Annotated in this window: 60 protein-coding genes; 34 read left to right on the forward strand and 26 right to left on the reverse strand. The window is 63.8% G+C overall.

What is annotated here, in order from left to right:
• Window positions 1-143 precede the first annotated feature (143 nt).
• Both CK215_RS07855 and CK215_RS07860 read right to left on the reverse strand, forming a co-directional pair.
• Window positions 144-785, reverse strand: coding sequence for an MBL fold metallo-hydrolase (locus CK215_RS07855; RefSeq protein WP_095830624.1), 642 nt, complete (start codon window positions 783-785; stop codon window positions 144-146).
• Window positions 786-1128: 343 nt separating this feature from the next.
• Window positions 1129-2022: a branched-chain amino acid aminotransferase gene (locus tag CK215_RS07860; RefSeq protein WP_095830625.1), complete on the reverse strand. Its 894-nt coding sequence runs from the start codon at window positions 2020-2022 to the stop codon at window positions 1129-1131.
• A gap of 262 nt (window positions 2023-2284) precedes the next feature.
• On the opposite strand from CK215_RS07860, the gene CK215_RS07865 reads away from it, so the two are divergent.
• From CK215_RS07865 to CK215_RS07880, 5 genes are read left to right on the forward strand one after another with little or no spacing between them, the layout of a single operon-like run.
• Window positions 2285-2818: a MarR family transcriptional regulator gene (locus CK215_RS07865; RefSeq protein WP_095830841.1), complete on the forward strand. Its 534-nt coding sequence runs from the start codon at window positions 2285-2287 to the stop codon at window positions 2816-2818.
• Window positions 2805-3524: a response regulator transcription factor gene (locus CK215_RS07870; protein WP_059188911.1), complete on the forward strand. Its 720-nt coding sequence runs from the start codon at window positions 2805-2807 to the stop codon at window positions 3522-3524. The genes CK215_RS07865 and CK215_RS07870 overlap by 14 nt, the downstream gene beginning before the upstream one ends.
• A gap of 51 nt (window positions 3525-3575) precedes the next feature.
• Complete coding sequence (locus tag CK215_RS07875) at window positions 3576-4991, forward strand: ATP-binding protein (protein ID WP_095830626.1); 1416 nt, start codon at window positions 3576-3578, stop codon at window positions 4989-4991.
• 54 nt (window positions 4992-5045) lie between these two features.
• Entirely contained in the window at window positions 5046-5207 is a 162-nt protein-coding gene (locus CK215_RS31260; RefSeq protein ID WP_164746746.1) for a hypothetical protein, read from the forward strand.
• Window positions 5195-6259 (forward strand): glycosyltransferase family 1 protein, encoded by a 1065-nt coding sequence (locus tag CK215_RS07880; RefSeq protein ID WP_095830627.1) that lies wholly within the window; start codon window positions 5195-5197, stop codon window positions 6257-6259. Before CK215_RS31260 ends, CK215_RS07880 begins: the two co-directional genes overlap by 13 nt.
• On the opposite strand, the gene CK215_RS07885 is transcribed toward CK215_RS07880, so the two are convergent.
• The 3 genes from CK215_RS07885 to CK215_RS07895 all read right to left on the reverse strand — a co-directional run bounded on the left by CK215_RS07885 (window position 6251) and on the right by CK215_RS07895 (window position 7753).
• A complete protein-coding gene (locus CK215_RS07885; RefSeq protein ID WP_066994400.1) occupies window positions 6251-6610 on the reverse strand; it encodes a tRNA-binding protein in 360 nt (119 codons plus the stop codon). The two genes, CK215_RS07880 and CK215_RS07885, sit on opposite strands and share 9 nt — an antisense overlap.
• Window positions 6611-6628: 18 nt before the next feature.
• A complete protein-coding gene (locus CK215_RS07890; RefSeq protein ID WP_066994911.1) occupies window positions 6629-7129 on the reverse strand; it encodes a YbjN domain-containing protein in 501 nt (166 codons plus the stop codon).
• 321 nt (window positions 7130-7450) lie between these two features.
• Complete coding sequence (locus CK215_RS07895) at window positions 7451-7753, reverse strand: accessory factor UbiK family protein (RefSeq protein WP_066994397.1); 303 nt, start codon at window positions 7751-7753, stop codon at window positions 7451-7453.
• A 132-nt stretch (window positions 7754-7885) separates the two neighbouring features.
• Between CK215_RS07895 and lgt the strand changes: the two genes are divergently transcribed.
• The 6 genes from lgt to CK215_RS07925 all read left to right on the forward strand — a co-directional run bounded on the left by lgt (window position 7886) and on the right by CK215_RS07925 (window position 13618).
• Window positions 7886-8740, forward strand: a complete 855-nt coding sequence (gene lgt / locus CK215_RS07900) for a prolipoprotein diacylglyceryl transferase (RefSeq protein WP_095830628.1) — start codon at window positions 7886-7888, stop codon at window positions 8738-8740.
• Window positions 8737-9804 (forward strand): class I SAM-dependent methyltransferase, encoded by a 1068-nt coding sequence (locus CK215_RS07905; RefSeq protein WP_095830629.1) that lies wholly within the window; start codon window positions 8737-8739, stop codon window positions 9802-9804. The genes lgt and CK215_RS07905 overlap by 4 nt, the downstream gene beginning before the upstream one ends.
• A 105-nt stretch (window positions 9805-9909) precedes the next feature.
• Window positions 9910-10698 (forward strand): peptidoglycan editing factor PgeF, encoded by a 789-nt coding sequence (gene pgeF / locus CK215_RS07910; RefSeq protein ID WP_095830630.1) that lies wholly within the window; start codon window positions 9910-9912, stop codon window positions 10696-10698.
• A complete protein-coding gene (locus CK215_RS07915; protein WP_067326575.1) occupies window positions 10698-11849 on the forward strand; it encodes a Xaa-Pro peptidase family protein in 1152 nt (383 codons plus the stop codon). Before pgeF ends, CK215_RS07915 begins: the two co-directional genes overlap by 1 nt.
• 55 nt (window positions 11850-11904) lie before the next feature.
• The gene (locus CK215_RS07920) at window positions 11905-12519 is read left to right on the forward strand and encodes a hypothetical protein (RefSeq protein WP_095830631.1); all 615 of its coding nucleotides are present in this window, start codon (window positions 11905-11907) and stop codon (window positions 12517-12519) included.
• A gap of 163 nt (window positions 12520-12682) precedes the next feature.
• Complete coding sequence (locus CK215_RS07925; protein ID WP_066994382.1) at window positions 12683-13618, forward strand: ribose-phosphate pyrophosphokinase; 936 nt, start codon at window positions 12683-12685, stop codon at window positions 13616-13618.
• Here the strand turns inward: CK215_RS07925 and CK215_RS07930 are convergent.
• Window positions 13615-14499, reverse strand: coding sequence for a helix-turn-helix transcriptional regulator (locus CK215_RS07930; protein WP_095830632.1), 885 nt, complete (start codon window positions 14497-14499; stop codon window positions 13615-13617). The genes CK215_RS07925 and CK215_RS07930 overlap by 4 nt on opposite strands.
• Window positions 14500-14631: 132 nt before the next feature.
• Between CK215_RS07930 and CK215_RS07935 the strand changes: the two genes are divergently transcribed.
• Complete coding sequence (locus tag CK215_RS07935; protein ID WP_170950259.1) at window positions 14632-15861, forward strand: MFS transporter; 1230 nt, start codon at window positions 14632-14634, stop codon at window positions 15859-15861.
• 72 nt (window positions 15862-15933) lie between these two features.
• Here the strand turns inward: CK215_RS07935 and CK215_RS07940 are convergent, their stop codons facing one another.
• Window positions 15934-16797: an alpha/beta hydrolase gene (locus CK215_RS07940; RefSeq protein ID WP_095830634.1), complete on the reverse strand. Its 864-nt coding sequence runs from the start codon at window positions 16795-16797 to the stop codon at window positions 15934-15936.
• A 150-nt stretch (window positions 16798-16947) separates the two neighbouring features.
• On the opposite strand from CK215_RS07940, the gene CK215_RS07945 reads away from it, so the two are divergent.
• A complete protein-coding gene (locus CK215_RS07945; protein ID WP_066994371.1) occupies window positions 16948-17391 on the forward strand; it encodes a MarR family transcriptional regulator in 444 nt (147 codons plus the stop codon).
• A 141-nt stretch (window positions 17392-17532) separates the two neighbouring features.
• On the opposite strand, the gene CK215_RS07950 is transcribed toward CK215_RS07945, so the two are convergent.
• Entirely contained in the window at window positions 17533-18186 is a 654-nt protein-coding gene (locus CK215_RS07950; protein ID WP_095830635.1) for a glutathione S-transferase family protein, read from the reverse strand.
• A 388-nt stretch (window positions 18187-18574) separates the two neighbouring features.
• Between CK215_RS07950 and CK215_RS07955 the strand changes: the two genes are divergently transcribed.
• From CK215_RS07955 to CK215_RS07975, 5 genes are all read left to right on the forward strand, one after another.
• A complete protein-coding gene (locus CK215_RS07955; protein WP_095781284.1) occupies window positions 18575-19219 on the forward strand; it encodes a 50S ribosomal protein L25/general stress protein Ctc in 645 nt (214 codons plus the stop codon).
• 25 nt (window positions 19220-19244) lie between these two features.
• Window positions 19245-19967, forward strand: coding sequence for an aminoacyl-tRNA hydrolase (pth, locus tag CK215_RS07960; RefSeq protein ID WP_095830636.1), 723 nt, complete (start codon window positions 19245-19247; stop codon window positions 19965-19967).
• Window positions 19968-20061: 94 nt separating this feature from the next.
• Complete coding sequence (gene ychF, locus CK215_RS07965; RefSeq protein WP_095830637.1) at window positions 20062-21165, forward strand: redox-regulated ATPase YchF; 1104 nt, start codon at window positions 20062-20064, stop codon at window positions 21163-21165.
• Window positions 21166-21268: 103 nt separating this feature from the next.
• Window positions 21269-21730: a MaoC family dehydratase gene (locus CK215_RS07970; RefSeq protein WP_095830842.1), complete on the forward strand. Its 462-nt coding sequence runs from the start codon at window positions 21269-21271 to the stop codon at window positions 21728-21730.
• A complete protein-coding gene (locus CK215_RS07975) occupies window positions 21727-22197 on the forward strand; it encodes a MaoC family dehydratase (RefSeq protein ID WP_095830638.1) in 471 nt (156 codons plus the stop codon). The genes CK215_RS07970 and CK215_RS07975 overlap by 4 nt, the downstream gene beginning before the upstream one ends.
• A gap of 74 nt (window positions 22198-22271) precedes the next feature.
• Here the strand turns inward: CK215_RS07975 and CK215_RS07980 are convergent, their stop codons facing one another.
• From CK215_RS07980 to petA, 5 genes are all read right to left on the reverse strand, one after another.
• Window positions 22272-22817 carry an adenine phosphoribosyltransferase gene (locus tag CK215_RS07980; protein ID WP_066994354.1) on the reverse strand — a complete coding sequence of 182 codons (546 nt, stop codon included), beginning with the start codon at window positions 22815-22817 and terminating at the stop codon, window positions 22272-22274.
• A 205-nt stretch (window positions 22818-23022) separates the two neighbouring features.
• A complete protein-coding gene (locus tag CK215_RS07985; RefSeq protein ID WP_095777299.1) occupies window positions 23023-23718 on the reverse strand; it encodes a phosphatase PAP2 family protein in 696 nt (231 codons plus the stop codon).
• A gap of 140 nt (window positions 23719-23858) precedes the next feature.
• Complete coding sequence (locus tag CK215_RS07990) at window positions 23859-24716, reverse strand: cytochrome c1 (RefSeq protein ID WP_066994348.1); 858 nt, start codon at window positions 24714-24716, stop codon at window positions 23859-23861.
• A gap of 19 nt (window positions 24717-24735) precedes the next feature.
• Window positions 24736-26040, reverse strand: a complete 1305-nt coding sequence (locus CK215_RS07995) for a cytochrome b N-terminal domain-containing protein (protein WP_066994345.1) — start codon at window positions 26038-26040, stop codon at window positions 24736-24738.
• 17 nt (window positions 26041-26057) lie between these two features.
• Window positions 26058-26618: a ubiquinol-cytochrome c reductase iron-sulfur subunit gene (gene petA / locus CK215_RS08000; RefSeq protein WP_066994342.1), complete on the reverse strand. Its 561-nt coding sequence runs from the start codon at window positions 26616-26618 to the stop codon at window positions 26058-26060.
• A gap of 313 nt (window positions 26619-26931) precedes the next feature.
• Here petA and CK215_RS08005 point away from each other — a divergent pair, with 313 nt between their 5' ends.
• Both CK215_RS08005 and CK215_RS08010 read left to right on the forward strand, forming a co-directional pair.
• Window positions 26932-27276, forward strand: a complete 345-nt coding sequence (locus CK215_RS08005; protein ID WP_066994340.1) for a cupin domain-containing protein — start codon at window positions 26932-26934, stop codon at window positions 27274-27276.
• A 91-nt stretch (window positions 27277-27367) separates the two neighbouring features.
• The gene (locus CK215_RS08010) at window positions 27368-28222 is read left to right on the forward strand and encodes an alpha/beta hydrolase (protein WP_095826575.1); all 855 of its coding nucleotides are present in this window, start codon (window positions 27368-27370) and stop codon (window positions 28220-28222) included.
• Here the strand turns inward: CK215_RS08010 and CK215_RS08015 are convergent.
• The 5 genes from CK215_RS08015 to CK215_RS08035 all read right to left on the reverse strand — a co-directional run bounded on the left by CK215_RS08015 (window position 28219) and on the right by CK215_RS08035 (window position 34744).
• A complete protein-coding gene (locus tag CK215_RS08015; RefSeq protein ID WP_095830639.1) occupies window positions 28219-28530 on the reverse strand; it encodes a DUF6665 family protein in 312 nt (103 codons plus the stop codon). The genes CK215_RS08010 and CK215_RS08015 overlap by 4 nt on opposite strands.
• A gap of 10 nt (window positions 28531-28540) precedes the next feature.
• Window positions 28541-30424, reverse strand: a complete 1884-nt coding sequence (locus tag CK215_RS08020; RefSeq protein ID WP_066994331.1) for an ABC transporter ATP-binding protein — start codon at window positions 30422-30424, stop codon at window positions 28541-28543.
• Entirely contained in the window at window positions 30421-32313 is a 1893-nt protein-coding gene (locus CK215_RS08025) for an ABC transporter ATP-binding protein (protein WP_095830640.1), read from the reverse strand. The genes CK215_RS08020 and CK215_RS08025 overlap by 4 nt, the downstream gene beginning before the upstream one ends.
• A 129-nt stretch (window positions 32314-32442) precedes the next feature.
• Entirely contained in the window at window positions 32443-34323 is a 1881-nt protein-coding gene (locus CK215_RS08030) for an ABC transporter ATP-binding protein (RefSeq protein ID WP_066994328.1), read from the reverse strand.
• Between the two features lie 25 nt (window positions 34324-34348).
• Complete coding sequence (locus CK215_RS08035; protein ID WP_082980461.1) at window positions 34349-34744, reverse strand: hypothetical protein; 396 nt, start codon at window positions 34742-34744, stop codon at window positions 34349-34351.
• A 506-nt stretch (window positions 34745-35250) separates the two neighbouring features.
• Here CK215_RS08035 and CK215_RS08040 point away from each other — a divergent pair.
• Entirely contained in the window at window positions 35251-35709 is a 459-nt protein-coding gene (locus tag CK215_RS08040; protein WP_066994322.1) for a tRNA (cytidine(34)-2'-O)-methyltransferase, read from the forward strand.
• 148 nt (window positions 35710-35857) lie between these two features.
• Window positions 35858-36301, forward strand: coding sequence for a redox-sensitive transcriptional activator SoxR (gene soxR / locus CK215_RS08045; RefSeq protein ID WP_095777293.1), 444 nt, complete (start codon window positions 35858-35860; stop codon window positions 36299-36301).
• 7 nt (window positions 36302-36308) lie between these two features.
• On the opposite strand, the gene CK215_RS08050 is transcribed toward soxR, so the two are convergent.
• The gene (locus CK215_RS08050) at window positions 36309-36566 is read right to left on the reverse strand and encodes a hypothetical protein (RefSeq protein ID WP_066994316.1); all 258 of its coding nucleotides are present in this window, start codon (window positions 36564-36566) and stop codon (window positions 36309-36311) included.
• A gap of 118 nt (window positions 36567-36684) precedes the next feature.
• Between CK215_RS08050 and hemF the strand changes: the two genes are divergently transcribed.
• From hemF to CK215_RS31745, 5 genes are all read left to right on the forward strand, one after another.
• On the forward strand, window positions 36685-37599 hold the full coding sequence (gene hemF / locus CK215_RS08055; protein WP_095830843.1) for an oxygen-dependent coproporphyrinogen oxidase: 915 nt from the start codon (window positions 36685-36687) through the stop codon (window positions 37597-37599).
• 242 nt (window positions 37600-37841) lie between these two features.
• Window positions 37842-38102 carry a DUF1344 domain-containing protein gene (locus CK215_RS08060; RefSeq protein ID WP_066994313.1) on the forward strand — a complete coding sequence of 87 codons (261 nt, stop codon included), beginning with the start codon at window positions 37842-37844 and terminating at the stop codon, window positions 38100-38102.
• Between the two features lie 306 nt (window positions 38103-38408).
• Window positions 38409-38594, forward strand: coding sequence for a DUF1059 domain-containing protein (locus tag CK215_RS08065; RefSeq protein WP_066994310.1), 186 nt, complete (start codon window positions 38409-38411; stop codon window positions 38592-38594).
• Window positions 38595-38861: 267 nt separating this feature from the next.
• Window positions 38862-39440, forward strand: a complete 579-nt coding sequence (locus CK215_RS08070) for a hypothetical protein (protein WP_066994307.1) — start codon at window positions 38862-38864, stop codon at window positions 39438-39440.
• A gap of 88 nt (window positions 39441-39528) precedes the next feature.
• Complete coding sequence (locus tag CK215_RS31745; RefSeq protein ID WP_082980442.1) at window positions 39529-40509, forward strand: S8/S53 family peptidase; 981 nt, start codon at window positions 39529-39531, stop codon at window positions 40507-40509.
• Between the two features lie 24 nt (window positions 40510-40533).
• Here CK215_RS31745 and CK215_RS08080 read toward each other — a convergent pair whose 3' ends face one another.
• The 3 genes from CK215_RS08080 to CK215_RS08090 are packed head-to-tail and all read right to left on the reverse strand — an operon-like array spanning window position 40534 to window position 43060.
• Entirely contained in the window at window positions 40534-41802 is a 1269-nt protein-coding gene (locus CK215_RS08080; protein WP_066994305.1) for a CCA tRNA nucleotidyltransferase, read from the reverse strand.
• On the reverse strand, window positions 41799-42431 hold the full coding sequence (locus CK215_RS08085; protein ID WP_066994302.1) for a CoA pyrophosphatase: 633 nt from the start codon (window positions 42429-42431) through the stop codon (window positions 41799-41801). The genes CK215_RS08080 and CK215_RS08085 overlap by 4 nt, the downstream gene beginning before the upstream one ends.
• Window positions 42431-43060, reverse strand: coding sequence for a DUF1285 domain-containing protein (locus CK215_RS08090; RefSeq protein ID WP_066994892.1), 630 nt, complete (start codon window positions 43058-43060; stop codon window positions 42431-42433). The genes CK215_RS08085 and CK215_RS08090 overlap by 1 nt, the downstream gene beginning before the upstream one ends.
• Window positions 43061-43213: 153 nt before the next feature.
• On the opposite strand from CK215_RS08090, the gene CK215_RS08095 reads away from it, so the two are divergent.
• Genes CK215_RS08095 through CK215_RS08110 form a run of 4 tightly spaced genes read left to right on the forward strand, consistent with a single transcriptional unit; the run spans window position 43214 to window position 50108 of the window.
• Window positions 43214-44218, forward strand: a complete 1005-nt coding sequence (locus tag CK215_RS08095) for a MoxR family ATPase (protein ID WP_066994299.1) — start codon at window positions 43214-43216, stop codon at window positions 44216-44218.
• Complete coding sequence (locus tag CK215_RS08100; protein ID WP_067326514.1) at window positions 44218-45204, forward strand: DUF58 domain-containing protein; 987 nt, start codon at window positions 44218-44220, stop codon at window positions 45202-45204. The genes CK215_RS08095 and CK215_RS08100 overlap by 1 nt, the downstream gene beginning before the upstream one ends.
• Entirely contained in the window at window positions 45201-48017 is a 2817-nt protein-coding gene (locus tag CK215_RS08105; protein WP_095830641.1) for a DUF4159 domain-containing protein, read from the forward strand. Before CK215_RS08100 ends, CK215_RS08105 begins: the two co-directional genes overlap by 4 nt.
• A 3-nt stretch (window positions 48018-48020) precedes the next feature.
• On the forward strand, window positions 48021-50108 hold the full coding sequence (locus CK215_RS08110; protein ID WP_095801685.1) for a hypothetical protein: 2088 nt from the start codon (window positions 48021-48023) through the stop codon (window positions 50106-50108).
• A gap of 142 nt (window positions 50109-50250) precedes the next feature.
• Here the strand turns inward: CK215_RS08110 and clpS are convergent, their stop codons facing one another.
• Together clpS and CK215_RS08120 are read right to left on the reverse strand one after the other, a co-directional pair.
• The gene (gene clpS, locus CK215_RS08115) at window positions 50251-50556 is read right to left on the reverse strand and encodes an ATP-dependent Clp protease adapter ClpS (RefSeq protein ID WP_040989718.1); all 306 of its coding nucleotides are present in this window, start codon (window positions 50554-50556) and stop codon (window positions 50251-50253) included.
• A 97-nt stretch (window positions 50557-50653) separates the two neighbouring features.
• A complete protein-coding gene (locus tag CK215_RS08120; protein WP_245418642.1) occupies window positions 50654-50974 on the reverse strand; it encodes a hypothetical protein in 321 nt (106 codons plus the stop codon).
• Between CK215_RS08120 and CK215_RS31270 the strand changes: the two genes are divergently transcribed.
• Window positions 50973-51143: a hypothetical protein gene (locus CK215_RS31270; RefSeq protein ID WP_170950257.1), complete on the forward strand. Its 171-nt coding sequence runs from the start codon at window positions 50973-50975 to the stop codon at window positions 51141-51143. The two genes, CK215_RS08120 and CK215_RS31270, sit on opposite strands and share 2 nt — an antisense overlap.
• Here the strand turns inward: CK215_RS31270 and CK215_RS08125 are convergent.
• Window positions 51140-51388, reverse strand: coding sequence for a hypothetical protein (locus tag CK215_RS08125; protein WP_066994288.1), 249 nt, complete (start codon window positions 51386-51388; stop codon window positions 51140-51142). The genes CK215_RS31270 and CK215_RS08125 overlap by 4 nt on opposite strands.
• A 40-nt stretch (window positions 51389-51428) precedes the next feature.
• Window positions 51429-51731: a hypothetical protein gene (locus CK215_RS08130; protein ID WP_066994286.1), complete on the reverse strand. Its 303-nt coding sequence runs from the start codon at window positions 51729-51731 to the stop codon at window positions 51429-51431.
• A 237-nt stretch (window positions 51732-51968) separates the two neighbouring features.
• Here CK215_RS08130 and CK215_RS08135 point away from each other — a divergent pair, with 237 nt between their 5' ends.
• Both CK215_RS08135 and CK215_RS08140 read left to right on the forward strand, forming a co-directional pair.
• Complete coding sequence (locus CK215_RS08135; RefSeq protein ID WP_066994281.1) at window positions 51969-52685, forward strand: response regulator transcription factor; 717 nt, start codon at window positions 51969-51971, stop codon at window positions 52683-52685.
• Complete coding sequence (locus CK215_RS08140; RefSeq protein WP_095830642.1) at window positions 52682-54091, forward strand: ATP-binding protein; 1410 nt, start codon at window positions 52682-52684, stop codon at window positions 54089-54091. Before CK215_RS08135 ends, CK215_RS08140 begins: the two co-directional genes overlap by 4 nt.
• Window positions 54092-54102: the final 11 nt, after the last annotated feature.

Genomic DNA, 54102 nt, shown 5'->3' on the forward strand with positions numbered 1-54102 from the left:
GTTCTCCCTTCCACCGCAATGAATCATCAAACCGTAACTCTGGGAATCCCGAATCCTTTAAAGGGCGACGTGCTTTAAGACTTGCGGTTTCCAGTCCAGGCAAAAGCGCCGCCCTCCAGCGGCGCTTTTTTTTGCGCAGCGGATCAGGCCAGGAAGGGATTCGTCCGGCGCTCCTCGCCGAAGCGGCCGCCCAGACCGTGACCGCAGATGAAGCCGATATCGTCTCCGAGCGGCAGCAGCTTGTCTTTGATCGAGGCGATCAGCGCGGCGTGATCGCCGCCTGGCAGATCGGTGCGGCCGATAGAGCCGCGAAACAGCACGTCGCCGACATGGGCGAATTTGGCCGCGCGGTTGTAGTAGACGACATGGCCCGGCGCGTGCCCCGGACAATGCAGCACCTCGAACGAATGCTCCCCGAACGAGACCGTGTCGCCTTCGCTGACGAAACGGTCTGGAATGCAATTGCGCACCGGATCGGTAAGGCCGAAGCGCTTGGCCTGGGTCTCGAGATTGGCAAGCAGCGGCCGATCGGCCTCGTGCGGGCCGATGATGTCGATGCCGAGTGCATCCTTCAGATCCATCGCGCCGCCGGCATGATCGATATGGCCGTGAGTGATCCAGATCGCCTTCGCCCTGATCGAGTTGTCCTTGAGTACCGCCAGTATCTTGTCGACGTCGCCGCCGGGATCGACGACGACACCCTGTTTGTCGTCCATGTCGAAGAGAATGGTGCAATTCTGCTGGAAGGGCGTGACCGGCACGATGCCGGCATTGAGCTGACCCATGGCTTTCCTTTCGAGGCGTTGCCCTGATGTAGAGAGCACAGCCGACTGCGTCCACCGGTGATCCCTCCAAAAGAAATGGGCGGCCATAGCCGTCCATGGGAACCCTGAAATTCTGCCAAGCCTATTCTTCATCACGGTCATGACCGCGCGCATGATGTCGGTGAGGATGGCGCCGGCGCCGACGATGATGCTTTGTATTGTCCATCGCCCTGCCAGTCCCACTGGCTGCTCCGCTGCCGTCGCCGGATCGCCCGCACCCATGAGACGCCGAATTGCTGCGCAGGCGCCTAATAAAAGGGGCGGCCCGAAACCGCCCCGTTGCACAAAAAGGCTGTGACTATCGCTATTCTGCGGCGATGGCGTGCTTTGGCTGCACCGCGGCAGAATAGTCGTTCATCAACGTCTTAGCGATCTCGCCAACCTCGAATCGGTACGGGCCGATTTCCGAGACCGGCGTGACTTCAGCAGCCGTGCCGGTAAGGAAGCACTGCTCAAAGCCATCGAGCTCTTCCGGCATGATGGCGCGCTCGATCACCTCGAAGCCGCGGTCCTTGGCCAGGCCGATAACGGTGCGGCGGGTGATGCCGTCGAGGAAGCAGTCGGGCGTCGGCGTGTGGATCTTGCCGTCCTTGACGAAGAAGATGTTGGCGCCGGTGGCTTCCGCCACCTGGCCGCGCCAGTCGAGCATCATGGCGTCGGCGTAGCCCTTGGCCTCGGCGGCGTGCTTGGAAAGCGTGCAGATCATGTAGAGGCCGGCGGCCTTGGACTTGGACGGCGCCGTGCGCGGGTCGGGCCGGCGCCATTCGGCGACGTCGAGACGGATGCCCTTCAGCTTCTGCGCCGGGTCGAAATAGCTCGGCCACTGCCAGATGGCGATGGCGCAGTTGATGCGGTTGTTCTGCGCCGAAACACCCATCTGCTCGCTGCCGCGCCAGGCGATCGGACGCACATAGGCGTCCTTGAAACCCTGCTTCTTCAGAAGCGTGCGGCAAGCCTCGTCGACCTCGCCGACCGAGTAGGGAATCTTGAAGCCGAGCAGGCGCGCCGATTCATGCAGGCGCTCATTGTGCTCGGTGAGCTTGAATATCTGGCCGCCATAGGCGCGCTCGCCCTCGAAGACCGCGCTGGCATAGTGCAGGCCATGGGTCAGCACGTGGATCTTGGCCTCGCCCCATTTGACGAACTCCCCGTTCATCCAGATGAAGCCGTCCAGTTGATCGAAGGGAACGGATGCCATGGAAACCTCCCGCGGGCGGGTGCCCGCCAATCGTTGTGTCATATGGCCTTTCGTATCGGCCCCGCCACTGGGTCCGAAACCGCCGGCCTGTGTCTGGAAGCGTAGGCGGATATTCAATCCCTGGCAAACTTAGGAAGTTCCGGAAAAACGGCTTCCGCTTGCCTTTTCGTTCGCAATCCGCCGAAAAGCTTGTCAAAAATTATCATTTGCGGGAAATTACGTCAACAGTACTGACGTAATTCCCGCTTGGCATGGAGAAATGATGACGGAACGAAGCCCCGCAGCCGGAAAACCGATCAGGACGGCGATCACCGACGAGGACGGCATCGACTTTGCCATCATCGAGCTGTTTTTCTTCGCCTATCGCGACTTCACCTCCGATCCCGACCAGATCCTTGCCGATTACGGCTTCGGCCGTGCCCATCACCGCGTCCTGCATTTCGTCAACCGCAGGCCCGGACTGACGATAGCCGAGCTGCTCGACGTGCTGAAGATCACCAAGCAGAGCCTGGCGCGGGTGTTGAAGCAGCTGATCGACACGGACCATATTGTCCAGGTGCAAGGGTTGCGCGACCGCCGGCAGCGCGAGCTCTATCCGACTGCCAAGGGCCGCGCGCTGGCACTGGCGCTGGCACGGCCACAGTCGCGCCGCATCCGTGCTGCATTGGAGGATTCCGGGACCGCCGAGCGCGCCTCGATCGAGAGATTCCTCGAGGCGATGGTCAATCCGGAACTTAGAGCGCAGATCGACATTGTGCCTGCGCAAACATCGGGGAAGAAAAATGGAGACCACTGAGAAGGTTGATCATCCGGCAGCGCCCGGCGATGATGCGCCGCATCTGCTGGTGGTCGACGACGACACCCGCATTCGCAATCTGCTCAAGCAATATTTGTCCGAGAACGGTTTTCGGGTCACTGTCGCCGGCAACTCCGGCGAGGCCCGGCGCAAGCTCGCGGGGCTGGACTTCGACCTGCTCGTGCTTGACGTCATGATGCCCGGCGAAACCGGCGTCGACCTCACCAAGGCGCTGCGGGCCGAGAAGAACGTGCCGATCCTGATGCTTACGGCGCTGTCGGAAACCGACAGCCGTATCACCGGGCTCGAGGCCGGCGCCGACGACTATCTGCCGAAGCCCTTCGATCCGCGCGAGCTCATCCTGCGCATCAACAACATCCTGCGCCGCGGCGGCCCGGCGGCGACGCCGAAAGTCGAGCAGCTCGTATTCGGCCCCTACACGTTCCAGATCGCCAAGCGCGAACTGAAGCGTGGCGGCGAGGCGCTGAAGCTGACCGACCGCGAGCAGGAAATCCTGGCGATCTTCGCCGCCCGGGCGGGCGAAACCATACCGCGGCACGAGCTCGTCGGCGACGAATCGGATGTCGGCGAACGGACCATCGATGTCCAGATCAACCGGCTGCGCCGCAAGATCGAGCGCGATCCGTCAAATCCGGTGTGGCTGCAGACCGTGCGCGGTATTGGGTATCGGCTCAGCGTGGAATAACATGCTCGCAGACGGCCTTGGCTGAATGGCCGTCTACGAGCGGAAGGGCCAATGGCGACCACGCAACTGGAAAAGCCCAAGACCGGGAGCCTCGGCGATCTCGCTTTGCGGACGCTGAGGGCGATGCCGCGCGCCTGGAACCGGTTCTGGCGCCTGGTCGCGCTCTACATGCCGAAGCGGCTTTATGCCCGCTCCCTGATCATCGTCATCGCGCCGATGATCCTTTTGCAGTCGGTCGTTGCCTTCGTCTTCATGGAGCGCCACTGGCAGACGGTTACCCAACGCCTGTCGCAGGCGACGATCGCAGACATCGCCGCCATCATCGACATGATGGAGACCTATCCCCACGACGCCGATTACGCCAACATCATCCGCATCGCCCAAGACCGCATGCAGCTGAAGGTGGATCTGCTGCCGCCCGATCCGCTGCCGGCCCCCGGGCCGAAGCCGTTCTTCTCAATCCTCGACACGGCCCTGTCGTCGGAGATTACCCGGCAGATCAACCGTCCCTTCTGGATCGACACGGTCGGCAACTCCAATGTCGTCGAGGTCCGCGTCCAGCTCGAAGGCAAGGTCCTGCGCGTCTTCGTGCGTCGCAGCCAGGCTTATGCCTCAAACACCCATATCTTCCTGATCTGGATGGTCGGCACCTCGCTCGTGCTCTTGATGATCGCCATCCCCTTCCTGCGCAATCAAATACGGCCGATCCTGACCTTGGCCGAAGCCGCCGAGAGCTTCGGCAAGGGCCGGCCAATGCCGCGCGATTTCCGTCCGCGCGGCGCGGAGGAAGTGCGCCGCGCCGGCTTCGCCTTCATCCAGATGCGCGAGCGCATCGAGCGCCAGATCGAGCAGCGTACCGCCATGCTGACCGGCGTCAGCCATGATCTCAGGACCATTCTGACCCGCTTCAAGTTGCAGCTGGCCCTGGCCGGCGGCAAGGCCGAGACCAAGGCCGCGCTGAACCAGGATATCGACGACATGCAGTCGATGCTGGAGGGCTATCTCTCCTTTGCCCGCGGCGAGGCGGCAGAAGACACCGGCCGCTTCGATCTCGATGCCTATTTCCAGAAGCTTGGCGAGGAAGCGCAACTGCGCAAATGCAAGCTGTCGACGACACTGACCGGCGATCCGACCGTGCATGTGCGGCCGAACGCCTTTGCCAGGCTGATGTCCAACGTCATCGGCAATGCCTTCCGATATGCCAAGACGGTCGAGGTCCATGCCAATCATGGCCGCGGCTCGCTGACCGTCACCATCGACGATGACGGTCCCGGCATCGTGCCGGACAAGCGCGAGGAAGTGTTCAAGCCATTCCTGCGGCTCGACGAAGCGCGCAATCTTGATGCCAGCGGCACCGGCCTTGGTCTGTCGATCGCCCGCGACATCGCCCGAACTCATGGCGGCGACATCATGCTGGAAGACAGCCCGCTTGGCGGTTTGCGAGCCGTGATCAAGGTGCCGGCTTAGTCGGACAAAGACGGCCTTCATCCCTCCGTCATGAAATCATGGTCAAGAGCGCGCATGAAGCGCGCGACCTTTATCGATTCGGCCATGCCGCCCCGCTTCGATCCCGCACCCGCCCGGGTGCGCTGGAGCGAAGCGCGAGCTGCAGCCTGGCTGCCGTTCCGCCATCGTGCCGGCGCGCCCAAGAATCTGTGCGAAGGGTCGCCATGCGAATCCTGATGGTCACCGATGCATGGCGACCGCAGGTCAACGGCGTGGTTCACACGCTGGAGCGGCTTACCGAAACGCTGAAATCCTTCGAAGTCCAGGTCGATTTTCTGACGCCGAACATCTTCCGCACCCTGCCGCTGCCGACCTACCCGGACATTCGGCTCGCCTTGACAACCCCCAGTCATGTCGCGCGGCTGATCGAAGCGGGAAAGGCCGACCACATCCACATTGTCACCGAAGGGCCGCTCGGCATCATGGCGCGCCGCTACTGCCGCAAGGCCGGCCGTCCCTTTACCACCAGCTACCACACGCGTTTTCCCGAATATCTCAGCGCCCGCCTGCCGGTGCCGGAGAGGTGGGCCTATAACTGGCTGCGCGACTTCCACAATTCCGGACAGGGCACGCTGGTCGCCACGCAATCGTTGGCGGACGACCTTGCCTCGCGCGGCTTCGATAAGCTGAGGCCCTGGACTCGCGGCGTCGACACCGATCATTTCCGGCCGGACAAACGCAAGGACACCAGCTTTCCCCGCCCCATCTTCCTCTGCGTCGGCCGTGTCGCGATCGAAAAGAACCTGACCGCCTTCCTCGATCTCGATCTCCCCGGCAGCAAGGTGGTGGTCGGCGAAGGGCCGGAACTGGCAAAGCTCAGCGCCCGCTATCCGAACGCGCATTTCCTCGGCCATCGCCCGAACGACGAACTGGCGGAAATCTACGCTTCGGCTGACGTCTTCGTCTTTCCGAGCCGCACCGACACCTTCGGCAACGTCATCATCGAGGCTCTGGCCAGCGGCACGCCGGTGGCCGCCTATCCGGTGACCGGACCGATCGACATCGTCGGCGACGGCGTCGGTGGGGCCGTATCCGAGGATTTGCGCGAGGCGGCGCTCAAGGCGCTTCACATTGACCGCGCGGAGGCGCGCCAGCGCGCACTGCGCTACAGCTGGAAGTCATGCGCCGAGATGTTCCTCGACGTTGTCGAAGAAGCGCTGGGAATGCCGCGCACCCGCGCCGATCAGAACGCGGTGACGTCAGGCCGGCCCAGGCTTGTTCTAGAATAGACGCCCGCCGTCCGGCACTTTGCGCTCGATGGCGCCGAGCACGACGGCGCCCTCCTCGTCCGGAAAGCCAAGCGTCAGCACTTCCGACATGAACGGGCCGATCTGACGCGGCGGGAAATTGACCACAGCGAAGACCTGTCGGCCGATCAGCGTCTCCGGCGCATAATATTTGGTGATCTGCGCCGACGACTTCTTCACCCCGATCGCCGGGCCGAAATCGATCTTCAGCTTGAATGCCGGCTTGCGCGCCTCCGGAAAGGGCTCAGCCTCGACGATCGTGCCGGCACGGATGTCGACACGATCGAAATCGGCAAAGCTGATCTCGGGCTTGCGCTCGCTGCTGGAACTCATCGGCGGTATTGGCTTCGCTCAGGCGCTTCCATGGGTTTCAAAGAGCACGCTGGACAGCGCGTCCTTGGCCGACGTACCCGACCAGACGACGAATTGGAAGGCCTGGAAATAGCATTCGCAGGCCTCTAACGCCGATGACAGAAGCACCTCGACCTGCTGGCTCGACGGCTCGACCCCGCCGGCGAGCAGCAGCGATTGCCGGAACATGATCGCGCCCTCCTGCTCCCACAGGTCGAAATGGCCAAACAGCATCTGTTCGTTGATTAGCGAAAGGAGTCGCATCACCTCCAGCGCGCGCGTTTCCGGCACCTTGATGTCGAACGCGCAGGCCAGATGCAGCGCTTCGAAATCTTCCATCCAGGAAAAGGAGACATGATAGTCGGTCCAACTGCCTGTTACCGAAATCGAAATCTCGTCGTCGCCGGCGCGTTCGAAGGACCAGTCATTGTTGTGGGCCACCTGCTCGATGACGTCCACCGGGTGGATTTCGCGGGAGAATTCGAGTTCGAGGAGTTCCATGAATGCTTCCTGTCGTTCTGAGAGCGCCGCCACACGCTCCGCGAGAGAGGGCACGCACAACGAACAATCTTGTCTAGAACTCGGACGGCCAGGACTTTCCAAACGCAAAGACCCCAACCGGACCCCACCGCCCGGCGCATGACCCTGCTTCGAATCATGCAACAAATTCAGTCTATTGATCGGGAGTCGCGTGAACAGCCCAATTTTTCGCACTGCGTCATTCGCATGTGGAAAGGCGCTGTCAAAAAGATTCATGCAATGCCGGTAAGCGATTCACGGCAAAGCGATTTTTCGGATCGTGCTTTGTGGAAAAGTTTACGATTATTTTTTTGATCTGGGCTTCGCCGCAGCCGCAGGTGCGGCCTGCCCGGTCAATTCGGCGAGCTTGGCCTCGAGCGCTTCGACGCGCACCGCAAGCTGGATGTTGTCTTCTCTTGCCTTGACGGCCATCTCGCGCGCAGCCTCGAACTCCTCGCGTTTCACCACATCCATGGAGTTGAGCAGGCGCTCGGCCTGGCTGCGGAAAGCCGTCTCCATCTCGCGCCTGACGCCTTGGGCTGCCCCCGCGGCATCGGTCATCAGCTTGGCGAATTCATCGAGAATGCGGTTCGTTCCGGTCGACATGGCAAATCCTCGCTTGATTATTTTGACGTAGTGGCGCGCGGCACGGATTGCAAGCGCAGCGTGCCTTGACCCCGCCAAAACCCTGCCGCATGGTCCGCGCCCGATAGACGACCGCAACCGGAGCGACCCAGTTTGAGCGAATATTTCCTGCTGCCGCTGGCCTCCCTGCCCTTCCCCAATATCGACCCGGTCATCGTCCATATCGGGCCGCTGGCGGTGCATTGGTATGGCGTCGGCTACATCATCGGCATTCTGTTCGCCTGGTGGTACGCCAAGCGCCTGGTCAGCAATGCCAGCCTTTGGCCGGACGGCAAGCTGCCGATGAAGCCCGAGGATCTTGACGATTTCATCGTCTGGGCGGCGATCGGCGTGGTGCTCGGCGGGCGCACCGGCTATGTCCTCTTCTACGACCTTCCACGCTATATCGCGCATCCGCTCGACACCTTGGCGGTCTGGCAGGGCGGCATGTCGTTCCATGGCGGACTGCTCGGCGTGATCCTCGCCATGACCCTCTTTTCGCTCAAGCGCGGCATTCATACCTGGACGCTGTTTGACGTCGTCTCGGCCGGCGTGCCGGTCGGCCTTGGGCTGGTGCGTGTGGCCAATTTCATCAATTCGGAGCTCTGGGGCCGTCCGTCGGACGTGCCCTGGGCGATCGAATTCCCCAATGGCGGCCCGTTCACCCGGCATCCCAGCCAGCTCTACGAGGCGCTGCTGGAAGGTCTTGTGCTCTTCCTGGTGCTGCGCTTTCTCACCCACTCGCGGCTGAAGCTGAAGACACCGCGCTTCGTCGGCGGCGCCTTCATCTGCGGCTACGGCCTGTCTCGCATCTTCGTCGAGTTCTTCCGCGAGCCTGACCAGCAGCTCGGTTATCTGCTCGGCACCAACTGGCTGACCATGGGCATGGTCCTGTCCTCGCCGATGGTGCTCGCCGGCATCTGGGCCATGGCCACCGCAAAGCCGACGACGCAGACGCAGCCGGCATGACCAGGCTGAAGGAGCGCATCATCGGCCTGATCGGCGCGGTGGGGCCGATCCCGGTCAGCGAATACATGGCGCTCTGCCTGTTCGACCCTGAGGACGGCTATTACACGACGCGCGAGCCCTTCGGCGCCGCCGGCGACTTCGTCACCGCGCCGGAGATCAGCCAGATGTTCGGCGAGCTTGTCGCCGTCTGGCTCTACCAGGCCTGGCAAGGCGGCGGGCGTCCGCTGCCAGCCACCTTCGCCGAAATCGGCCCCGGTCGCGGCACGCTGATGAAGGACATGCTGCGCACCTGGTCCCGCCTCGATCCGGCGCTTGCCGCCGAGGCTTCCTTCGCTATGATCGAGACCAGTCCGCGCTTGGCCGAAATCCAGAAAGAGACGCTTGCCGGCCAGAACTCGGCCCTGAGCTGGCACCAAACCATCGACACGCTGCCGCAGCAGCCGCTCTTCATCGTCGGCAACGAACTGTTCGACGCGGTGCCGATCCGCCAGTTCGTCTATGTTGGCGCCGGCTGGCGCGAGCGCGTGGTCGGGCTCGACGAGAAAGACAATCTTCATTTCTTCGCCGGCGCGGGTTCCGTCGACCCGACGCTGCTGCCGGCCGGCGCGGCCGATGCTCTGCAAGGCGCGATCGTCGAGGTGGCGCCGGCCCGCGCCGCGCTGATGGCAGCGATTGCCGAGCGTATCGCCGGCCATGGCGGCGCCGGGCTGTTCATCGACTACGGCCATCTTGAGCCGGGCTTCGGCGACACATTGCAGGCTGTGCGCAGGCACGATCACGAAGACGTGCTGGCCAATCCCGGCGGGGCCGATCTTACCGCTCATGTCGATTTCGCCGCGTTGGCCGCAGCCGTCCGGGAGCACAGCCTCCAGGCGGAACTGACCACGCAGAGCGAATTCCTGCTCGGCATGGGCTTGCTCGAGCGCGCCGGCGCGCTGGGCGCCCGGGCCGATGATGTCGCGCGTCAGGCGATTTCCGAGGCGGTCAAGCGCCTTGCCGGCCCCGATGCGATGGGCGAGCTGTTCAAGGTGATGAAGATCCTGCCGGCCGCGAAAACTGGCTGACATCGGCGGGCAACCCGTGCAAGCTGGCCCTGCCACTTGCCCGAACCACATACCCGCCCGAACTTCACCTTGACGAAATCGCCCACGCGGACAACAAACCCTTCCATGCTGAATCAGACCAGACCCGATCCAGTACGCTCGCCGCTGCTTGCGAAGGCGCCAGGCATACGCCACGGCTATTTCACCCGCATCGGCGGCGTCTCCGGCGGCATCTATCAAGGCCTCAACATCGGCACGGGCTCCGGCGATGATCAGACGCTGGTTGCCGAGAACCGTCGCCGCGTTGCCTACTGGATGGGCGTGCCGGCGGATCATCTCCTCACCGCGCACCAGGTCCATTCTCCCGATGTCGTCATTGCCAGGGAGCCTTTTGCCGGCCCTCGCCCCCAGGCCGACGCCATCGTCACCGACCGGCCGGGCATCGCTGTCGGCGCCTCGACGGCCGATTGCGGTCCGGTGCTGTTCGCCGACGCGGAGGCGCGCGTCATCGGCGCGGCCCATGCCGGCTGGAAAGGCGCCCTCACCGGCGTGCTCGAAAACACCATAGCCGCGATGGAAGGGCTCGGCGCCCGCCGCGATCGCATCGTCGCCGTGCTCGGCCCTTCCATCGGACCCGACAATTACGAGGTGGGAGCGGAATTCGTCGCTCGCTTCATCGAGGCCGACGCCGGCAATCAACGCTACTTCAAGTCGTCGCAGAACCCTGGCCACTCGATGTTCGACCTCAACCAATATTCGGTCGACCGGTTGCGCAAGGCCGGCGTGACCGCCGACGGGCTCGGCCGCTGCACTTACGCGGAAGAACACCTTTTCTATTCCTACCGCCGCACCACCCACCGCAAGGAAGCGGATTACGGGCGGCAGGTCTCGGCAATCGTTCTGGAGAAAGAGTAATGGCGCTGCATTTCGAACGTTCGGAATTCGACGCGCGGCGCGACCGGCTGCTGATCGAGATGGCCGAGAAGAAGCTCGACGCCGTGCTTTTGTTCGCGCAGGAGAGCATGTACTGGCTGACCGGCTACGACACTTTCGGCTTCTGCTTCTTCCAGTGCCTGGTGGTGAAGGGCGACGGCTCGATGGTGCTGCTCACCCGCTCGGCCGATTTGAGGCAGGCGCGAAACACCTCGACCATCGAGAATATCGTATTGTGGACCGATCGTGATGGCGCCAATCCCGCGATCGACCTGCGCAACCTGCTCAACGATCTCGATCTGCTTGGCGCCCGCATCGGCGTGGAATACGACACGCACGGCCTCACGGCCTACAATGGCCGTCGCGTGGACGAGCAGTTGCAGACCTTCGGCCAGATCGCCGATGCTTCCGGAATCGTCGGCCGGCTGCGTCTCTTCAAGAGTCCGGCCGAGATCGCCAAGGCCGAAAAAGCCGCAAGCCTCGCCGACGATGCGCTCGATGCCGCGCTGCCGCTGATCAAGCAGGGCGGCGACGAGGCGCTGATCCTGGCCGCCATGCAAGGAGCAGTTTTTGCCGGCGGCGGCGACTATCCCGCCAACGAATTCATCATCGGCTCCGGCGCCGATGCCCTGCTCTGCCGCTACAAGGCCGGCCGCCGCAAGCTCACCAAGAACGACCAGCTGACGCTCGAATGGGCGGGCGTCTTCCATCACTATCACGCGGCGATGATGCGCACCGTTTTGACCGGGAAGATCTCGAAGCGCCACCAGGAACTGTTCGATGCCGCCCGCGCGGCTCTGCTTGCCGTCGAGAAGGCGATGACGCCGGGCAATTCCTTCGGCGACGTCTTCGACGCGCATGCCCGCACGCTCGAGGCGCATAATCTGACCAAGCACCGGCTGAACGCCTGCGGCTATTCGCTCGGCGCCCGCTTCACGCCGTCCTGGATGGACATGCCGATGTTCTACCAGGGCAATCCGGAGCCGATCGCGCCCAGCATGACGCTGTTCGCGCATATGATCATCATGGATTCGGAAACCGATACGGCGATGACGCTCGGCCGCACCTATCTTACCACGGAATCGGCGCCGAAGCCGCTCTCGCGCCATGATCTCGACTTGATCGTGCAGTGAATCCATAATGGTTGGTTCACGCGGGGGCGTTCGCCACCAGGGAGTTGTCGGGCAAATGAGACGATCGCAGGTGACGACCGTGTCATTGCTTGCGGCGCTGGCGCTGGCCGCCTGCACCAACGCCAAGGACGTCCTCGATCCTTCTGCCGTCAAGCCGCCGGCGGGTTCGGCCCAGGCTTTGCCGGCCACCCAGGGCACGTCGGCCACCGCATCGCCAACAACGACCACCGCGCCCGCGCCCACAGCGACCGCGGCGGCTTCAACGCCTGCCACGCCGGCTCAGGCCGCCGCCATCGCCAAGACCCGGCTGCAGGTAGCGCCGATCGTCGGCGCCTCGGTGGAGGCCGCAGCACCCTTGACGGCGGAATTGCAGACGCGCGCCAGGCAGCGCGGCGTGACCCTTGTCGGCAGCACCGACCAGACGGCGACGCATGTGCTGAAGGGTTATTTCTCGACCATGTCCGAAGGCAAGGACACCACAGTCATCTATGTCTGGGATATCTACGATCCGTCGGGCAACCGCCTGCATCGCATCAATGGCCAGCAGAAAGCGGTTTCCGTCGGCAGCGGCGAAGGCTGGCCGGCGGTAGCGCCGGCCACCATGCAGGCCATCGCCGACCAGACGATCGACCAGTTCACCGCGTGGCTCGGCAGCGACGGCGCCGGTTGATCGACCAACCTGTTGCCGGCTTGCGATCCAGCCGGCCTTTGTTGCGCCTTGTCGAACGATTCCCGATCACGAGGCTTGCAATACCGGCGCGGGCCGCTAAAAGCCCGGCATAAAGGCTCATGAGAGTCTGTCCGGTCTCTCCATCCTTCACCAGGAACGGTGCATGAAGCTTTTTGCGGGCAATTCCAACAGGGTGCTGGCCGAAGCGGTCGCTCGCTATCTCAACATCCCGCTGGGCAAGGCCAGCGTCAGGCGCTTCGCCGATCAGGAGATCTTCGTCGAGATCCAGGAGAACGTGCGCGGCGAGGATGTCTTCATCCTGCAGTCGACCTCCTATCCGACCAACGACCATCTGATGGAGCTGCTCATCATGATGGACGCCTTCATGCGCTCCTCGGCAAGGCGCATCACGGCGGTCATTCCCTATTTCGGCTACGCCAGGCAGGACCGCCGCGCCTCAGGCCGCACGCCGATTTCGGCCAAGCTCGTCGCCAACATGATCACCCGCGCCGGCGCCGATCGCGTGCTGACGCTCGACCTGCACGCCGGCCAGATCCAGGGCTTCTTCGACATCCCGACCGACAATCTGTTCTCGGTGCCGGTGATGGCCCGGGATGTGAAGGCGAAATACAAGCAGCTCGGCAATGTCGTCGTCGTATCGCCCGACATCGGCGGCGTGGTGCGGGCGCGCGCGCTTGCAAAACGCTTCGATGCGCAGCTCGCCATCGTCGACAAGCGCCGCGAGCGGCCCGGCGAATCCGAGGTGATGAATATCATCGGCGCCGTCGCCGGCAAGGATTGCCTCTTGATCGACGACATCGTCGATTCCGGCGGCACGCTCTGCAACGCGGCCGATGCCTTGCTCGCCAACGGCGCGACCAGCGTCACTGCCTACATCACCCATGGCGTGCTCTCGGGCGGCGCCGTTGCCCGCATCAGTGGCTCGAAACTGCAAGAACTGGTGATCACCGATTCCATCCAGCCCAGCCAGGCCGTGCTCGACGCGCCCAACATCCGCGTCATCTCGATCGCCGACCTGATGGGCGAGGCGATCTCGCGCACGGCGACCGAAGAATCGGTTTCAAGCCTGTTCGACTAGACCGCGGCGCTGCTGGCCTGAACCGGGCCGCTTGATCGCTTTGCCCCCTCGCCTGACTCGCGCGCGCCGCGCATATAGCCGCGAGGCGAGCTGCCGAGCATGCGCTTGAACATGGTGATGAACGCCGGCACGCTATCATAGCCAAGATCGAACGCCACGCTGGTGATGGGTTCGCCGTCGGCGAGCCTCGGCAGCGCCGCGAACAGGCAGGCCTGCTGGCGCCAAGTGGAGAGCGACAGCCCGGTCTGTCGGTGGAAGGCGCGTGTGAAGGAGCGCCGGCTCATGCCAGCGGCATCCGCCCATTCGTCGATCGTCGCATGTGGCGAAGGCGCCGCGACAAAGCGCCGGCAGAGCGCCGCAAGCTTCGGATCCGACGGAAAAGGCAGGCCGAGCGGCCGCTCCGGCAGGTTCGGGATCTCATGCAGCAGGAGCCCCATGATCAGCCCGGCGCGTCCTTCGAGCTCGCCGCCCTGCGGCAGCTTCTCCGATTCCACGATCAGGCTGTGCATCAGCTCGGTGATGCCGACGACGCGCAAGCCCTCCGGCAGGCCGGGAATTGCATCCGGCACCACATAGACCGAGCGCATCGAGACATCGCCCAGCATCTCGACCGAATGCTCGATGCCGGCCGGTATCCACATTGCATGGTCGGGCGGCACCATCCAGCGGCCGTGCTTGGTCGTCACCAGCACGACGCCGACAAGCGCATGCAGCAACTGGCTGCGGCTGTGGCGGTGCCGCGGCACGTGGTAGCCGTCGGGATATTCGGTCGGCAACGCGACCGCCGGCCCGACCGCCTGCTCCAGCCACTGCCAGCGGCTTTCATGCAGCCGGCCGAGCTCGGCGGCATCGCCCCTGAAGATTTCCCGGCCATGCGGCATTCGATGTGGCCCACTTGCGAAACTATTGGACCAAACCACGAAAGAAGTCGCCATTCAAGCCGATTATAAGACAAGCGGGCCAATAAAGCTGGCTGGCTGCGGTTCGCCGCCAAAAAGACCCGGAGCATTGCCTTGACCGATACGACCGCCACCGCCGTCGCCACCCCAGCGCCGGCAAGCCACACCTCGGCGCAAGCGACGGCCTTCACCGTCATTCTTGCGGTGAGCTTCTGCCACTGCGTCAACGACATCATGCAGTCGCTGCTTTCGGCGATCTATCCGCTGCTCAAAGAGAATTACGGTCTCGATTTCTGGCAGATCGGCCTTCTTACGTTCACTTTCCAGGTAACGGCCTCGCTGCTGCAGCCTGTGATCGGCATGATCACCGACAAGCGGCCGATGCCCTATTCCTTGCCTTGGGGCATGGCCTCGTCACTGGTCGGGCTGGTGGTGCTCGCGCATGCCGGCCATTACTGGCTGCTCCTGATCGGCGCCTCGCTGATCGGTATCGGCTCGGCGATCTTCCATCCGGAATCCTCGCGCATTGCCCGCTTCGCCTCGGGCGGCCGCTTCGGTCTCGCGCAATCGCTGTTCCAGGTCGGCGGAAATTTCGGCCAGGCGATGGGCCCGCTGCTCGCCGCCTTCATCGTCGTGCCTTTCGGCCAGACCAGCATTTCCTGGTTCGCCGTCGGCTCGCTGATCGGCATCGTCGTGCTGTGGCAGGTTGGCGGCTGGTACAGCCGGCTGCGCGCCTCGATGGCCAACCGCAAGCCGGCGGCTCACGTCTCGCCCTTCCCACGCAAAAAGGTCATGGGGGCATTGGCGGTGCTGACGCTGCTGGTGTTGAGCAAGAACGCCTATATCGCCTCGCTGTCCAGCTACTACACCTTCTACGCCATCCATAAGTTCGGCGTTTCGGTGCAGATGTCGCAGGTCATGCTCTTCCTGTTCCTCGGCGCCTCGGCGCTTGGCATCCTGCTCGGCGGCCCGTTCGGCGACCGCTATGGACAGAAGGCGATGATCTGGTTCTCCATCGTCGGCGTTCTGCCCTTCACGCTGGCGCTGCCTTACGCCAATTTGGAATGGACGATGGTGCTTACCGTTGTGATCGGCCTGATTCTGTCGTCGGCCTTCTCCAACATCGTCGTCTTCGCGCAGGAACTGGTTCCCGGCCGCGTCGGCATGATCGCCGGCATCTTCTTCGGCTTCGCCTTCGGCATGGGCGGCATCGCTGCGGCCGTGCTCGGCGTCATCGCCGACATGAAAGGCATCGACTTCGTCTACCACGTCTGCTCGTACCTGCCCTTCCTCGGCCTGCTGACCGTGTTCCTGCCGAACATGAAGGAGGCCAGGAAAGCCTGAGCCGGCCACTCCGAACGAGTTCCAGAGAGCAAAGCACCCGCGCGATGGCGGGTGCTTTTCTGGCGCTGGGACTCAGGCCTGGAAGAAAGCCAGGAGGTCGGCATTGATGACGTCCGCATGAGTCGTCGCCATCCCATGCGGAAGGCCCTTGCAGACTTTGAGCTCGCCCTTCTTGAGCAGCTTGATTGCGAGCAGCGCCGAATCCGCGATCGGTACGATCTGGTCGTCGTCGCCATGCATGACCAGCACCGGTACGTCGATCTTCTTCAGGTCCTCGGTGAAGTCGGTTTCCGAGAACGCCTTGATGCAATCGTAATGCGCCTTGGCGCCGCCCATCATGCCCTGGCGCCACCAATTGTCGACCACACCCTCCGACACCGTCGCGCCCGGACGGTTGAAGCCGTAGAAAGGGCCGGCCGGAACGTCGCGGAAGAACTGGGCGCGGTTCGTCGTCAGCGCCGAGCGAAAGCCGTCGAACACTTCGATCGGGAGGCCGCCGGGATTGGCAGCGGTCTTGAGCATGATCGGCGGCACCGCGCCGATCAGCACAGCCTTGGCGACGCGGCCTCCGGAACCGTACCGCGCGACATAGCGCGCCACTTCGCCACCGCCGGTCGAATGCCCGACATGGATGGCGTTCCTGAGGTCGAGATGCGCAACCAGCGCCGCCACATCGGCGGCGTAGGTGTCCATCTCATTGCCGATGTCAGTCTGGCTGGAGCGGCCGTGCCCGCGGCGGTCATGGGCGATGACCCGATAGCCCTTGGAGAGGAAGAACAGCATCTGGGCATCCCAGTCGTCGCTGCTCAGCGGCCAGCCATGGTGGAAGACGACCGGCTGACCGGTGCCCCAATCCTTGTAGTAGATCTGCGTGCCGTCCTTGGTGGTGATCGTTCCGCTGCCCGAGCCGGCTTTTGCATGTGAAGCTTCAGTCATCTCAATCTCCTTTGTCGTTATCGCGAAAAATGATATCGCGATAACGAAACGCCTAGCGCAGTGACCACTTCTTGTCCACAATAATATGTATCGCGATATGATTTTTTGTGCTAAAGCGCCTCGCGACGTCGACAAAAGGAACATGGCGCGATGCCGCTGCCCCTGGACAATCAGCTCTGTTTCGCACTCTACGCCACGAGCATGGCGATCAACCGCACCTACAAGCCCATGCTCGACGAGATGGGGATCACGTATCCCCAGTATCTCGTGCTCAATGCGCTTGGAGAGGCCGATGGCATGTCGGTCGGCACCATAGCGCGCCGGCTGGCGCTGGAATCGAGCACCGTCACGCCGCTGGTCAAGCGCATGGAGCAGGCGGGTCTGGTGACCCGCCAGCGCAGCCATGACGATGAGCGGCAGGTGCAGGTCGATCTCACCGCGGCAGGCCGGGCGCTGCTCACGCAATGCAGCTGTCTGGGCGAAACGCTGGTCGAGCGTTCAGGCATGACCTCGGCCGAGATCGATGCTCTCACGCGAAAAGTCCGGGCGTTGCGCGATGCGTTGAGCGGCGACCAATCGGCTGATGCTGCCTGACCTCCAGACGGGGTAGATGAACTAAGGTCTGCTTAGTGCAGCAGCGGCCCGCGTCCCCATCGCTGGGGCGGGCCATTTTCGGCGCGGGTTGGCAGGCATCCTCGACGACGGTATTTGAAGAAAGACGTTCAAAATCCTGGCTTAGCCCGGCGCCGCCTCGCTGCTGACCGGCGGCAGTTGCGGCGCATCCAGCCCCTGGAACGGGTCGCGCCAGGCATCGATATGCTCGATCCGCCGATACCAGCGGCTGAGCGACGGATAGTCATCGAGCGGCAACCGGGCGGCATCATTGAACGCGAGAAAGGTCGCCATACGAAAGTCGGCATAGCAAACCGAATTGCCGACCAGCCATTGGCGCCCGCAAAGCTCGGCTTCAAGGATGGCGGCCGTCATGTGGAACTGCCTCAGCCCCTCCTCGACCAATGCCTTGTCGATCGGCCCCAGTCCCCAGCGCTGTTTCGTGCCGCGCTCGAAATGCACCATGTCGCAGGCCCTGACGAAATTCTCCTTGCCCCAGCTCAGCCAGCGGATCATCTGCGGCTCGTCGTCGCCGGTGCGCCAGAAATCCGAATGCATGTCGCGCGAGAGCCGGCATGCGATCGCATCGGCTTCCCACAGGCTCCATCCCGGGCCGACCAGGATAGGCAAGGTCAAATTGGGGTTCAGCGCGCGGTAGCGCTCGGCCTGCCCTGGTGCCATGGGCGAGGCGAATTCGAAGGCGACATCGGCCTTCAGATAGCGCGCCGCCGCGACCGCGAGGCGAGGATTGGGATTGCGGCTGAACAGTAGTTTCATGTCGATCTCCGGTCCTTCGATTGCCTGCCAAGGACGTTTGAAACCGGCCCGATGCTACATGACGCATGCGGGCGGGACCCGGCGCAACTCGCCAGATCCGACGGAGCAACGCGTCGGCTATGCCTCCCCGACCGGATATCATCGCGCAGCGTGGCCGAGCCTTCCCGTTCAACGGCTTGCGCCCCTGCCCGCCTTCCGCTATAGAGCCGCCACCCGCGTAGACACCCTTGGAGGCAACGCGGAGGAAGGCCGGCCAGGCCTGCATGATCCCCGAAGCGTTTGGACAGCCAAAAGCGTTGGATCGACCATGCAAGGCCGCGACGGCTTTCGACGTTTACGGATGGGCTTGCCCGCCGCGAACGCTCCATAACACGCGAAAGGAAATGCCATGAGCCACGAGGCTTACGAGCTCAAGGCCGAAGCGCGCGAACAGGTCGGTAAGGGGTCCGCCCGTGCAGTTCGCCGCAACGGCAAAGTGCCTGCAGTTATTTACGGCGACAAGCAGCCCCCCCTGGCGATCGCCCTCAACTACAAGGACATCTTCTACAAGATCCACGGCGGCGGGTTTCTGACCACGATCGCTACGATCGATGTCGACGGCAAGAAGATCCAGGTCCTGCCGAAGGATTTTCAGCTCGACCCTGTCAAGGACTTCCCGGTCCATGTCGACTTCCTGCGCATCGGCAAGGACACCGAGGTCAATGTCGACGTGCCCGTCCACTTCATCAATGAGGACAAGTCGCCCGGCATCAAGCGCGGCGGCGTGCTCAACATCGTTCGTCACGAAGTCGAGTTCCACTGCCCTGCCAACGCGATCCCGGAATTCATCACCGTCGATCTCGCCGGCACCGAAATCGGCGACTCGATCCACATTTCGGCGGTTGTCCTGCCGGCCGGCGTCAAGCCGGTGATCTCCGATCGCGACTTCACCATCGCGACCATCGCCGGCTCCGCGGCAATGAAGCCGGAGACGGAGGAGACTGCCGAAGCGGCGGCGCCGGAAGCTGAGGCCGCTGAGGCCGAAGAGAAGTAATCTCTCTCAGCGCCAGGAGACAACGATGCTTGTCTTTGCAGGCCTCGGCAATCCGGGCGCGAAATATCAGAACAACCGACACAATGTCGGCTTCATGGCGGCGGACGCGATAGCCCGCCGCCATTCCTTTTCGCCCTGGTCGAAGAAGTTCCAGGGCCTGATCGCCGAGGGCGCGCTGGGCGGCGAAAAGATCCTTTTGATCAAGCCGCAGACCTTCATGAATTTATCCGGCCAGTCGGTCGGCGAGGCGTTGCGCTTCTACAAACTCGATGCCGCCGCCCTCACCGTCTTCTACGACGAGATCGATCTTGCCGCCGGCAAGCTCAGGGTCAAGGTCGGCGGCGGTTCCGGCGGCCACAACGGCATCCGATCGCTCGACCAGCATGTCGGCAATGCCTATCGCCGGGTGCGCATCGGCGTCGGCCATCCTGGCGTCAAAGAGATGGTGCACGGCCATGTGCTCGGCGATTTCGCCAAGGCCGACCGTGAATGGCTCGACGTGTTGCTCGACGCGATCGCCGACGACGCCGCACTGCTGGCCAAGGGCGATGACAACTCCTTCATGAACCGCATCACCCTGGCGCTGCGCGAAAAGCTCGTGCCGACCGGCGATGACGATCGGCCTCCGCCCAAGGCGCCAAAACAGCAGAGCCATATCCGCCAGGCCCGCCCGCAGCAGCCGCCGGCGAAGGTTCCCGAGAGCGGGCCGATGGCCGCGATGCTGAAGAAGCTGTTCGGAAAAGACTGAGCGTCGAAACGATCATGCCAAGGGCTTGACGATCGTCCGCGCTTTCGCCCATAGCCCTCACCAAATCTCGAATTCCCGATAGGACCGGACGAACATGGGTTTCAAATGTGGCATCGTTGGCTTGCCCAACGTCGGCAAGTCGACGCTGTTCAACGCGTTGACCAGGACGGCTGCCGCGCAGGCCGCCAACTATCCTTTCTGCACCATCGAGCCGAACACCGGCGAGGTGGCGGTTCCGGACCCGCGGCTGCAGAAGATCGCCGCGATCGGCAAGTCGAAGGAGATCATCCCGACCCGCATCTCCTTCGTCGACATTGCCGGACTGGTGCGCGGCGCCTCCAAGGGCGAAGGTCTGGGCAATCAGTTCCTCGCCAACATCCGCGAGGTCGACGCCATCGTGCATGTGCTGCGCTGCTTCGAGGATGACGACATCACCCATGTCGAGGGCCGCATCGATCCGGTCGCCGACGCCGAGACCGTCGAGACCGAGCTGATGCTCGCCGATCTCGAAAGCCTGGAGCGCCGCATCGTGCAGGTCCGCAAGCGCGCCGCCGGCAAGGACAAGGAAGCAATGACCGTTCTGCCGATGATGGAGGCGGCGCTCGAACTGCTGCAGGCAGGTCGCCCGACCCGCGTCCTGCTCAATGGCATCGCGGCGGAGGATCTGCGCATCCTGCAGGGCCTGAACCTGCTCACATCGCATCCCGTGCTCTATGTCTGCAACGTCGCTGAGGCGGACGCTGCCACGGGAAACGAGCATACAAAGGCGGTGGAGAAGATGGCCGCCGCGCAGGGCGCCGGCACGGTGGTGATCTCGGCGGCAATCGAGGCGGAAGTTGCCCAGCTTTCCGACGAGGAGGAAATGGAGTTTCTCGCCTCGATCGGCCTAGTTGAGCCGGGCCTCAACAAGGTGATCCGCGCCGGCTACGAGCTCTTGCATCTGATCACCTATTTCACCGTCGGGCCGAAGGAGACGCGCGCCTGGACCATCCACAAGGGCGATAAGGCACCGCAAGCTGCCGGCATCATTCACACTGACTTCGAACGTGGTTTCATCCGCGCCCAGACGATCTCCTACAACGACTTCGTCACGCTCGGCGGCGAAGTGGCGGCCAAGGAAGCCGGCAAGGCGCGCGACGAAGGCAAGGAGTATGTCGTCCAGGACGGCGACATCATGCTGTTCAAGTTCAACACCTGAGTGCCTGGCTGGCTCACCAGAAAGGACTTGACCAAATTGGCTCGGGCCTCCATCCGGGATGCCCGACCTTCGGGATCACGCGTTCGTCAACCGGATTGCCGACATGACCGGAAAGACCTGGGCCTATGAGGATTTCGTCGAGGGCGCCTCGCTCGACCTCGGCAGCAAGAATGTGAGCGCGGCCGAGATCATCGAGTTTGCCAGCGAATTCGACGCCCAGCCGATGCATCTCGACGAGGCGGCCGGCAGGGCCAGCATCCTGGGCGGCCTTTCGGCTTCGGGCTGGCACACTTGCGCGATGTTCATGCGCATGCTGTGCGATGCCTTCCTGCTCGATTCGACCTCGCAGGGCTCACCCGGCATCGAGCATGTCAAATGGAAGAAGCCGGTTCTGGCCGGTGACCGTCTCTCCGGCAAGGTCACCGTGCTTTCCAAGCGCCAGTCCAGGTCGCGGCCGCAAATCGGCCTCGTCAGCATGCGCAGCGAGCTGTTCAACCAGCGCGGCGAATGCGTCTTCGAGCTTGAGAACACCGGCATGTTTCTGACCCGCGGGGCCGTCGCGTGACCCTGGACGAGTATTTCCTCATCGGCCAAACCGTCACCCTCGGCTCGCACAGATTCGAGACCGACGAGATCAAGGCGTTCGCCAGGAAATACGATCCGCAGATCTTCCATGTCGACGAGGAGGCGGCGAAGAAGAGCATGCTTGGCGGTCTCTGCGCCTCCGGCTGGCACACCGCCGCCACCTGGATGAAATACAACCTCGAAAAGCGCATGGAGACCGAGGGCGTGCGTTGGACCGGTCCCGGCCCGCAGCCCGAATTTGGCCCCTCGCCCGGGTTTCGCAACCTCAAATGGCTGAAGCCGGTCTATGCCGGCGAAACCGTGACCTTCACCCGCACAGCGCTTGCCCATCGACCCCTTGCCGGCCGCCCCGGTTGGAGCCTGCTCACGCTGCGTTCCGAAGGTTTCGACTCCAGCGGCGATAAGGTCATCGAGTTCGACAGCGCGGTGCTGGTGAAGGTGGAGTAGCGAATGGTGAATAGTGAATGGTGACTAGTGAACCATTCCCTATTCACCATTCACTATTCACCATTCAACACTGATTAATGCCCCTCGAAGCCGATCAGCGTCCTTACCGGCACGCCGAGCGCTTCCAGTTTCTGGCGCCCGCCGAGATCCGGCAGGTCGATGACGAAGCAGGCGGCGACGATGTCGGCGCCGATCTGCCTGAGCAGCTTGACGGCCGCCTCCGCCGTGCCGCCGGTGGCGATCAGATCGTCGACCAGGATCACCTTCTCGCCTTGCGAGACGCCGTCCTTGTGCATCTCCATCTCGTCCAGACCGTATTCGAGGCTGTAGGCGACGCGCACGGTCTCGTAAGGCAGCTTGCCCTTCTTGCGGATCGGGACGAAACCCGCCGAAAGCTGATGCGCCACTGCACCGCCCAGGATGAAGCCGCGCGCCTCGATGCCGGCGATCTTGTCGATCTTCAGCCCGGCGTAAGGATGCACAAGCTCGTCGATGGCGCGGCGAAAGGCGCGAGCGTCGCCGAGCAGCGTGGTGATATCCCGAAACAGGATGCCGGGTTTGGGGTAATCCGGAATGGTGCGGATGGCCGCAAGCAGCGTGTCTTCGAGCGAGGGTTTCATGAGACGAGCTCCGCGTGTCCGGCTGTCGGGTATAACGGCGTCGTCGCGCCCGGCGCAACGCAACCAACAACGGCTACCGCGATGGAGCCCGGGAGACAAGCGCATCCGGCAAAGGATCGGCATCGCCTGCCTTGCTCCCGTGCCGGCGCCGCAAGCGAAAAGGGCGCCCGCTGGCGCCCTTGCAGAAACGTCGGCGACGGACGGCTCACATGCCGAGGTCGGACCGCAGCTCGGATCGCGCCACCTCGAACTCGGTCTTGAAATCGGGCCGGCTGAGCAGGACCGCGGCGATCGCGCTGCCGGAAATCTTGCCCATCTCGACATCCGACGGATAGTGGATGCCGCCGACCACGCGGTTATGGGCATATTCGGCCGCGCGGGCCATGATCTCGGGCCGCTTCTCCGGCACCATGTCGGACAGGATGATGCCCATCATGGTGCCGACCGTCGCATGGCCCGACGGCCAGGAACCGGAATTCGACAGCTTCACCGCCGGTTTGACCAGATCACTGAGCTGATGCGGACGCGGCCGCTTCCAGACGTCCTTGGCCGGATCGACGACCGCGCCTTCGGTCGCCACCACGCGGTCGAAGAAGGCGCTGAACTTCGGCAGCGTCTCCTTGCTGAATTTCGGTCCCATGACGTCGGCGAAGCGCCAGACATCCTCTTCGGCATCGGCGATAGCACGCTTTTCCATTTCGGGCGTGCGCGTCACTTGCAGGGTCAGCACCTCGCCGAGTTCTGCCTTGGTCTCGGCCGAATCATTGGCCGGCGGCGGCGGCAGGATCATCGTCAGGTCGATGTCCTTGTTGGTGACGAAGGGCTGGGCGTCCTCGGCGCGGACTGCCGAGGAGGCGACAAGAAGCAGCACCACGGCTGCAAGCGGCGCAAGTCTTTTCATGAGCACGATCCTTTGAGGTGAGCCAACGCAGGATCGCGATGCGCAATGACAGCCATGTGACATGGCCGGATCAAAGCGGTCCCGAAATATGAAAAGGGCGCCTTTGCGGCGCCCCTCGAAAGTGTCGGACCGACCGCGGCTCAGTGCGCCACTTCGGCCCACACCTTGCGCTTGGTCAGGTAGACCAGCGCGCCGAACAGCAGCAGGAACACCAGCACGCGGAAGCCGGTCTTCTTGCGCTCTTCGAGATGCGGCTCGGCGGCCCACATCAGGAACGCCGACACGTCGCGCGAATATTGGTCGACCGTCTGCGGCGAACCGTCGTCATAGGTCACCTGGCCGTCGGAAAGCGGCTTCGGCATCTTCAGCGACACGCCGGACAGGAAGTATGGATTGTAGTGCGTGCCTTCGGGGATGACCATGCCGGCCGGCGGCGTCTGGTCGTAGCCGGTGAGCAGCGAGTGGATGTAGTCCGGGCCGCCCTGAGCATATTGGGTGAAGATGTCGAAGATGAAACGCGGAAAGCCGCGCTCGACGCCGCGCGCCTTGGCGAGCAGCGACATGTCGGGCGGAGCGGCGCCGCCATTGGCGGACGCGGCGGCCTGTTCGTTCGGGAACGGCGACGGGAAGTGATCCGACGGCTTGCCCGGGCGGTCGAACATGTCGCCGGCATCGTTCGGGCCGTCATGGATGGTGTACTCGGCGGCAAGCGTCTTGACCTGCGCTTCCGAGTAGCCGAGGCCTTCCAGCGTGCGGAACGCCACCAGGTTCATCGAGTGGCAGGCCGAGCAGACTTCCTTGTAGACCTTCAGGCCGCGCTGCAGCTGGGCCTTGTCGTAGGTGCCGAACGGCCCGGCGAAGCTCCAGCTCATTTCCTTCGGTTCATTGATCGGGAAATGCGTCGGGGCCGCCGCGTTGTGTTCCTCTTCGGCGGCGATGGCAGCGGTGCCCGCGACCACCAGGCCAAGCAGCGCCAGCGCGGTGAGAATCTTCTTCATGCCAAATCCCCTCAGATTCTCAGCCCTTGGTTTCCGGCGCGCTGACCGCGCCTGCCGGATGCCCGCCGGCTCCCTTGTTTTTCTTTTCCAGCACCGCCTCGGTGATCGAGTTCGGTAGCCGCCGCGGCGTCTCGATCAGGCCGAGCACCGGCATCACGACCAGGAAGAAGGCGAAGTAGAACAGCGTCGCCATCTGCGCCATGAACACGTATGAGCCTTCCGCCGGCTGCGAGCCCAGCCACCCGAGCAGGATGGCGTCGGCCACGAACAGCCAGAAGAACAGTTTGTACCAGGGCCGGTAGACCGCCGAGCGCACCTTGGAGGTGTCGAGCCACGGCACCAGGAACAGCATGGCGATGGCGCCGAACATGCACAGCACGCCGCCGAGCTTGGAGTTGATCGGCCCGATGTTGAAGGTGATGGCGCGCAGGATCGCGTAAAACGGCAGGAAGTACCATTCCGGAACGATGTGGGCCGGCGTCTTCAGCGGATTGGCGACCGTGTAGTTGTCCGGATGGCCGAGGTAGTTCGGCAGGTAGAAGACGAAATAGGCGAAGAAGAACAGGAACACGATCATGCCGAACGCGTCCTTGATGGTCGCATAGGGCGTGAAGGCGACGGTGTCGGTCTTCGACTTGACCTCGATGCCGGTCGGGTTCGACTGGCCGACGACATGCAGCGCCCAGACGTGCAGCACGACGACGCCGGCGATCATGAACGGCAACAGGTAATGCAGGGCGAAGAAGCGGTTCAGCGTCGGATTGTCGACGGCGAAGCCGCCGAGCAGCAGTTCCTGGATCCAGTTGCCGACCAGCGGGATTGCGCTGAAGAAGCCGGTGATGACGGTGGCGCCCCAGAAGCTCATCTGTCCCCATGGCAGCACATAGCCCATGAAGCCGGTCGCCATCATCAGGAGATAGATGATGCAGCCGAGGATCCAGAGCAGCTCGCGCGGCGCCTTGTAGGAGCCGTAGAACAGCCCGCGGAAGATGTGGATGTAGACGGCCACGAAGAAGAACGAGGCGCCGTTGGAATGGAGATAGCGCAACAGCCATCCCGAATTCACGTCGCGCATGATCTTCTCGACCGAATCGAAGGCGAGTGTGGTGTCGGACGTGTAGTGCATGGCCAGCACGATGCCGGTGAGGATCTGCGATACCAGCATGATCGACAGGATGCCGCCGAACGTCCACATGTAGTTGAGGTTGCGCGGCACCGGATAGGCAATGAAGCTGTCATAGACAAGCCGGGGAAGCGGCATACGGGCGTCGAACCAGCGTCCGAGACCCGTCTTCGGTGTGTAGGTGGAGTGTCCCTCGCTCATCGAAATATCCCCCTGCCTCAACCGATAAGGATCTTGGTATCGGAAATGAATTTAAACACCGGGATCGCCATGTTCTCCGGCGCCGGGCCTTTGCGGATGCGGCCGGCGGTATCGTACACCGAGCCGTGGCACGGGCAGAACCAGCCGCCGAAATCGCCTTCCTGGCCGAGCGGGATGCAGCCGAGATGGGTGCAGACCTGCACCATGACCATCCAGGCTTCCTTGCCGGGCGTGGTGCGGTTGGCGTCGGTCGCCGGCGCATCGGCCGGCAAGTTGGCATTGCGGGCGATCGGATCCTTGAGATCGTTGAGGCTAACCGCCGCGCCGTCCTTCATTTCCTTGTCGGTGCGGTTGCGCACCACGACCGGCTTGCCGCGCCACTTGACGACCAGCGAGCTGCCGGGCTGCAGCGAGGAGACATCGACCTCGACAGAGGCCAGCGCCAGCGTCGAGGCATCCGGCTGCATCTGGTCGATGAACGGCCAGGCGACGGCCCCAGCGCCGACCACGCCGGCCATGCCGGTGGCGATATAGAGAAAATCGCGACGGTTGGGATCGTGGATGTCGGTTGCGCTCACGGGTGCCTGATCCTTTCGCCTCTTTCCGTGCCGGCGGCCGAGCCTTGTCCCCGCTCAATCGCGCCGGCCCGACAGCGCATGGCGAACAGGCTAGCGAATTCCTCCGGCATTTGGAGGTTCGGTTTATGCGTGAAGCCCGTTTTTGTCCAGACGCGTGGAGGCACAAGGGCACATTGTCGCGGGCACATGCCGCGGCCCGCGCAACGGCTTGATGATCGTGCCGCCGAACAGCGCTAAATAGCGCTAACTTCAGCGGTAAATCGGAACTCCGCTTGCCTCGACAGCGACCGCCGGCCCGGTCTATTGTCGAGCCATGGCGCATGTCATCGACCGCGACAAATGGGCGAGCACGCCCGACCGTTGGCAAGGCGAGCTGCAATGCGGTGCATTTGGCTCCAACTCCTGCCTGATCTTCAATTATCAGCCCGAGATCGGCGGCGGCCCGCGTCTGCATAAGCATCCTTACGCGGAGATCTTCGTCATCCGTTCCGGTACCGGCCTGTTCACGGTCGGCGACCGGCAGATAACGGCCACCGCAGGCCAAATTCTGATCGTGCCGGCAGACACGCCGCACAAATTCACCAATCTAGGCCCCGGTCCGCTCGAGACCACCGACATCCACGAGAACGGCAGCTTCATCACCGAATGGCTGGAGTGATGCGGCTTGTTCGAGAGGCAGGCCCTGTCCGCGGACCGATTCCCGCCTAGTTCTGTCGGTCGGAGCGATCGGACAGGTGAAGGCCGGGCGGATGGAAACTTCCAGCATCGAGGTTGAAGGACTGACCATTGCGATCCGCGAAGCCGGACCACGGGATGCGCCCGGCCTCGTGCTGCTCCACGGCTGGCCACAAAGTTCCCATGCCTTCGAGAACGTGATCGGTCGGCTGGCCACCGATCAGCGCGTGATCGCGCCCGACCTGCCGGGTATAGGCGGCTCGCAAGGCACGCGCAAAACCGGTGAGAAAGCCTATCTGGCCAGGGTGATAGCGGCCTTGATTGACGCCTGCGGCCTGCGACAGGTCATAGTGGCCGGCCATGATGTCGGCGGCCAGATCGTCTTCGCGCTTTTGCGCAACCATCCGGAAATCCTCTCCGCCGCTGCGATCATGGATGTTGTCGTTCCGGGCGTGGCGCCGTGGGACAAGGTCATCCGCAATCCAAACCTCTGGCATTTCGCCTTCCACGCGGTTCCTGCTCTCCCGGAACTGCTGGTTGGGGGTCACGAGCGCGCCTATTTCGACTTCTTCTTCGACACCCTTTCGAAGGAGAAATCCGCCATCCCGGCCGAAGCAAGAGACATCTACGCCAAGGCCTATTCGCGGCCGGAAAGCCTCAAGGCCGGCTTCGACTGGTACCGCGCCTTTTCCGAGGACGCCAAGGCCAATGCCGTTCCGCCGGCAAGCCCGATCGACACGCCGGTGCTCTGCCTCAGGGGCGCTGCCGAGACCGGCGAGATCAGCGATTACCTCAATGGCTTGAAGGCCGCCGGCCTCTCCAATGTGGAGGGCGACATCATCCCCGATAGCGGGCACTTCGTCGCCGATGAGAATCCCGGAGCGCTCGCCTTGCGCCTGGCGCGCTTTCGGAAGGAAGTCAGCGCCTAGCTGGCGCCGAGCCTGACCAGCACCGCCCGCGGGATGTCGTATTCGCGGATCACGGCGTCGTGCTTGCGCAGCCCGCAGAGTTCGCGCTGGATGAAATAGGCGTGGACGGCCGCCGCGGCTTCCTTGAGCAGCCGGTTGCGATCCCTGCCTTCCCCATTTTCGCGCAGCTTCGTCAAGGCCTCTTCGACGCGCTGGCCGGCGCGACCGAGGGCGGCGGCCTTCTCGGCGAGTATTTCGTGGCCGAGCAGATCGAGAGCGCTTTCCTGCGCGCCTGACCGTCCGAAATTGCTGGGCATTCTGACCGACATGGCTGCGTTTCTACTCCGCCGGGCGCGTCTCTTCCAGCGCGCTTTCCTCATTGAAGAGGAAGCCGCCGGACTGCCGTTTCCAGAGCCGCGCATAAAGGCCGTCCAGCGCCACCAGCTCATCATGCGTGCCTTCTTCGACGATGCGGCCGCCGTCGAGCACGACCAGCCGGTCGAGCGCTGCGATGGTGGAAAGCCGGTGGGCGATGGCGATGACGGTCTTGTTCTCCATCAGCCTTGCCAGGTTTTCCTGGATCGCCGCCTCGATGTCCGAATCGAGTGCCGAGGTCGCCTCGTCAAGGATGAGGATCGGCGCATCCTTGAGGAAGAGGCGGGCGATCGCCACGCGCTGACGCTGGCCGCCGGAGAGCTTGACGCCGCGCTCGCCAACATAAGCTTCGTAGCCAAGGCGCTCGCGATTGTCGCGCAGCCCCATGATGAAGTCATGCGCCTCGGCTTTGCGCGCCGCGGCGATCACCTCAGCGTCGGTAGCGTCCGGCATGCCGAGCTTGATGTTGTCGCGCAGCGAGCGGTGGAACAGCGCCGTGTCCTGGCTGACCACGCCGATATTGGCGCGCAGCGAATTCTGCGTCACGCCGGCGATATCCTGGCCGTCGATCAGGATCCTGCCGCCCTCGAGATCGTAAAGGCGCAGGATGAGATTGGCCAGCGTCGTCTTGCCGGCGCCGGACGGACCGACCAGCCCGACCTTCTCGCCTGGACGCACGACGAGGTCGATGCCTTCGAGGACCCCTGCCCCTTTCCCGTAGTGGAAGGTGACGTTCTTGAGGTCGATGCGGCCACCCGCAACCACCAGTTCCTTGGCATCCGGGGCGTCGGTCAGGCCGAGCGACTGCGAGATCAGCGCCTTGGAATTTTCCAGCACGCCGAGATTCCTGAGGATACTGTTGAGCTGCATCATCAGCCGTCCCAGCAGCATGTTGAGCCTCAGCACAAGCGAGAGCGTGAAGGCGACGGCGCCGACGGTGATCGAGCCTTCGACCCACAGATAGACGGCAAAGGCGGCGATCGCCGTGATCATGATGCCGGAAAGCGTCGTCAGCGCCACGCGCACGCCGGTCAGCCGGCGCGTGAAGGGCCGCAGCGCATCGAGATAGATGTCGAAGCCGTTGCGGATGTAGCGGTCGTCGCCGTCGGCCGCGAACAGCTTCAGCGTCTGCACATTGGAATAGGAATCGACGAAGCGGCCGGTGATCATCGAGCCGGCCTCGGCGGTCGCCTCGGCATGCTTGCGGATTGCCGGCAAATGGAGCCTGGCCAGCCAGCCGAAGGCGACGATCCAGATCACCACCAGCGCCGCCAGCCTGAGGTCGAGGCCGGCGACCAGCGCCAGCGTCGTCACCGTGTAGACGATCATGAACCAGACGACCTCGATGAAGCTTTCCATGAGGTCGCCCGTGGCCTGCCCCGCCTGCCAGACCTTGGTGGCGATACGCCCGGCGAAGTCGTTTTGGAAGAAAGCGTAGGACTGGCGCGAGACATGCCGATGCGCCTGCCAGCGCACCAGGCTGTAGAAGCCCGGCGTGATCGTCTGCTCGTCGACCAGCGCCGAAAGGCCGACCACCAGCGTGCGGATAATCAGCACCACCGCGCCCATGAACAGCAGCTCTGGCCCGGCGGCCCCCCACAGCGCGTGCCAGCTGCGTTCGCCGGGAAGCTGGTCGAGGATATCGACCAGCCGTCCGACGAAATAGAACAGCCCGGCCTCGACCAGCGGCGCGATGCCGCCGATGATCAGCATGGCGAAGAAGGCGAGCTTCGCTTGCCCGACATAGTGCCAGAGGAAGCCGCCGACGCTGGCAGGTGGACGAAGGTTCGTCGGCTCGCGGAACGGGTAGACCCAGCTTTCGAACCAGCGATAGACGGCCTTCATCATTCCGCGGCTTCACCTTTCGTCGGCAGATCGTCGGCCGCCTGCTTTTCCTCGAGCAGGAAGCCGCCCGACTGGCGCCGCCAGAGCTGGGCATAGAGCCCGCCCTTGGCGATCAACGCTTCATGCGAGCCGTCCTCGACGATGCGGCCCTTGTCCATGACGACGAGCCGATCCATTGCCGCGATGGTCGACAGGCGGTGGGCGATGGCGATGACCGTCTTGCCCTGCATGAGCTTGTAGAGGTTCTCCTGGATGGCGGCCTCCACCTCGGAATCGAGCGCAGACGTAGCTTCGTCGAGAATGAGGATCGGCGCGTCCTTCAGCATAACGTGGGCAATGGCGATGCGTTGCCGCTGGCCGCCGGACAGCTTCACGCCGCGCTCGCCGACGAGCGCCTCATAGCCGCTTTGCCCATGCGGATCGGTCAGCCCCGCGATCACATCGTCGATCTGCGCGGCCTTGGCGGCGCTGAACATCGCCTCATCGCTGGCGGACTGTCGTCCATATTTGAGGTTCTCGCGAACCGATCGATGCAAGAGCGACGTATCCTGATTGACGAAGCCGATCGCCGCGCGAACGCTTTCCTGCGAGACGTTGCGGATGTCTTGTCCGTCGATCAGCACCTTGCCGTCCTGCACGTCGAACAGCCGCAGCACGAGATTGACCAATGTCGACTTGCCGGCCCCGGAACGGCCGATCAGGCCGACCCGCTCGCCCGGCGCGATCTTCAGCGACAGATTGTCGATGACGCCGCCTTTGCCGTCCTTGCGCCAATAGTTGAAGTTCACCTGCTCGAACTCGATGCCGCCGGCTTTGACCACGAGGGCCGGCGCGTCCGGCTGGTCCTGCATTGTGATGGGGCGCGCGATCGTCGTCATCGAATTGCTGGCGACGCCGATCTGCCGGAAGACGTTGGCGCCGACATCGAGGATCCTGCCGGAAATGTTGGCGATCTGCAGCGCGAACGGTATCGCCGTCGCCACGGCCGCCGTGGTCATGGCGCCGGCGTTCCAGCCGGCCAGCGCCAGCCAGCTTATGGCGATAAGCAGCGCAGCGTTGAGGACGAACAGGGCCGACCACATCAGTGTGAAAACGCGCATCAGCTGGTAAAACGTGTCGGCGTGCTCGACGACGGCTTGCGAGACATATTTGTCTTCGTGCTCGCCGGTCGAGAATGTCTTGAGCGTCAGGATGTTCGTGTAGCTGTCGACCATGCGGCCGCTCACCTGCGACCACCGCTCCGACAGTTGGGACGAGCGCTGGGTGATCCTCGGCATCGCAAACCAGAAGATCATGCAATAGAACACCAGCCAGGCCGCCACCACAGCCAGAAGAAGCGGGTCGAGCCGCGCCAGCACAACGATGGCGACCGCGACGAAGACCAGCGCGTACCAGACGGCATCGACGGTGAGATTGACGCTCATCTCCACCGAGTCGCCGCTTTGCATGACCTTCGTTCCGATGCGGCCGGCGAAGTCGTTCTGGAAGAATGACCAGTCCTGACGCACGACATGCCAATGGCTTTGCCAGCGGATGAGGTCGATGAGGTTCGGTGCGATGGCGTGGTTGCGGATGAGCGCGTCGATAACCATGGACAGCGGACGCAGCAGCACGACGATCGCCATGATGACGAGCAGCGGCCCATGCGCGGCGAAGAAATCGCCCGGCCTGGTGTTGGAGAGCAGGCCCACGATCAGGCCGACGAAAATCGGCAGCATCGCGTCCACTATTGCCGCGACGGCAACGATGATCATGCGCAGCCAATAGGCGGCGCGAAACTGTCTTATGAAATACCAGTAGAACCGCCAAAGTCCCATTGGCGGCTGCCTGTCTTCGGCCAGCGCCACCGGCGAATAGTGGCTTTCGAACCAGGTGAAGATGCGGTCGAACATTTTTCTCTCGTAGATGCCGGAACCCCGCCGGCACCCAATTTGGTCCCCGGCAGGCCTCTGACAGCTCGTGGTTACGCCCGGGATCGATTCCCCGCAATTGCCGTAACCTTGATGCCAGTCGCGATCGCGTTACTCCGCCGCCATCTCGGAGTGAGACCCTTTGGCATCGGACTCAGCCTGCGCATCATCGAGGAGGAACCCACCCGACTGGCGCTGCCAGAGCTGGGCATAAAGGCCGCCCTTGGTGACAAGCTCTTCGTGCGAGCCTTCCTCGATGATGCGCCCCTTGTCCATGACGACGAGCCTGTCCATCGCAGCGATGGTCGACAGCCGATGCGCGATGGCGATCACGGTCTTGCCTTGCATCAGTTTGTAGAGGTTCTCCTGGATCGCCGCCTCGGCTTCCGAATCGAGCGCCGACGTCGCCTCGTCGAGGATGAGGATCGGTGCGTCCTTCAGCATGACGCGGGCAATGGCGATGCGCTGCCGCTGACCGCCGGACAATTTGACGCCGCGGTCGCCGACATGTGCATCGAATCCCTTGCGGCCGTTATGGTCCGAAAGCGCGCCGATGAAATCGAGCGCCTCCGCCCGCCGGGCCGCCTCGATCAACATCTCGTCGGTGGCGTCAGGGCGCCCGTAGAGGATATTCTCCCGCACCGACCGATGCAGCAGCGAGGTGTCCTGCGTCACCATGCCGATCTGCGCGCGCAACGAATCCTGCGTTACCCCGGCGATCTCCTGGCCATCGATGAGGATCCTGCCGCTTTCCAGGTCGTAAAAACGCAGCAAAAGGTTGACCAGCGTCGACTTGCCGGCGCCGGAGCGGCCGACGATGCCGACCTTCTCGCCGGGTTTCACAGTGAGCGACAGGTTCTCGATGACGCCCTTCTGCTTGCCGTAGTGGAAGCGGATCTCCTCGAAACGGATCTCGCCCTGGCTGACGGCGATGTCGCTGGCGCCCGGGCGGTCCTCGACCAGGCGCGGCAGCGAGATCGACTGGATGCCGTCTTGCACCGTGCCGATATTCTCGAACAGGCTCGACATCTCCCACATGATCCACTGCGACATGCCCCACATCCTGAGCACCAGGCCGATAACCACGGCGACTGCGCCGATCGTCACCGCCTCGCCCAGCCACAGCCACAGCGAGATCGCCGTCACGGAAAACAGAAGCAGCGAATTCAGGATGTAGAGCATCCCGTATAACTGCGTCACCAGCCGCATCGAGCGGTAGACGGTATCGAGAAAGCTCGCCATGCCCTCCCTGGCGAAAGTGGCCTCGCGGCGGGCATGCGAAAACAGCTTCACCGTCTGGATGTTGGTGTAGCTGTCGACGACGCGGCCGGTCATGGTCGAGCGCGCATTGGCCTGCTCCTCTCCGACCTTGCCGAGCTTCGGGATGAAAAAGCGCAAGAGCCCGATATAGCCGACCAGCCATACACCCAAGGGCACAGCCAGTCGCAAGTCTGCCGAGCCGACGATGAACAGCATGCTGAGGAAGTAGACGACGACATAGTTTAGGACATCGATCAGCTTGATGACGCATTCGCGCACGGCAAGAGCGGTCTGCATCAGCTTGGTGGCGATACGGCCGGCAAACTCGTCCTGGTAGAAGGCCATCGACTGCTTGAGCAGGTAGCGATGCACCTGCCAGCGGATGCGCATGGGATAATTGCCCATCAGCGTCTGCTGGTTGAGCAGCGAATGCAGCCATACCGTGCCCGGCAGCGCGAACAGCACGATGAAGGCCATGCCGGCGAGTTTCCAGCGCTCCGTCTCAAGGAAGGTTTCGCGGTTCTGCGCCGACAGCCAGTCGACGATGCGGCCCATGAAACCGAACATCCACGCTTCGGCAAGGGCTATCGCTGCCACAAGCACGGCATCGACGAGGATATAGGGCCAGGCCCCGCGCGTGTAATGCACGCAGAAGGCGACCAGCGTCTTCGGCGGCTCGACCGGCTCCGCGGCGGGAAACGGATCGAGCCTCTTCTCAAACCAGCGGAACATTCGAGGCACTCGACGGTCTGTGCGCTCACGCGGCGCGGGGTTGATTGGTAAGGCCGTTCGGCCGCACGGCGCCGCGGGCCGGCGATACGGAATTGTCCGTATCGCCGGCCCTGCTTCGCGCAATATAGGGTGTCGCGGGCTTTTCGCCGACAGGCTTGCCAGAGGATCCTGACGACAAGCTGTCGCCAGCGCTGGTTTTGCCGGGCCGGACCATGCGGATGATCCGGCGCACCAGCGAGGGTCGGCCGGGATCGGGCACCGCGCGCGAGAAGTCGACGTCCGGCAGCATGCCGCGATGCGGACGCCGGCGCGTCTCGGCGTGCACCGCCGACGAGTAAGTCTCGCCGATCAGCAGCGCCCAGGTCGCCACCTTGCGCTCATGCAAGCTTCTTGAACCCGGTATTTTAAAGGGATCGAACATCGGTCCGTCCTCCATGTGCAGATGCGTTAAAAAGGGTGATGCGAGCTCGACCTCCGGCATTCGGCCGGAGGGACGCGACGCAGTCAGGACATGACGGCAAGCGTCAGTCCCGACATGACGGCAAGCGTCAGTCCCGACATGACGGCCAGCGTCGGTGTCGACACGTTCAGGCGGGGCGCGGCGCCGCTTTGGCAGTTTGAGAAACATCGCAAGATTCCTTCGAAGGCCGAAAACTGGGTTCGGCGGGAATCGGTGCGATGAGGTCTTAAAGTGTCAGAAGAATCGTCGTACCGAAACCGCCGTTGGGCATACGTGGGCCCCAAAGAGGAGCTGCCCGGAGAAGGGCTGGAAGTGCATGGTCATCATGTGGTCCCTCTCCTTCGGTTCGGGTTGACGATGATGGGCGTATACTCGACTTCGCAGAAAATGGCCACCCGCCAGTCTAGAAATCGCCAAAAGCCGGAGCCGCCTGTGGCCGTTCTGCCACTTATTAGAAGGATGCGGAAATGAACGACCGTCTCCGCATCGGGCTCTACCAACCGGATATCGCCGGCAATACCGGGACGATCCTGCGCTTCGCCGCCTGCCTTGATCTTGGCGTCGACATCATCGAGCCGGCCGGTTTCCCGCTCTCCGATCGGGCGCTGAAACGCGCCGGCATGGACTATCTCGAAATGGCGGCGCTTACCCGCCATGCCGACTGGCACGCCTTCGAGGAATGGCGCCGAACGAACGCGCGCCGTCTTGTGCTGCTCACGACCAAGGCCGAGACCGCCTACACGCAGTTTGCTTTCGCCGCCGGCGACGTCCTTCTGTTCGGCCGCGAATCCGCTGGCGTGCCGGAAGAGGTTCATCAGGCGGCGGACGCGCGACTGACCATTCCGATGCGGCCGGGCGCCCGCAGCATCAATGTCGCGCTGTCCGTCGCGATGGTCGCGGGCGAAGCGCTCCGCCAGCTCGGATAGGCTGCTCAAGCCCTGCTCGTCGTCGCGAACGCCTCCCACTTGCGGCGTCAGTCTCACCCAGGCGCACATCGCCTTCTCCTCAATTTGCCTTGTCAGGCTTTCCTCGCTACAAGCTCAACCTAACTTGAGGTCAAGCGGAAAGTGCGAGATGGCTCCGGTGAAGGAATTGACGGTCGGTCAGGTGGCGATGCGCAGTGGCGTCGCGGTCTCGGCGCTCCATTTTTACGAAGGGCGCGGGCTGATCCGCAGCCATCGCACCGCGGGCAACCAACGGCGCTACGGCCGCGACGTGCTGCGACGGGTGGCGATCATCCGCGTCGCCCAGGAGGTCGGCATCTCGCTCGCCGAAATCGCCGCCGCATTCCACTCCCTGCCCGAGGGCCGCACGCCCACGCGCGAGGATTGGAATCTGCTTTCAACGGCTTGGCGCGACGGCCTCGATCATAAGATCGCCCAACTGAAGAAGCTGCGCGACGGCCTGACCGACTGCATCGGCTGCGGTTGCATGTCGATCGACAAATGCCCGCTTCGGAACAAGGAGGACCGACTGGCCAGAGAGGGAACTGGAGCGAGACGGCTACTGGTGCCCTGAGGATTTTTCAATCCGCCGCCGGCAGCCGTCGCATGGTGAATTCGATGACGTCGCCCGGGCGCTCGAACCAGCTTTCGATCTCGGTCCAATAGGCCTGCTTGGGAAAGCGCTCGAACCATTCCTTGGCTTTGAGGCGCGCGGCCGGCCGCGGCAGCACGAAAGTCTCGCGCAAAAATCCGTCGCGCGGCTCTCTTTCGCGCTCGGCCCGTGAGCGCTCCAGCCTCTTCTTCAAGCCATCCAGCGGCGGTCTTGCCGGGGTGCGCACGAGCAAACTCCTTGCACCTTGGTCAGACAGGACTTGACCCTTGCCCTTAAGAGATTAGGGATCGCGCGCAGAAAAAACGAGTCATTTGTCGGGCAAGCAGCCTGGACTGGAGACGGAATTGGAACGACCCGACATTGCGGTGGGCCTGCCTGACGACATCGAGCAGAAGAAGATGAAGGCCCGCCTCTGGTTCGAAGCGCTGCGCGAGCGCATCTGCGCCGCCTTCGAGCAGATCGAGCAGGAACTCACTGGATCGCAATCGGCATGGTCGCCCGGGCATTTCGAGCAGACGCCGTGGGAGCGCGACGACGGCAAAGGTGGCGGCGGCACCATGTCGATGATGCGCGGCCGCGTCTTCGAGAAGGTCGGCGTGCATACCTCGACCGTCCACGGCGAATTCTCTCCCGAATTCCGCAAGCAGATCCCGGGCGCCGACGAGGATCCGCGCTTCTGGGCGAGCGGCGTTTCGCTGATCGCGCACCCCTGGAACCCCAACGTTCCGGCCGTGCATATGAACACACGCATGGTCGTGACCACCCGCCACTGGTTTGGCGGCGGCGCCGACCTGACGCCGGTGCTCGACCGCCGCCGTACCCAGGACGATCCCGACACGATCGCCTTCCACCGCGCCATGCAGTTCGCCTGCGAGAAGAACGCCGGGGTGGCCGACTATCCGAAATTCAAGGCGTGGTGCGACGAGTACTTCTTCCTGCCGCATCGCAACGAGGCGCGCGGGGTCGGCGGCATCTTTTTCGACTGGCTGCATTCCGATGAGGGCAAGGGCGGCTGGGACGCCGATTTCAATTTCGTCCAGGATGTCGGCCGCTCTTTCCTCGTCGTCTATTCCCATCTGGTGCGGGGCAATTTCAACCAGAACTGGACCGACGGCGACCGCGAGGAACAGCTCGTCCGGCGCGGCCGTTACGTCGAATTCAATTTGCTTCACGATCGCGGCACCATCTTCGGCCTGAGAACCGGCGGCAATGTCGCCTCGATCCTCTCCAGCCTGCCGCCCGAGGTAAAGTGGCCGTAAAAATCCGGTGAGCGGAAGGCCAGCCGCATTGCTGTCCCATTCGCCGAATTTTGACCGGCAATGTGGCAGGGGCGATTTCTTTTTCGTCTAATATCCTTTTGAAAAAATTAATTTATTTAACGTGCCGGGTCGGGAAGCGCCGGCGGCTCGTCACTGCTACGAGCCGCGACCCGACGCGTCCGGACGGCCCTGATCGAGCGGAGTGCCTTCCCAATGGTGCCCGCATCCCAGGAGAACAACCTATGCGCAAGCTTATTGTGACGGCGGCAACCGCCGCCTTTCTCGCCTCCGGTGGCGCCGCGTTCGCCGCGGTCAAGCACACCACGGGAACAGTGAAGAGCTTTGATGGAACGGCCATGAGCCTTGTTCTGGACAACGGATCGACCTTCACGCTGTCCAAGGCCTTCAAGGATCCGGGCATCAAGCCGGGCGAGAAGGTTCGCGTTTCCTGGGATATGAGCGGCAAGAACAAGATTGCCGAGGCTGTCAAGATCATGAAGTGACGGCCTCCAATTGCAGAACAGTTGAAGCGGTTTCCGCCGGAATTGCGTCAAAACAAAAAGACAGAGCGGTTCATCGTTTGACGGAAACCAGGTGGCAACGGGCGGAGCAGCAATGCTCCGCCTTTGATTTCGCGCGGAGACCGTGAAAAAACAATTCGCCACCGGCTCCAATGCAACCGAAGCCGGCGACATGTGTTATGGTTTTCCACCGGGGCAATTTCAGGAAAATGCGATGCTGCTTTCCATGCGGAATTGCATGACAACAAGGAGCGGAATCAGGGCTCCGGACCTAGGAAAGGAAAAACCATGAAGGAGTTCCAATGCGGGACACTCGTCCCGGGCTGCGATTGGCACACGCGCGCCGAGGAGGAAGCCGAGGTCATGCGCCGCGCCGTCGAGCACATGCGTGAAACCCATGGCGAAACCACCATCCGCGAGACCATGATCGAGGCGATCCGCTCGCGCATCCAAAAGGTCCGCGACGCGGCCTGAGGCATCGGGTCACCGTTTTCGGACGACCATTGGCAAAGCCGGCGAGTTGGATGCAGCATCCGGCGCATCTCGCTTCGTTTGCGTCTGATCGCTGGCAACGGCCTGGCTTCGCCGAATTCAAGCAAAAACTTATATTCGTACCGGCTTGGATAACCCCGCGGTAACGGTCTCCATGCGATCGTCGCGCATGATCCGGCGACCGCGGCTGCCCGAGGAGCCGTCCGCCACAAGGCGCGTCTGGATCCGGTGGGGCGAGGTGCTTCGCGCATGCGCGAAAGATCCAACAAACGAGACGGTTTCGGCGCAGCCGCACTGTTGCTGTGCCTAGTCGTTGGCGCCTCGCCGTCGATGGCCCAGGAAATGACCACGTCCCTCGTGAACATCCACCAGGGGTCATGGCTCAGCGACCGCGCCAGAGCTCTCGGCAATGGCGGCTATGAGCTGCAGGACGGGAGCTGGGTCTCGTTCAATCGTTGGTACCACAGCGATTGGGTCGACATGCACGTCGACTTCATCACGCAACTTACCGAAGACAGCGGCTTTCTGTGGGGAGTGGGAACCGGGGAACAAGCCGAGAAGTACCGCATCGCGCCGAGCCTCAAGCTCGGTTTTCTCACCCAGACCCATCCGAGCCTCAACAGCACTCTCTCCCTTTCCGTTACCTCGACCTTCGGCGGCAACCTGAGCGAAAAGCCCTGCGTGGCCGATTATGGGGATCTGGGCACCTACAGCGTCAACTGCCGGCTTGCGGCCGGGGAGACGGCGCCTGAGGACACGCTGAAATATCTGGTTAACGCTACCCCCGAAAGGCTGCGCCTGTGGCTCAACTACCGTGTTACTTTCTGATCGCCGGGATGCCGCGCATGAGAAATCTTCCTGCTCCCGAACTTCGCGATCGTCAGTCCTCGTTCCTGCTTTGACCGGGAGTAAGACCATGTCTGGTAATTTCTGGAAGCTCGGCATTGCCGCGGCACTGACCATTCTGCCGGCATCCATCGCGTCGGCGCAGGAAGCTCTCGACGCGGACCAGGCGGCCGCGCTGTGCCACGGCGGCGGGTCCATATGCGTAAGCGCAAAGATACCGGTTGCGCGCACGACACAAGCGGTGCAGAGCTGGATGAGCCCCGATGTCGGCGCCGCGTGGGCGGCTGGCTACAAGGGCAAGGGCGTCACCATCACCATCATCGACGACTTCAGCAGCTCATCGCGCTTCTCCGGCAATTTCGGCCTCGGCACGCAATATCAGCGGCACGGAGAGTGGACGCGCGAGGAAGCAAGCATGATCGCTCCTGCGGCGACCATCCGCTCCAAGGACTTCTCGACGGGTTCGGCCGTCCCGCTGGCAAGTGGCCGCAACGTCCTCAACCTCAGCTACGGCATGTACGCGAACGCGGGTTACAGCGTGAACCAGATCCGCTGGGCCCCGGAGGAGCAATCGATCATCTCCTACGCCAGCAAGGGATCGGCCATCGTCTCGAAAGCGGCTGGCAACGATTCGGTTGCGGTCGGCGGCGTCACTAGCGGACAGCAGGATTATCTCGATCTCGCTCTGATCGGCAAACCGACGGCGATCTTTGTTGGCGCGCTGTCCACAAACGGCACGGCGTCAAACAAGGCTCAGCTTGCCTGGTATTCCAATTACGCCGGCTCCGACCCGACCGTGCAGAGCCATTTCCTGGTGGTCGGCGTCGAAGGCGACAAGACCGGCCTTTACGGCACGTCGTTCGCCGCGCCTATCGTCTCCGGATATGCCGCAATCATCGGCAGCAAATTCACCAAGGCGACCCCGGTTCAGATCACCAACGACCTGCTCAACACGGCTCGCACCGACACGCTGGTCAACTACAACCCCTCAGTCTACGGCAAGGGCGAGGCAAGCCTTTCGCGCGCCCTGGCCCCGGTCGCGATACGCTGAGCGGCGCCACGATGTAGGACTCATCTAAGCCTCGAGTGCCTGCGCGGCGCGTTTGAGCAGCGCGCCGCGATCCATGGCGAATGCTGAATCCACCCATTCCCTTTCGAGATTCTTCAGCGTGGCGCCAAGCTTCGGGCCGGGCGCGGCGCCGAGTTCGGTCAGGTCGGCCCCCTTTATCGGAAAGCTCGGCTTTTGCCATTTCAAGGCGAAGCCGAGCAGGCGCGAGAAACTGCCGGCTTCCATCATCGCCCGATCGTCCTCGATGGCCCGTGTCCGCGCGGCGGCGAGCGCGAGCCGCAGGCGATCGACGAAGCCTTCGCGGTCGCCGAAATAGAGCTTCTTCGACAATTCCGTCTCGGTCGTCTTGGGTTCAGGCGGAACCGTCAGTGCCCAGTGTCGCAGGCGCTCCCCCTCGGCGGTTGAAAATCTGAGCCTTTCGGCAAGCGTCTTCATGCGCGCGGCATCCGGCGGAACGACGGCCTCCAGCCTGAGCAGCGGATCGGCATCCCAGCCGAGATCCTTTTCGGTCCTGACCAGCCCGTGGATGGCGTCGATGCCCCATTTCTCGCTCTCCGGCAGCACGGCGGTGAGGACGCCGGCCTGGCGCATCCACAGCAGGGCGCGCGAGGGGTCGGGCGCCGAAAGCAGCTTCTTCAGTTCGGACCACACGCGTTCGGCCGAAAGCCTGCCGAGCCCGTCCTTCAGCCTGGCGCAGGCCTTCAAGCCCTCGGCGTCCGGCCGGCCGTCGCCATACCAGGCGAAGAAGCGGAAGAAGCGCAGGATACGAAGATAATCCTCGCGGATGCGCGCTTCCGGATCGCCGATGAAGCGCAGCCGCCGCGCCTCGATATCGGCGACGCCGCCGACAAGGTCGACGATGGCGCCGTCGGCTTCGGCATAAAGCGCATTGATGGTGAAGTCGCGCCGCGCGGCGTCGGCTTTCCAGTCGCGCCCGAAGATGACTTTCGCCCGCCGACCGTCGGTCTCGATGTCGGCCCTGAGCGTCGTGACCTCATAGGCCTTGCCGCCGGCGATTGCCGTGACGGTGCCGTGCTCGATCCCTGTCGGCACGGTCTTGAAGCCGGCGGCCTGGGCGCGGTGGATCGTGTCCTCGGGCACCGTCGTGGTGGCAATGTCAATGTCGGCGACCGGCTGGCCGATCAGCGCATTGCGCACCGCTCCACCGGCCACCCGCGCCTCCTCGCCGCCCTCCTTCAGCGCGGCAAGCAGCTTCTGCAGATGCTTTTCGCCCAGCCAATCGGCCCTGCCCGAGAGAGACACCTCAGCGCTCACGCATAGAGCCTTTCATAGAGTGTGCGGATGATGCCGGCGGTGACGCCCCAGATCCGCTGGCCGCCATAGGGCATCTCGTAGAAGAACCATTCGAGGTCGTTCCACATGCGGCTGTCGCGCGCGTGGTTGACAGGGTCCATCAGGAAGCGCAGCGGCACCTCGAAGGCGGCGTCGACCTCGTCGGCGTTGAGCATCAGCGAAAAGCCGGGCCGCACCACCGAAAGCACCGGCACGATGCGGTAGCCGCTGCCGGAGACATAGTCGGGCATGCGGCCGACAATTTCGATGTGATCGCGGTCGAGGCCGATCTCCTCGAATGTCTCCCGCAGCGCTGTGGCCTCAGGACTGGGATCGGTCGGATCGATGGTGCCGCCGGGAAAGGCGACCTGGCCGGAATGGCTGCGCAGCTTCTCGGCCCGCTTGGTGAGCAGCACCGTGGCGCCGTCGGCGTGATCGACGACCGGGATCAGCACCGCGGCGTCGCGCAGCGGTTTTATATGCTTCAGCCTGGGATGCCCTGGATTGAAGCGGTGGTCGCCGAACTCGTCGCCGGATTGCACCTCGGCCTGCGCCGCTGCGCGGGCGCGAAAATCCGCGATCGAGAACGGCACCGGAGCCACCTGGTCCATCACGCGCTTAGCCGCTCGAGCTTTTCGGCCGGCATGATCGGATAGACTTCGCCGCCGGAGCGGACGGCGAACATTGCCCTGCCGCCGACGTCGATCACCTCTCCATGCTCGACCAATTCGTACATCACCGGCCGCGCCACCAAGGCTTCCAGCCGCCCGCGCACCAGCACATAAGGCTTGAGCCCGCCGGTGGCGTCCTCGTCGACGAAGCGCAGCGGATGGCCGGGCCCGGCGGTGACCACGTCCCCGACATTGGTGCGGAACGTGATGAGCTGGCCGTTGCCGGTCCCGGACACGTTCATCTCGACGGCGATGAAGGGCGCGTCGGCGACGCGGATGCCGACGCGCTCCACCGGCGTCACCAGATAGGTCTTGCCGTCGGCGTCCTTGCGCAACACGCTGGAAAAGAGCTGCACCAGCGGCATGCGCCCGATCGGCGTGCCGAGGTAGAACCAGGTGCCGTCGGCCCTGATCTCCATATCGAGGTCGCCGCAGAAGTCCGGATTCCAGCGCTCCACCGGAGCCGGCCCCTTGCCGGCGCGCGCCGCGCGCGAGATCAGCGCCTCCAGCCCGCGCGCCTCGGTGGCGCTGGTCAGGCCCTTTTCACCGGATTCTGTGCGATGCGTCATGGTCACGAAATAGTCACTGTTGTCCGGATTGTCAGCCTTGTCAGCCCAAGCCTGTGATTTAAGTTCAATCGCAGGCGCCGGGCGAGGCCGAATCGCGGCATTCTGCGAATCGAGAATGCAAGCCGGTATTTCCAACCACAAGGATCGAACGGCATGAGCGTGATGATCAAGGAAAGCCCGTTGAGCGACAAGGCGATGATCGAGCAGGCCGAGAAGGCGCTGTCCGACATCTCCAAGGTCCGCGACGCCGTAGGCCGCGTGATCTTCGGCCAGGAAGCCGTTGTCGAGCGCACGCTGGTTGCGCTGCTTGCCGGCGGGCATGCGCTCCTCGTCGGCGTGCCAGGCCTCGCCAAGACCAAGCTGGTCGAGACACTGGGCATCGTGCTCGGCCTCGATTCCCGCCGCATCCAGTTCACGCCCGACCTGATGCCGTCCGACATCCTCGGCTCCGAAGTCATGGAGCAGGATGAGCTTGGCAAACGATCCTTCCGCTTCCTCCGCGGGCCTATCTTTTCGCAGCTTTTGATGGCCGACGAGATCAACCGTGCCTCGCCGCGCACCCAGTCTGCGCTGCTGCAGGCGATGCAGGAATATCACGTCACCATTGCCGGCGCTCGCCACGACCTGCCGTCGCCCTTCCACGTGCTGGCGACGCAGAACCCGCTGGAGCAGGAAGGCACCTATCCGCTGCCGGAAGCGCAGCTCGATCGTTTCCTGATGCAGGTCGACATCCTCTATCCGGAGATCGAGGCCGAACGCCGCATCCTGCTCGAAACCACTGGCGTCGAGGAGGCCAAGGCCGACAATGTGCTGCAGCCAGCCAGGCTGAAGGAAATTCAGACGCTGATCCGCCGCATGCCGGTGCCCGAAAGCGTCGTCGAAGCGATCCTCAAGCTGGTGCGCTCGGCTCGTCCCGGTCAGGGGATTGCCGACACCGACAAGCATGTCGCCTGGGGTCCTGGTCCGCGCGCCAGCCAGGCGCTGACCCTGTGCGCCCGAGCACGCGCCCTATATGATGGCAGGCTGGCGCCGTCGGTCGACGACATCCGTGCCCTCGCCGAACCGGTGCTGCAGCATCGCATGGCGCTGACCTTCGCCGCCCGCGCGGAAGGCACATCCGTGCGCGACGTGGTGGCGAAACTGGCAAAAGGCATCTGATGGGTCGAATAGGCGAGGTCCAGGCACCGGTTGCGACGCGCGACGCGCTCGCCCGTGGCCGGTTGCGGGCCTCTCTGGTGCCGGATCTGCTGGTCGAGGCGCGCCGCATCGTCAACACGGTGATCGCCGGCTGGCATGGCCGCCGCAAGCGCGGCATAGGCGAGAATTTCTGGCAGTTCCGCCCCTATGTCGAAGGCGATGCCTCGCGCATCGACTGGCGCCGCTCGGCCCGCGACGACCACACCTATGTGCGCGACCGCGAGTGGGAGGCGGCCCATACCGTCTGGCTCTGGTCGGACCCCTCCCCGTCGATGCTCTACAAATCCTCGGGAGCCGGCGTTTCCAAGGAATCGCGCGCGCTGGTGCTGGCGCTTGCGTTGGCCGAGCTCCTGTCGCGCAGCGGCGAGCGCATCGCCTGGCCGGGCCTCACCGACCCGTTCACCGCCCGCAACGGCGCCGAACGCATCGCGGCCCAGCTCAGCCATGCCGGCAACCTGGCGGCGAAGCCCGATCTCTCCACCATCCGCCGCTTCTGCGACATCGTCATTGTCAGCGACTTTCTCGATCCGGTCGAGGAGACCATGGCCTGGCTCGACGTGCTCGCCCGTCACGGCGTGCGCGCGCATCTGATCGAGGTCGCCGACCCGGCCGAGGAGACCTTCCCCTATGCCGGCCGCACCGAATTCACCGATCCCGAGACCGGCGACAAGCTGACCGCCGGCCGCGCCGAAACGCTCAAAGACGAATACCGCCTGCTCTATATCGCTCGCCGCCAGGAACTCGCCGGCTGGTGCAAGCGCCTCGGCTGGAGCTTTACCGTCAATCATACCGACCGCCTCGCCTCCGAGGCGCTCGTGCGCGTCCACATGGCGATGACCGCCGACAGCAGCCGTCCGGGTCTGACCTCGGGTCATGCAGGGCTGACCGCCGGTGGCGGTCATGCCGGGCTGACCGCGGGCGGTGATGCCGGAAAGGCGGTCGCATGAGTTGGCTGCCGCTTTCCTTCGGCGCGCCGATGGTGCTGTGGGGGCTGCTGGCCCTGCCGGTGATCTGGTACCTGCTGAGGCTGACGCCGCCCAGGCCGCGGACCGAAGTCTTTCCGCCGCTGAGGATCCTCGCCCGCGTCCTGAGGCGCGAGGAGACGCCGCATCAAAGCCCCTGGTGGCTGACATTGCTCCGCCTGCTGATGGCCGCCCTTGTCGTCACCGCGCTCGCCGAGCCGATCTTCAATCCGCGCGAAAAGCTGCCGGCGGAGGGCTCGGCGCTCGCGCTGGTCATCGACAATGACTGGGCAAGCGCCGCCGACTGGGGCAAGCGCGTCGCCACCGCCGAGCGGCTGATTGCCGACGCCGGCTCGAACGGCGTGCCGGTCGTCATCGCCTTTACCGCCGAGAAGCCGAATGCCGAGATCGGCCCCTTCGATGCATCGGCCGCGCTCGACCGCCTGCGCGCGGCAAAGCCGCGCCCGATCCCGACCGACCGCCCCGCCGTCTATGCCCGCGTCGCAGCCACTTTGGAGCGCCTGCCCGGCGCCAGCGTTGCCGTGCTTGCCGATGGCCTTGCCGCCACCGGCGACGAAGCGGCGTTCAAGACGCTCCTGGAAAAGAATGCCGCGAGGCTGGTCTGGGCTACCTCGGACCGGCTCTCGCTCACTGGCCTGACCGGCGCCGACAATCAGGTCGACGGCTTCACGCTCACCGCCATCCGCGCGCCGGGCGATCCGGCGCCGGCGCAGGTTACCGCGGGCGCCTTCGACGACAAGGGCCGCCGCATCGCCGACGCGACTCTGACCTTCGCGCCGGGTCAGGCCACCGCCACCGGAACGATGAAGGTGCCGTTCGAGTTGCGCAACGACTTCGCCTCGATAGCACTCGATGGCGAGCACCAGGCCGGTGCCGTTCGCGTGCTGGACGAGAGCTCCAAGCGCCGCCGCGTCGGTCTGCTTTCGCAGGCCGAGGCAGACCAGGCGCAGCCGCTGCTGTCGCCGCTCTATTACATTCGCCGCGCCCTGCAGCCTTTCGCCGATCTGGTGGAGCCGTCGAGCGCCGATCTGGCCGATGCCATTCCGCAGCTTCTCGACCAGAAGCCGGCGATGATCATCATGGCCGATGTCGGCACCATCCCTGCGCAGGTCCGGCAACGGCTGGTCGACTGGGTGAACAATGGCGGCACGCTGGTGCGTTTTGCCGGTTCAAGGCTGGCTGCCGCCGGCAACGACGATGATCTCTTGCCGGTCCGGCTGCGCAGCGGCGAGCGCGCGCTGGGCGGCGCGCTTTCGTGGACGACGCCGCAACCGGTCACCGAATTCCCGAAGAACGGCCCGTTCGCCGACCTCGCGCCGCCGACGGAGGTGACGGTCAGCCGGCAGGTGCTGGCCGAGCCGACGCCCGACATCGTCGAGCGCACCTGGGCGACGCTTGCCGACGGCACGCCGCTGGTCACGGGCATGAAGAAGGACAAGGGAACGCTGGTGCTCTTCCACGTGACACCGGAGGCGACCTGGTCGAACCTGCCGATCTCCGGCAGCTTCGTCGAGATGCTGAGACGCATCGTGCAATTGTCGCGCAACCAGGGCGCCGCGGTCGCCAATGCCGAGGCGGCCGCAGCATCGCTGGCGCCCTATCGCATGATCGGCGCCGACGGCGCGCTGGTGCCGCCGACACCCGATGCGCGGCCGCTCGTGCCCGCCGCCGGCCCGCTTCCGGTGACACTGGAAAACCCGCCCGGCCTCTACGGTTCGGAAACCGGCGTTTTCGCGCATAACCTGCTCAACGCCTCGAGCACATTCACGCCGCTTGCTCGGCCACAGGTCTCGCTGCCGGTGACGGCCATCCCTTACGCCTTCGACGAATCGGAGAACCTGAAAGGCCCGCTGGTCACATTGGCCCTCTTGCTGATGGTGCTCGACACGCTTGCCGTGTTCTGGATGGGTGGGCTGTTCTCGCGCCGGCCGCGCCGCGCCGCGGCGACCGCCGCTGCCCTGCTGATCGTGTTCGGCGGGCTCTTCGGCCACGCCGACTTTGCCCGCGCCGATGATTCGAAGCCGGGCGATGCCCAGGCCATCGAGGACATTTCGAAAACTCGCATCGCCTATGTCATCACCGGCGAGCCCGGCGTCGATTCAATCAGCCGCGCCGGCCTCGAAGGCCTCACCCGCTTCCTCATCGAGAAGACCGCGCTGGAACCCGGCCCGCCGGCGGGTGTCGACATCTCCAAGGATGAACTGACCTTCTATCCGCTGATCTACTGGCCAATCGACGCTACCGCGCCGATGCCCAGCGAAGCCGCGATCGCCCGCATCGACGCCTATATGCAGCAGGGCGGCACGGTTCTCTTCGACACGCGCGACCAGTTCTCCAACGGCATCGGCGCCGGCTCGGCAAGCCCGGCCACCGAGCGGCTGCGCGATATTCTCGGCAATCTGAACGTGCCGCCGCTGGAGCCGGTGCCCTCGGACCATGTGCTGACGAAGTCCTTCTTCATCCTTCCCGAGTTTCCCGGCCGCTTCAACGGCAGTCCGCTCTGGGTCGAAGCCTCGCTCGATGCCAGCAACACCGAGAACCGTCCCGTGCGCACCGGCGACGGCGTCTCCCCGATCATGATCACCGGTAATGATTTCGCCGGCGCCTGGGCGGTCGACGAGAACGGCGATCCGATGCTGCCGACCGTGCCGCCGGATCCGATGCAGCGCGTCTACGCGCTGCGCGCCGGCGTCAACATCATGATGTACATGCTGACCGGCAACTACAAATCCGACCAGGTGCATGTGCCCGTCCTGCTCGAACGGCTGGGACAGTAGTTCATGAACTGGTCGATCTCCTTCGAGCCGCTCGTTTCCTGGCCGCTGTTCTGGGTCGTCATCGTGCCGCTCGCGCTGCTCGCGCTGGCCGGCCTGTGGTTCCGTCAGCGCGGCTCTGTCCTGCGCTTCATCGCCCTGCTTGCGCTGGGCGCGGCACTGCTCAATCCCGTTTTCCTCGACGAGGAACGCGAGGCATTGAAGAGCGTCGTCGCGGTCATCGTCGATCGCAGCCAGAGCCAGGACATCGGCGACCGCACCAAGCAGACCGACGAAGCGCTGACGGGCCTTCAGCAGCGCCTCGGCCGCTTCAAGCAATTCGACGTCCGCGTCGTCGAGGCCGGCAAATCCGAGGCCGCCGATGAGCGCACGGAAACCAGGCTGTTCGGCGCGCTGGAAAGCGCTTTCCGCGATGTGCCGCCCTCGCGCATCGGCGGCGCCATCATGATCACCGATGGCGAGGTGCATGACGCGCCGGCCGGCGCTCCGGAATTCAACGCGCCGCTCCATGCGCTGATCACGGGCAACGAGCACGAGAAGGACCGCCGCATCCGCTTCGAGAACGCGCCGCGCTTTGGCCTCGTCGGCAAGCCGCTCGACATGAGCTATCGGGTGCTTTCCACGGAAGGTCAGGGCGGCCCGGTCGACGTGCGGGTCTCGGTCAATGGCGAGCAGGTCTCTGTCGAGCATGCGACCATCGGTCAGCCGATGAAGCTTGAAGTCACCATTCCCAACGCGGGCCGCAACATCGTCCAGCTTTCGATCGACCACGAGCCGGGCGAGTTGACCGACACCAACAACCGCGCCATCGCGCTGGTCGACGGCATTCGCGATCATCTGCGCGTGCTTCTGGTCTCCGGCGAGCCGCATGCCGGCGAGCGCACCTGGCGCAACCTGTTGAAATCCGACGCTTCGGTCGACCTCGTCCACTTCACCATTCTGCGACCGCCGGAAAAGCAGGACGGCACCCCGATCAACGAGCTGTCGCTGATCGCCTTCCCGACGCGCGAGCTGTTCGTCGAGAAAATCAAGGATTTCGATCTGATCATCTTCGATCGCTATCAGCACCGCGACGTGCTGCCGATCCTGTATTACGACTACATCTCCGAATATGTCGAAAAGGGTGGCGCGCTGCTGATTGCCGCCGGCCCCGAATATGCCGGCGAAAGCTCCATCGCCCGAACGCCGCTGATGTCGGCCCTGCCCGCGATGCCGAGCGGCGAGGTCGTCGATAAGGCCTTCTATCCGCGTCTCACCGATCTCGGCCAGCGCCACCCGGTCACGCGCGGGCTCGACGGCTCCGCCGCCGATCCGCCCCGCTGGAGCCGCTGGTTCCGCACCATCGGCGTCAAGAATCCCGAGGGCGCGGTGGTGATGAAAGGGGCCGACGACCGCCCCCTGCTTGTGCTCGACCGCAAGGGCGAAGGCCGGGTCGGCATGCTGCTTTCCGATCAGGGCTGGCTGTGGGCGCGCGGCTTCGAAGGCGGCGGGCCGCATGTCCAGCTCTATCGGCGCATCGCCCATTGGCTGATGAAGGAACCCGAACTTGAAGAAGAGCGGCTGACCGCCGACGGCCGCGGCATGGTGCTGGAAATCCGCCGCCAGACGATGAGCGACGATCCCGGCCCCGCCCAGGTGATCACGCCTTCCGGCAAGACGATGACCGTCAAGCTGGAAAAAGCCGAACCAGGGATTTTCACGGGCAGCCTGCAGACCAGCGAGATCGGCCTCTATCAGGTCGGCAACGGCGACCTCACCGCGCTTGCCCATGTCGGCCCGATCAATGCGCCTGAATTCGCCGATGTCGTCTCCACCGAGGACAGGCTGAAGGCGCCGGCCGAGGCGACCGGCGGCAGCGTGCGCCGGCTCGCGCCATCCTCCATGCTTGGCGATCTTGCCGGCGGTGTGGCATTGCCTTCGATCGTACCGGTCCGCTCCTCGGGGGCGGCATCGGGGAACGATTGGATCGGGCTGCGCACCACCGACGACAGCACGCTGAAGGCCGTCTCGCGCGTGCCGCTGTTCGGCGGCTTCCTCGGCCTCGGCTTGCTGCTCCTGGCCATCGGCTCGATGTGGTATCGAGAAGGAAGGTAGAGCCTTTTCCGTCTCCCCCTTCCGGGGAAAGGTGCCCGAAGCGCCGATGAGGGGCGTCGTGCAACAATCGAATACGGCGCTTGCCCCCACCCTCACCCTGCTCGGCCGGCGGCCTCGCCTACACGGGCGAGGCAGAGCCGCCCTACTCTTCCGGCTCGGTCGTGAACAGCAGCGGATAGCCCTTGGCCTTGCCGGCGTCGGTTGCTCGCGCGGCCTTGGTCTCGGCAACGTCGCGCGTGAAGACGGCGACCACGCAGACGCCGCGCGTATGCGCAGTGATCATCACGCGATGCGCCTGATCCTCGCTGAGCTTGAACTCGCCTTTAAGCACCGTCACCACGAACTCCCGCGGCGTGAAGTCGTCGTTGACCAGGATGACCTTGTAGAGCTTCGGCCGCTCGGTCTTCGGCTGCGTCTTGGTACGCGGTTTGAGGACGGTCTCAGGCATTGGAATTCACCAGCTGGAAACTGGGTCTGGCTTGCACTCCCTCAGGCAGGGAAGCATTTGTCCGCTGGAGGGCGGAGAATCGAGGGACGATGAAGGCTTATGTGGGATAGCGCTGTTTGCGCTTCAACGCCCCTGCCGACCGATCGTGCGACGCACCGTCGTCCATGTTGGAACCGCGCTCCATTAACGCGCCAATCATCCAGGCGGCGAAGCCGATCAGCGTCGCGCCCGTCAGCACGATCAGGACCCAGCTCTGTGCCGGCGTGATGTAGTCGAAGCTCGATGAGATGGCCGGCGCGAAAAGTTCCGGCTCGGTCCTGCCGCTGGCGGGATCCGGCACTGGGCTGGCTGTCAAGATGATCAGCGCTCTTGCTGCCGCGGTGACAACCAAGCCGCCGAGAGCCAGCGAGCGCATCATGGACGAAAGCCGCTTCTTCATGCGGATTGTCCTACGGCACCGGCATTGCGATCGGGTTAAGGAAGTGGCGCGGCGCAAGCTGCCGGTGTCAGGATTCGGCCGCTGGAAGCCGCCCCGGCCGGTTTCGGCCGGAGCGGTCTTGAAAGATCAGGATCGAAGCCTGGATTAGGACTTCTTCGCGTCCTTCTTCGGGGCCTTCTTGACCGGGCACTTGTGGGTCTTGGTCACCTTGCAGGCCTTCTTGGCGGCGACCTTCTTCGGAGCGGTCTTCGCCGTAGCGTCAGCGGCCGGAGCCGTGGTCGTGGTCGAGGCGGCCGGAGCGGCGGTCGTCGTGGCGGCGGCGTTGCTGACAGCCGGCATCGAGAAAGCGAGAGCAACAGCGAGGCCGAGGGCGGAGAGGAGGGACTTTGTCATGGCTTCATTTCCTTTTTCATGCGGGTCGAGGAGTTGAGCGTCACTGAACCGGGTCGATCGGTGTCACTCCAAGCAGCTTCAAAGCGTTTGCGAGCATCCGGATGCCCTGCGCCTGTTTCTTGGCAGCGCAGAACCGGTTTCCCTTTCTTTGAAGTGCCTTCGCCGCGGTGACCTGCGTTGCCGCGGCATGGGTTTCGAGGGCTTCGTCAACTTGACGGTTGAGATTGGTGCAGCGCTCGGTCCGGGTCAGCGGCGTTACCTTTGCGTTGGAGGCCCCGACTGCGGCTGTGATGAGCGACATGCTAAGCAAAGCACCCATCACGCTGATCCAGAACCTCTGCATCGGTCTTGCCCGTTACTCCGGAAACTTGCGTCGCAGCCGATGACCTGACCGCCACGGCACCAGTTATGCCCTTGAAATTTTTCACGAGTTTTTCCCGAGTGTAGAATTTTGTTTCTGAATTGTTTCTGGGGAAGCCATTCCGTCCCACGTCGCCGCCACTGGCCAAGATGTGGCCCGAATTCTATCGTGTGGGTGATCACAGAAGGGCAGCTTGGCTACACAAATCGCGGGGTTCTCGTGAAATCCGACTCGCACATACTGATCGTCGATGACGACAAGGGCATACGCGACCTGCTTCAGGAGTTTTTCCAGAAGCGGGGGCTGCGCACGACAGTGGCCGCCGACGGCACCGAGATGGAGTCGATCCTGCGCCGGGCGCAGGTCGACCTGATCGTGCTCGATGTGATGCTTCCCGGTAAAAGCGGGCTGGAACTGTGCCGCGAGATCCGCGCCAATCACACGACACCGATCATCATGCTGACCGCGGTGACGGAGACGACGGATCGCGTCGTCGGGCTCGAGATGGGGGCTGATGACTATGTGCCGAAACCCTTCGATCCGCGCGAATTGCTCGCCCGCATCCGAGCGGTGCTGAGGCGCAACGGCACGGCCGAGCCGCGCCGGCCCACAGCCAAGCAGATCTACCGCTTTGCCGGCTGGACCATGGATTGCTCGCGCCGCCGGCTGACGGCGCCTGACGACGTGCGGGTGGAACTGACGATGGCGGAGTTCAACCTGCTGCAGACCTTCGTCAAGAGCGCGCAACGCGTTCTCACCCGCGAGCAGCTCATCGAGTTGTCCGGCGGCGACACCGGTTACAGCTTCGATCGCAGCGTCGACATCCTGGTCAGCCGCCTGCGCCGCAAGATGGAGGACGATCCCAAGACGCCGAAGCTGATCTTGACGGTGCGCAGCGGCGGCTATCAGTTTCTGCCCGAAACGACCTCCGAATGAGACGCTTGCTGCCGCAAACCCTGCCTGTCTGGGTTCTGCTCATCGTCATTGCCGGCCTGATGATCAGCCAGGTCGCGACGCTTTATATCGTGGCGCGCGACCGCGCCGCTGCCAACGATGTGGTTGATCTCTACCGGCTGAACGACCGCGCCTATTCGCTGGTGCAGCTGATGCATGACGCCACGCCTGAAGAACGCAAGACGACCGCGTCCGGCCTGTTCAATGCCACCTACGCATTGACCGTTTCGGACACCCCCGCCGTCACTTCCTCGATCGCCGGCGATGACCAGCTAGCCGAGCTGGAGGACATCCTGGTCGGCCGCCTGTCCAAGTTCGGCATCACCGACGCGCGTGTGCGGCGCGATCCGGCAACGCAGGAAGCCGATGTCCCGGACGGTCAGGTGATGAACAAGGATGTCGGCCAGGTCGAGCGCGATCTGCTGGTGCTGGCCGCGGATTTCGCCCAGAGCGACAAGCTGACGGCATCGCTGCGCTTTTCCGACGGCCAGTGGCTGAACTTCACCGAGCCGATCACGCCGGCTGGGCCGATCCTGAGTTGGGACAGCCTGCCGCTCTATTCGCTGATAGCGGGACTGATCATCGTGATGTCGATCTGGTCGCTGCGCCGGCTGACCGCACCCTATCGCATGATGGAGACCGCGGTGAACCGCATCGGCAAGGACCTCAAAAGCCCGCCCATCGCCGAGACCGGCAGCCGCGAGATCCGCGCCGCGGCAAAGGCGGTCAACGCCATGCAGATGCGCCTGCGCGACTATGTCGAGGACCGCGAGCACCTGGCGGCGGCACTGGCGCATGATCTGCGCACGCCGCTGACCAGGATGCGATTGCGTCTCGAGCTGCTGCGCAAATCGCCGGCCCGTGAAGCGCTGGCGCATGACCTTGCCGACATCGAGAGCATCGCAAGCTCGGTGATCGACTTCGCCAAATTCGAGGTCACCGAGGAAAAGGCCGAGCGGATCGACTTCTGGTCGCTGGTGGAGGCGGTCGCCGACATGTTCGAGGACGCTTCGTTCGACGAGGACGCCACGCCTTCGCGCGGCCTGGTCTGCATCGCGCGGCCGGTGGCGCTGCGCCGCTGCATCACCAATCTAGTCCAGAACGCCGTCACCTATGGCAAGAAGGCGCATATCGGCGTGCAGCGCTCTGGCGACACAATCACGCTCAGCATCCGCGATGAAGGGCCGGGCATTCCGCAGGCAAAGCTGGATCAGGTGTTCGGTTCCTTCGTGCGCCTCGAACAGTCGCGCAACCGCGAGACCGGCGGGCTCGGCCTCGGCCTGACCATCGCCCGCAACATCGCCCGCGGCGCCGGCGGCGAGATCAGCCTTTCCAACCATCCCGGCGGCGGCCTGCTTACGGAGCTGCGCCTGCCGCTGGCAGTTTGAGTCAGCAAGCG

Origin of the sequence: Mesorhizobium sp. WSM3864 (assembly GCF_002294955.1) — a bacterium.
Lineage (GTDB): Bacteria > Pseudomonadota > Alphaproteobacteria > Rhizobiales > Rhizobiaceae > Mesorhizobium.

Coding starts and splice junctions, on each gene's coding strand:
- CK215_RS07980 (WP_066994354.1), bottom strand. CDS start 22,817: ATGAAACCCTCGCTCGAAGACACGCTGCTTGCGGCCATCCGCACCATT.
- soxR (WP_095777293.1), top strand. CDS start 35,858: ATGGCTCCGGTGAAGGAATTGACGGTCGGTCAGGTGGCGATGCGCAGT.
- CK215_RS07920 (WP_095830631.1), top strand. CDS start 11,905: ATGAGACGATCGCAGGTGACGACCGTGTCATTGCTTGCGGCGCTGGCG.
- clpS (WP_040989718.1), bottom strand. CDS start 50,556: ATGCCTGAGACCGTCCTCAAACCGCGTACCAAGACGCAGCCGAAGACC.
- CK215_RS31745 (WP_082980442.1), top strand. CDS start 39,529: ATGTCTGGTAATTTCTGGAAGCTCGGCATTGCCGCGGCACTGACCATT.
- CK215_RS07995 (WP_066994345.1), bottom strand. CDS start 26,040: ATGAGCGAGGGACACTCCACCTACACACCGAAGACGGGTCTCGGACGC.
- CK215_RS08110 (WP_095801685.1), top strand. CDS start 48,021: ATGAACTGGTCGATCTCCTTCGAGCCGCTCGTTTCCTGGCCGCTGTTC.
- CK215_RS07955 (WP_095781284.1), top strand. CDS start 18,575: ATGAGCCACGAGGCTTACGAGCTCAAGGCCGAAGCGCGCGAACAGGTC.
- CK215_RS07985 (WP_095777299.1), bottom strand. CDS start 23,718: ATGAAAAGACTTGCGCCGCTTGCAGCCGTGGTGCTGCTTCTTGTCGCC.
- CK215_RS08060 (WP_066994313.1), top strand. CDS start 37,842: ATGCGCAAGCTTATTGTGACGGCGGCAACCGCCGCCTTTCTCGCCTCC.
- CK215_RS07885 (WP_066994400.1), bottom strand. CDS start 6,610: ATGAGTTCCAGCAGCGAGCGCAAGCCCGAGATCAGCTTTGCCGATTTC.
- CK215_RS07860 (WP_095830625.1), bottom strand. CDS start 2,022: ATGGCATCCGTTCCCTTCGATCAACTGGACGGCTTCATCTGGATGAAC.
- CK215_RS07915 (WP_067326575.1), top strand. CDS start 10,698: ATGGCGCTGCATTTCGAACGTTCGGAATTCGACGCGCGGCGCGACCGG.
- CK215_RS07875 (WP_095830626.1), top strand. CDS start 3,576: ATGGCGACCACGCAACTGGAAAAGCCCAAGACCGGGAGCCTCGGCGAT.
- CK215_RS07855 (WP_095830624.1), bottom strand. CDS start 785: ATGGGTCAGCTCAATGCCGGCATCGTGCCGGTCACGCCCTTCCAGCAG.
- CK215_RS07940 (WP_095830634.1), bottom strand. CDS start 16,797: ATGACTGAAGCTTCACATGCAAAAGCCGGCTCGGGCAGCGGAACGATC.
- CK215_RS07930 (WP_095830632.1), bottom strand. CDS start 14,499: ATGCCGCATGGCCGGGAAATCTTCAGGGGCGATGCCGCCGAGCTCGGC.
- CK215_RS08010 (WP_095826575.1), top strand. CDS start 27,368: ATGGAAACTTCCAGCATCGAGGTTGAAGGACTGACCATTGCGATCCGC.
- CK215_RS08030 (WP_066994328.1), bottom strand. CDS start 34,323: ATGTTCCGCTGGTTTGAGAAGAGGCTCGATCCGTTTCCCGCCGCGGAG.
- CK215_RS08095 (WP_066994299.1), top strand. CDS start 43,214: ATGAGCGTGATGATCAAGGAAAGCCCGTTGAGCGACAAGGCGATGATC.
- ychF (WP_095830637.1), top strand. CDS start 20,062: ATGGGTTTCAAATGTGGCATCGTTGGCTTGCCCAACGTCGGCAAGTCG.
- CK215_RS07895 (WP_066994397.1), bottom strand. CDS start 7,753: ATGTCGACCGGAACGAACCGCATTCTCGATGAATTCGCCAAGCTGATG.
- CK215_RS08125 (WP_066994288.1), bottom strand. CDS start 51,388: ATGACAAAGTCCCTCCTCTCCGCCCTCGGCCTCGCTGTTGCTCTCGCT.
- CK215_RS07990 (WP_066994348.1), bottom strand. CDS start 24,716: ATGAAGAAGATTCTCACCGCGCTGGCGCTGCTTGGCCTGGTGGTCGCG.
- CK215_RS08130 (WP_066994286.1), bottom strand. CDS start 51,731: ATGCAGAGGTTCTGGATCAGCGTGATGGGTGCTTTGCTTAGCATGTCG.
- CK215_RS08005 (WP_066994340.1), top strand. CDS start 26,932: ATGGCGCATGTCATCGACCGCGACAAATGGGCGAGCACGCCCGACCGT.
- CK215_RS08025 (WP_095830640.1), bottom strand. CDS start 32,313: ATGTTCGACCGCATCTTCACCTGGTTCGAAAGCCACTATTCGCCGGTG.
- CK215_RS07925 (WP_066994382.1), top strand. CDS start 12,683: ATGAAGCTTTTTGCGGGCAATTCCAACAGGGTGCTGGCCGAAGCGGTC.
- CK215_RS08065 (WP_066994310.1), top strand. CDS start 38,409: ATGAAGGAGTTCCAATGCGGGACACTCGTCCCGGGCTGCGATTGGCAC.
- CK215_RS07950 (WP_095830635.1), bottom strand. CDS start 18,186: ATGAAACTACTGTTCAGCCGCAATCCCAATCCTCGCCTCGCGGTCGCG.
- CK215_RS08020 (WP_066994331.1), bottom strand. CDS start 30,424: ATGATGAAGGCCGTCTATCGCTGGTTCGAAAGCTGGGTCTACCCGTTC.
- CK215_RS07865 (WP_095830841.1), top strand. CDS start 2,285: ATGACGGAACGAAGCCCCGCAGCCGGAAAACCGATCAGGACGGCGATC.
- CK215_RS08085 (WP_066994302.1), bottom strand. CDS start 42,431: ATGGACCAGGTGGCTCCGGTGCCGTTCTCGATCGCGGATTTTCGCGCC.
- CK215_RS07880 (WP_095830627.1), top strand. CDS start 5,195: ATGCGAATCCTGATGGTCACCGATGCATGGCGACCGCAGGTCAACGGC.
- CK215_RS08090 (WP_066994892.1), bottom strand. CDS start 43,060: ATGACGCATCGCACAGAATCCGGTGAAAAGGGCCTGACCAGCGCCACC.
- CK215_RS08015 (WP_095830639.1), bottom strand. CDS start 28,530: ATGTCGGTCAGAATGCCCAGCAATTTCGGACGGTCAGGCGCGCAGGAA.
- CK215_RS08035 (WP_082980461.1), bottom strand. CDS start 34,744: ATGTTCGATCCCTTTAAAATACCGGGTTCAAGAAGCTTGCATGAGCGC.
- CK215_RS07970 (WP_095830842.1), top strand. CDS start 21,269: ATGACCGGAAAGACCTGGGCCTATGAGGATTTCGTCGAGGGCGCCTCG.
- CK215_RS07945 (WP_066994371.1), top strand. CDS start 16,948: ATGCCGCTGCCCCTGGACAATCAGCTCTGTTTCGCACTCTACGCCACG.
- CK215_RS08105 (WP_095830641.1), top strand. CDS start 45,201: ATGAGTTGGCTGCCGCTTTCCTTCGGCGCGCCGATGGTGCTGTGGGGG.
- CK215_RS31270 (WP_170950257.1), top strand. CDS start 50,973: ATGGACGAAAGCCGCTTCTTCATGCGGATTGTCCTACGGCACCGGCAT.
- CK215_RS08120 (WP_245418642.1), bottom strand. CDS start 50,974: ATGATGCGCTCGCTGGCTCTCGGCGGCTTGGTTGTCACCGCGGCAGCA.
- CK215_RS08040 (WP_066994322.1), top strand. CDS start 35,251: ATGAACGACCGTCTCCGCATCGGGCTCTACCAACCGGATATCGCCGGC.
- CK215_RS07905 (WP_095830629.1), top strand. CDS start 8,737: ATGACCAGGCTGAAGGAGCGCATCATCGGCCTGATCGGCGCGGTGGGG.
- pth (WP_095830636.1), top strand. CDS start 19,245: ATGCTTGTCTTTGCAGGCCTCGGCAATCCGGGCGCGAAATATCAGAAC.
- CK215_RS08070 (WP_066994307.1), top strand. CDS start 38,862: ATGCGCGAAAGATCCAACAAACGAGACGGTTTCGGCGCAGCCGCACTG.
- CK215_RS07870 (WP_059188911.1), top strand. CDS start 2,805: ATGGAGACCACTGAGAAGGTTGATCATCCGGCAGCGCCCGGCGATGAT.
- CK215_RS07890 (WP_066994911.1), bottom strand. CDS start 7,129: ATGGAACTCCTCGAACTCGAATTCTCCCGCGAAATCCACCCGGTGGAC.
- pgeF (WP_095830630.1), top strand. CDS start 9,910: ATGCTGAATCAGACCAGACCCGATCCAGTACGCTCGCCGCTGCTTGCG.
- CK215_RS08100 (WP_067326514.1), top strand. CDS start 44,218: ATGGGTCGAATAGGCGAGGTCCAGGCACCGGTTGCGACGCGCGACGCG.
- CK215_RS31260 (WP_164746746.1), top strand. CDS start 5,046: ATGAAGCGCGCGACCTTTATCGATTCGGCCATGCCGCCCCGCTTCGAT.
- CK215_RS08140 (WP_095830642.1), top strand. CDS start 52,682: ATGAGACGCTTGCTGCCGCAAACCCTGCCTGTCTGGGTTCTGCTCATC.